We start from the raw sequence: 56,715 nt of genomic DNA, 5'->3' as shown, positions 1-56,715 counted from the left end.
ACTCGGCGACGAGGATCCCGAGGACGTTGGTGCGGTGCGACCGCAGGGACTGCGCGCCGAGGCTCGCCTCGTACCCGAGGGTGTCGATGACCTGCTGGACGCGGTCGACGGTGGCCTGCGCGACGCCGTACCGGCCGTTGACGACCTTGGAGACGGTCGCGACCGACACGCCGGCCTCGCGGGCGACGTCGGCCATCTTGACGCGGGGCAGGAAGTCCACGCCCCGATCATAGGCGGCTCGACCAACGTATCGAAAACGTTATCGACAACGATTGACATCAACTGCGACAGCGCGCAAGACTCACACCGACCGCGCGAGAGCGCACCCGTCGACGACGACGAAAGGTTCAACGATGACCAGGAAGATGCGAGGCGCGGCACTCGTCGCCCTCTCTGCGGCCGCGACCCTCGCCCTCTCCGCCTGTTCCGGCGGCTCGGACGACAGCGGCGACCAGGGATCCGACGGCGGCCCCGTCACCCTCACCATGTGGACGAACGCGTCGACCGGCCCGGGCACCGCCTACTTCGCCCAGATGGCCAAGGACTTCCACGCCAAGTACCCGGACGTCACGCTCAAGATCCAGAACATCCAGAACGAGGACTACGACGGCAAGCTCCAGACCGCGATCAACTCGGGGTCGGCGCCGGACGTCTTCTACCAGCGTGGCGGCGGCAAGATGGGCGACATGGTCGACGCCGGCCAGCTGCTCGACCTGTCCGACCTCATCACGGACGAGACGAAGACCGCGATCGGCGAGGGCGTCCTGACCTCCGAGCAGATCGACGGCAAGACCTACGCCATGCCGTACACCGTGACGCCGGGCGGCATGTGGTACTCGACCGACCTGTTCGACAAGGCGGGGGTCACGACGCCCCCGACGACGATCGACGACCTGAACACGGCCGTCACGCAGCTCAAGGCGACCGGTGTGGCGCCCGTGGCGCTGGGCGGCAAGGACGCCTGGCCGGCCGCCCACTGGTACTACTGGTTCGCGCTGCGCGAGTGCTCGAAGGACACCTTGGACTCGACCGCGAAGAGCCTCAAGTTCGACGACCCCTGCTGGACCAAGGCCGGCGACGACCTCCAGGCGTTCGCAGCCACCAAGCCCTTCAACGACGGCTTCCTCACGACGTCGGCGCAGCAGGGCGCGAACAGCTCCGCCGGCATGCTCGCCAGCCACAAGGCCGCCCAGGAGCTCATGGGCGCCTGGGAGCCCGGCGTCGTCGCGTCGCTGACCACCGACAAGAAGCCGCTGCCCGACCTGTCGTTCTACGCCTTCCCGGCCGTCACCGGCGGCCAGGGCGACCCGAAGGCGATCATGGGCGGCGTCGACGGCTTCTCGTGCTCGGCCAAGGCGCCCAAGCAGGCCTGCGGCGACCTCCTGAACTTCCTCGTCACGCAGGACACCCAGGAGCAGTTCTACAAGGCGTTCGACGCCCCGCCGGTCAACAAGGCCGCCCAGGCGGTCATCACCGAGCCGTACCTCAAGACGGCCATCGCGGCGTACAACGAGGCGCCCTACGTCTCGCTGTGGCTCGACACGCTCTACGGGGCGAACGTGGGCAACGCGCTCAACACCGCGGTCGTCAACCTGCTCGCGGGCAAGGGCTCGGTGGCGGACATCGTCTCGTCCGTCGACTCGGCCGCGGCGAAGGGGTGATCTGATCCCATGAGCGACTCTTCGGTCGACAACTCGTTGGCGGTGCAGAGCTCGACCGGGGAGCGCGGGGCGCAGGCAGACCACGGCAGGTCCGGGGGCGGCGCGCGCGCCGCGTCGTCCCCGGCGGCCCGCCGCCCGGCCCGCCGCCCGGCCCGCCGCCCGTCCCGGGGCATCGGGTGGCGCCAGCGGCTCGAGATCACCCTGCTGTCCGGGCCCGCCATCGTCGTGTTCGTCGGCTTCGTCATCTTCCCGGTGGCGCTCGCCGCGTACTACGGCTTCTACCGGTGGAAGGGCTTCGGCCGCCCCACCGACTTCGTGGGCTTCCACAACTACACGGTGATCCTCCAGGACCCGGAGTTCCACGCCGCCCTGCTGCACAACGGGCTCATCGTGGTGCTGTCCCTCGTCATCCAGGGACCGGTCGGCCTGCTCCTCGCGCTCCTGCTGAACCGCAAGATGCGCGGACGCTCGATCATCCGCGTCCTGGTCTTCGTGCCCTGGGTGGTCTCCGAGGTCATCGCGGGCACCGGCTGGAGCCTCATGCTCCAGACCGACGGCGCCGTCAACGACCTCCTCGAGAAGGTCGGGCTCGGACACTTCACGGCCGACTGGCTGTCCGACCCGCACCTCGCGCTCTGGTCGCTCATGGCGATCCTCACGTGGAAGTACATCGGGTTCGCCGTGATCCTCTTCATGGCCGGCCTGCAGAACATCCCCGAGGAGCTCTACGAGGCCGCCGCCCTCGACGGCGCGAGCTACTGGCAGACACAGCGCCGCATCACGCTCCCGCTGCTCGGGCCGACGATCCGGATCTGGGGCTTCCTGTCGATCATCGGCGCCCTGCAGCTGTTCGACCTCGTCTACATCATCTGGGGCCAGTACGTCGCCGGCACCGCCGGCGTCTCGACGATGGCGACCTACATGGTCCAGTACGGCCGCAACGCCGGGAACTTCGGCTACGGCTCGGCCGTCGCCGTCGTCCTGTTCATCATCTCGATGATCGTCGCGCTCGTGTACCAGCGCTTCGTGCTCCGCCGGGACACCGAGGGCGCGCTCACCGGAAGGAGCAAGTGATGACGGTCGTCCAGTCCCCCGGCCTCGAGCCCGCGCAGGCCCGCACCGCCCCGTCGCGCGACAAGGCAAAGACCCCCTGGGGCAGCCCGACGACGTACTTCGTCGCGCTCGTCCTCGTCGCGCTGACGCTCGCCCCCGTCGCCTACATCGTGCTCGGCGGCTTCCGCACCAACGCGCAGATCACCGACAGCCCCTCCGGGCTGCCGTCCCCGTGGGTCGGCGCCAACTACGTGGACGTGCTCACCAGCTCGATCTTCTGGCGCCAGCTCGGCAACTCGACGTTCGTCGCGCTCGTCACGACGGTCGGCGTGGTCGTCCTCGGCGTGATGGCGAGCTACGTGCTCGCTCGCTACCGGTTCCGCGGGCGCGGCGCGATGTACTCGCTCTTCGCGGCCGGGCTCATGTTCCCGATCACCGTGGCCATCACGCCGCTGTACATCCTCATCAAGAACATCGGGCTCATCAACAACCTGTTCGGCGTGATCCTGCCGCAGATCGCGTTCGCGCTGCCGACCACGATCATCATCCTCGTGCCCTTCCTGCGGGCCATCCCTGACGAGATCGAGGAGGCCGCCTGGCTCGATGGCTGCGGCCGGCTCGGTTTCTTCTTCCGGATGGTCCTGCGCCTGTCGCTGCCCGGCGTCCTGACCACCGGGATCCTGGCGTTCGTCGCGAGCTGGAACAGCTACGTCCTGCCGCTGTTCGTCCTCAACGACCTCGAGAAGTACACCCTGCCGCTCGGCGTGCAGGCCTTCTCGTCGCAGTACTCCGTCGACACCGCGAAGGTCCTCGCGTTCACGTCGCTGTCGATGCTTCCCGCGCTCGTGTTCTTCACGATCTTCGAGCGCCGGATCGTCGGCGGCCTCCAGGGCGCGGTCAAGGGCTAGACGGGGACACAGGATCCATGACACAGCACAGCACGAGCACACGGCCCGAGGAGCTCCTCGCGCAGATGACGCTCGAGGAGAAGATCGGCCAGGTCGTCGGCTTCTGGGAGAAGGAGGACGGCGAGGCCGTCGCCCCCCTCCAGGGAGCGTTCGCGGAGGTCTCCGGGCTCGATGCGTTCGCGCGGCACGGCCTCGGGCACCTCACACGGCCCTACGGCACCCGACCCGTCGACCCGGACGAGCGCGCCGCCTGGTTGTGGCGCTTCCAGCGCCGCCTCGTCGAGGAGACCCGGCTCGGCATCCCCGCGCTCGTCCACGAGGAGTGCCTCACCGGGCTGTCCGCCTGGAAGGCCGCCACGTTCCCGACGCCGGTCGCGTGGGGTGCGTCGTTCGACCCCGCGCTCGTCGAGGAGATGGGCGCTCTCATCGGCGGGTCGATGCGGGCGCTCGGCATCCACCAGGGGCTCGCGCCCGTGCTCGACGTCGTCCGCGACCCCCGGTGGGGACGGGTCGAGGAGTGCATCGCCGAGGACCCGTACCTCGTGGGCTCCGTCGGGGCGTCGTACGTCCGCGGCCTGCAGTCCGCGGGCGTCCACGCGACGCTCAAGCACTTCGTCGGGTACTCGGCGTCGCAGGCGGGCCGCAACTTCGCTCCCGTGCACGTCGGCCCGCGCGAGCTCGCGGACGTCCTTCTCGTCCCGTTCGAGATGGCGCTGCTCGACGGGGGCGCTCGATCGGTCATGCACGCGTACACCGAGATCGACGGGGTGCCCGTCGCGTCCGACCCGACGCTGCTGACCGGCGTCCTGCGCGAACGGTGGGGGTTCGACGGGACCGTCGTCGCCGACTACTTCGGCGTCGCGTTCCTGCACCTGCTGCACCACGTCGCCGGCGACCTCGGGGAGGCCGCGGGCCTGGCGCTCGCGGCCGGGGTCGACATCGAGCTCCCGACGGGCGACGCGTTCACCGGCCCGCTGGCCCGCGCGATCCGTGACGGACGGGTCGACGAGGCGCTGCTCGACCGCGCCGTCCTGCGGGCGCTGCGGCAGAAGGACGAGCTCGGCCTGCTCGACGCCCGGTTCGACTGCGCCCCGCCCACGAGCGTCGACCTCGACACCCCCGCGCACCGCGACGTCGCACGCCGGCTCGCGGAGGAGTCCGTCGTCCTCGTGAGCAACGACGGGACGCTTCCGCTCGGCGATCGCGGGGAGGTGCCCGGTCGGGTCGCGGTCATCGGGCCCAACGCCGACAGCGTCGATGCGCTCTTCGGGTGCTACTCGTTCGTCAACCACGTGCTCGAGCAGCACCCGGACGTCCCCCGGGGCCTCGTGGCCCCGACGCTGCTCGACGCGCTGCGGGCCGAGCTCGCGGGCTCCGAGGTCGTGGGCGTGCCGGGCTGCGCGGTGGACGACGACGACCGGTCCGGGTTCGCGGGCGCCGTCGCCGCCGCGTCCGGTGCGGACGTCGCGGTGGTGGTCGTCGGCGACAAGGCCGGGCTGTTCGGCCGCGGGACCTCGGGCGAGGGGTGCGACCGCGACGACCTCGAGCTCCCCGGCGTGCAGCGCGAGCTCGTCGAGGCCGTCCTCGGGACCGGGACGCCGGTCGTGCTCGTGCTCGTGACCGGTCGCCCGTACGCGGTCGGGTGGGCGCTCGAACGGTGCGCCGCCGTCGTCCAGGCGTTCTTCCCGGGCGAGGAGGGCGGCGGTGCGGTCGCGGGCGTGCTGTCCGGGCGCGTCAACCCGTCCGGGCACCTGCCCGTGAGCCTGCCCCGGCCCGCGGGCGCCCAGCCGTACTCCTACCTGCACCCGGCGCTCGGCGCGGGCGACGAGGTGTCCAACCTGGCGACGGTGCCCGCGGCACCCTTCGGGCACGGGCTGTCGTACACCACGTTCGCGTACGACGACCTGGTCGTCGTACCCGAGTCCCCCACGGGCTGTCCGCTCGACGTGTCGGTGCGCGTCACCAACACGGGCGACCGGGCGGGCGCGGACGTCGTCCAGCTCTACGGGCACGACGTGGTGGCGTCCGTGACGCGGCCCGTGGCGCAGCTCCTCGGGTTCGCTCGCGTGGACCTCGGCCCCGGCGAGTCGGTCACCGTCACGCTGTCCGTCCCGCCGGCCCGTCTCGCGTTCAGCGACCGGGCGCTCCGGCGCGTCGTCGAGCCCGGTGACCTGGAGCTCTGGTGCGGTTCGAGCGCCGATCGCGTCGTCGAGGCGCGGACGACCCTCGTGGGCGTCGTCCACGCGGTCACCCCTGCCGACCCGCGGTCCACCACCGTGACGCTCGCGGCGCCAGTCCTGGACGACGCCTGAGAGGTTGCGCGCCCCGGGTGCGGACCCCGGGGCACGCTGGCACGCTGGCCGCATGGCTACGACACCCAAGGCGGCTCAGCCGTCCATCGTCCAGCAGCAGGCGGACCTCCTCGCCCGTCTCCCGTTCTCCGACACCCAGGACTTCGAGGACGCGCAGCGCGGCCTCGTCGGTCGCCGCACGCCCAACGCGGTGCGGGACGACGCCGGCCAGGTCGTGTGGGACAACGACACCTACGACTTCCTCGACGGCGATGCGCCGGACACGGTCAACCCGAGCCTGTGGCGTCAGGGCAGGCTCGTGGCCGAGAGCGGCCTGTTCGAGGTCACCGAGGGCATCTACCAGGTGCGCGGGTTCGACCTGTCGAACGTGACCTTCATCGAGGGCGAGACGGGTGTCATCGTGCTCGACCCGCTCCTCACCAAGGAGACCGCGGCCGCCGCGATCGCGCTGTACCGCGAGCACCGGGGCGACCGCCCTGTCACCGGCGTGATCTACACCCACTGCCACGTCGACCACTTCGGCGGCGTCAAGGGGGTCACGACCCAGGAGGACGTCGACGCGGGCCGGGTGCCGATCCTCGCGCCGGCGGACTTCACCGAGCACGCCGTCGCGGAGAACGTGTACGCGGGCACCGCGATGGCGCGCCGTTCGGCCTACATGTACGGCGCGGCCCTGGCTCGCGGCCCGCAGGGGCAGGTGGGTGCCGGCCTCGGGCAGACGACGTCCACGGGTGAGGTCACGCTCATCTCACCGACGGTCGACATCACGACGACGGGACAGGAGGAGGTCGTCGACGGGGTCCGGATCATCTTCCAGATGGCGCCCGGCACCGAGGCGCCCGCCGAGATGCTCGTCTACTTCCCGGACCACAAGGCGCTGTGCGCGGCCGAGGACGCGACGCACACCCTGCACAACATCCTGACGATCCGCGGCGCCGTCGTCCGCGACCCGCACGCCTGGTCGAACTACCTCACCGAGGCGATCGACCTGTTCGGCGACGACACCGACGTCATCTTCGCGTCGCACCACTGGCCCACCTGGGGCCAGGAGCGGGTCGTCGAGTACCTCTCGCTGCAGCGGGACCTGTACGCGTACCTGCACGACCAGACGCTGCGCCTGCTCAACAAGGGGTACACGGGCATCGAGATCGCTGAGGAGATCGTCCTCCCCCCGGCCCTGGAGAACGCCTGGCACGCCCGGGGCTACTACGGGTCCGTGAGCCACAACGTCAAGGCGATCTACCAGCGCTACATGGGCTGGTACGACGGCAACCCGTCGAGCCTGTGGAAGCACACGCCCGCCGAGGCCGGAAAGCGCTACGTCGACCTCGGCGGTGGCGCCGACGCGGTCGTGGAGAAGGCGCGCGCCGCGTTCGACACGGGCGACTTCCGGTGGGTGGCGGAGCTGCTCAACCACGTCGTGTTCGCCGAGCCCGACCACGCCGCCGCCCGCGAGCTCCTCGCGGACACCTACGAGCAGCTCGGGTACGGGGCGGAGAACGGGACCTGGCGCAGCGCGTACCTGTCCGGCGCGACGGAGCTGCGCGACGGCAACTTCGGCACCCCGCTGACCTCGGCGTCGGCCGACGTCATCTCCGCGCTGACGCCGGAGATGTTGTTCGACGCCATCGCCATCCAGGTCAACGGGCCCGAGGCGTTCGACCTGAGCCTGACGATCGACGTCGTGCTCACGGACTCCGACGCGCGGTACCGGCTCCGGCTCAACAACGGCGCCCTGACCTACAGCGCCAAGCCGCAGCAGGGAGACGCGGACGCCACGATCACGACGACGTCTCACGCCCTGCCGGCGCTCGCGCTCGGCAGCCCGACGCCGGAGGCGCTCGCGGAGGCCGGCATCCAGCTCGACGGAGACACGTCCGTCCTCGGCCGGCTGACGGCGGTGCTCGACCCGGGCGACCCGGACTTCTCCATCGTCACCCCGTGACGGCTGTCTGACGTCGGACGTCCCGGCGCCCGCCCGATCCGTCGGGCGGGCGCCGGGGCGCGTCCGGGCTCGCGGTGGGTCAGTCGGCGAGGAGCTCGCGGGCGCGCGGGGCGACCTCGGTCCCGTACAGCTCGATCGACCGCAGGAGCGTGGTGTGCGGGAGCGTGCCTGACGAGTACTTGAGGTCGAAGCGGTCCGCACCGAGCATCCGCACCGTCCGGGCGATCTTCTGGGCGACCGTCTCAGGCGAGCCGACGTACAGCGACCCTTCCGGTCCGGCGTCGTGCTCGAACCGGCCGCGTGAGTAGGGCGGCCAGCCGCGCTCCGCGCCGATGCGGTCGTTCATGGCCCGGAAGTGCTCGTAGACCTCGTCGCGCGCCTGCTCGTCCGTCTCGGCGACGTGCCCGGGGGAGTGGATGCCGACGCGTCCCGGCCCGCCGTCGGCCGCCGCCGGCCAACCGAACTCCGCGAGCGCGCGGTGGTACAGGTCGACGTACGGCGCGAAGCGCGCGGGCTCGCCGCCGATGATCGCCAGCATCATCGGCAGGCCGTACCGGGCGGTCCGCACGACCGACTCGGGCGACCCGCCGACGCCCACCCACGTCGGCAGCGAGCCACCGGCCGTCCGCGGGAAGACGGGCTGGTTCTTGAGAGCCGCACGCTTCGTGCCCATCCACGACACGGGCTTCTCGTGGCGCAGGGCGTCGAACAGCTCGAGCTTCTCCTCGAACAGCACGGCGTAGTCGTCGAGGTCGAACCCGAACAGGGCGAACGACTCGACGAACGAGCCGCGGCCCAGGATCACCTCGGCGCGACCGCCCGACACCCCGTCGAGCGTCGCGAAGCGCTCGTACACGCGCACCGGGTCGTCGGACGACAGGACGGTGACGGCGGAGCCGAGGCGGATGCGGGAGGTGCGCCCGGCGATGGCCGCGAGCACAACGTCGGGGGCAGAGACGGCGAAGTCCTCGCGGTGGTGCTCGCCGACGCCGAAGAAGTCGAGCCCGACGCGGTCGGCGAGGACGCCCTCCTCGACGACGTCCCGCAGCACCTCCGGGTAGGCCTTGGGCGTGCCGTCGTCGGCGTGGGTCACGTCACCGAACGTGTCGAGCCCGAGCTCGAGCCGCCGCGGGCGTTCGCTCACGGACGCGCCGACGACGGCGTCGCCGTGGTCGGCGTGGGCGGCAGGGCTGGGCGGTGGCGTCGACATGGACCCAGGATCCCACCCAGGACGGGGACGACCGGCGGGTCACACCTCGCCGGGGGACTGGCGCAACGCGTCGAGGTGCTGCTGGAGCGACGCGAGCGCGTCACCGACGGTGCCGTCCACCCGCTCCCGGACGTGGCGCACCTGCGCCGACGCGGCGTCCAGCGCCACCTGGGCGTCCGACAGGGCGAGCGCGGTGCGGGCCTGGTCGACCAAGGTGTCGTCGACGTCGGCGAGCGCGGCCTCCGCCGCGGCCGTCGCCGCGCGGGCCGAGTCGACCGCGTCCGCGACCTGCTCGTCCACGCCGTCACCCAGGGCGCTGAGCGAGTCGTCCACGCGGTCGAGGTCGACACCGAGCGCGGTCGTGTGGTCCGTAGCCTCCGAGACGACGGCGTGCAAGGCGGTCCCGCCCCCCAGGAACAGCATCGCGGCGAGCGCGAGCAGCCCCGCCGCGGTGTACCGCGCGGCGTGCGAGGTCGGTGCCTTGTCGTCTCGCCACTCCATCGGGGCCGAGGTCTCCGGCGACATCATGCGGACAGTCTGCCGACCGATCCTGGGAAGTCGCCGGGCGCCAGGTTTCGCGCACGTGGAGGTTCCGTGCAGACCGGAAGTCGTCCGGGCGTCCTCTGCGCATCGCCCGGGCGTACACCGGGCGTCCGGTCGACGACCTCCGGTCGACGACTCCGCACACCGGGGGGTGACTTCGCCATCCGGTCGACCGTCCACCACATCTGTGACGTAGCGTGGTGGGGGTCACACCACCACCTCCGGGTCGGCGGGTGACCGCTGCAGGGACACGTGGTGACGCCGGCGACGGCGGGAGGCGAGGCAAGGCTGTGGGTTGGGCACCAGGGGGCTGGTCCGTGACGACCGAAGGACGGGACGCGTGAAGCGCCGCGCTCCGGGACGTGCCGGCGCGCTCGCAGGTGCGATGACGGCGAGTCTCGCCGTCGCCGCGATGGGCGTCGCGAGCGCACAGCCGCACGACGACCCCGCGCCCGTCGCCGACGACGTCCCCAGCACGGCGGCCGCCTCCGTCGCACCGCGCGCCGCCGACCAGGCAGCCGCTGCGACGCCCGTGGCGCCCGCCACCCCGGAGACCTCCACCACGACCGCCGCCGCGACGCTGGACCGGTCCGACGTCGTGGGCCTGCTCCGCGAGGCGGACGAGTACCTCTCGGCGCACCCCTCGTCGTCGACGTCCGCGCTCGCGCAGGCCGCAGGCGAGACGGGTGCCCTGCTCGCGACGTACGACGCGCAGCAGAGCGCCACGGGCGACACGTCCGCTGACGGTGCGACGACGTCCGCGGACCCGGTGGCCGACGCGGTGCCGACGCCCGCTGCGGTGCCCTCTGCCGCGGTTCCGACGACCGCCGCGACCGCCCCCGCGGCGTCCGCAGCGCCCGAGCCGACCGGCGCACCGGCGGCCGGCACGGCGTCCACCCCGACGGCTGCGCCGACGGCGCCGGCTGACACGGCGGCGCCGACCACGGGGACGACGACAGGCACGGCCGCGCCGACCACGTCGCAGGGTGCGTCGCCCGCCGCGGGCGCGACCGTGAGCGCGTCGCCCGCGATCTCGCCCGCCGTCGCGGACGACGCCCGGGTGTCGTCGGACGTGTGCGTGGCGCCCACCGCCGGGACGCCGACCAGCACCCCGTCCGACCCGACGGCCCCCGCCGTCTCGTCGTGGTCGGCCGCGTCGGCGTTCGTCGGCGCGACCACGCCCGTGGTCGGGGTGGCGGCGCCCGACTCGACCGCCGCGCTGGTCCGGGCACCGGGAAGCCTCACGGCCGCCTGGCAGGCGCAGCCGGGCACCGCCGCCGAGACCGATGTCGCTCTGCCGGACCAGGCGCTGCCGGACCAGGCGCTGCCGGACCAGGCCACCGACAGCGTCGACGGCACGTCGACCGAGGGGACGTCCACTGCCGGCACCACGGCGAAGGACGACCCGTGCGTCGCCACCGAGCCGGCAGCGGAGCCGACCGTCCCGGCGACGACCCCCTCGGCGCCCACGACCGAGCCGACCGAGCCGACCGCGCCGACCACCGAACCCACGGGCGAGCCCACCGGCGAGCCGACGACCCCGGCCACGGAACCCACGGCTGCGGCTGCGACGACCCCCGCGCCGACGCCGACGACGGCACCGACCGAGGCGCCGGCGGGCACGTCGACCGGCTCGACGGGCGTCACGGCGTCGGCGGACCTCCCGGACGGCGGCGTCCCGGCACCCGCCGGCCTGCTCGCACCCGTCGACCCGGACGCGGTCACGACGGTCACCTCCCCCGACGGGCGCACCGACGTCACGTGGGACGAGGTGGCGGCGTCCGCCGTGCGCCTGCAGAAGGTCCTCCAGTCTGCCGAGAAGGCCGACGCGCGGGCGAACACGTCGCTCGCGGACGCGCTCCAGCGGGTGGTCGACAAGTTCGCGTCCTCGACGTCGCACTACGCGAACGGTGAGATCCCCGCTTCTGCCCTGTGCGCGGTCCCGTTCTCCCCGGGACAGGAGCTGCGGTGCGACGCGGAGGAACGTCTCGTCGCTCTCGACGCGGCGTTCGTCAAGAAGTTCGGGCACCACATCCCCATCACGGACTCGTACCGCTCGTTCTCCGAGCAGGTCGCGGTCTACGCGGCGAAGCCGAGGCTCGCCGCGATCCCTGGCACGTCCAACCACGGTTGGGGGCTGGCGCTGGACCTGGGGTCGCCGATCTCGTCGGGTCTGTCGGCGGAGTACTACTGGCTCCGCGCGAACGCGCCGGACTACGGCTGGGACAACCCGACGTGGGCCCGGCTCGACGGGTCGAAGCCCGAGCCGTGGCACTTCGAGTTCTTCGCCGGAGGGATCTCGCCGACGAGCCCGGGGTCCGGGCACTCGGCCGAGTGGTACGCCACGCTGGCCGCGGGTCGCCACGACGGGGACGACGAGGGCGGCGACGCGAAGCCCACCGCCACCCCGAAGCCGACGTCCACGCCGAAGCCGACCGCGTCGCCGCGGCCCGCCGTCACGTCGAGGCCGACGTCCGCCCCGAAGCCGACGTCCACCCCGACGCCCACCCCGAAGCCGACGTCCACCCCGACGCCCACGCCGAAGCCGACGTCCACTCCGACGCCCACGCCGAAGCCGACGTCCACTCCGACGCCCACGCCGAAGCCGACGTCCACCCCGACCCCGACGCCCGGGGCCACGTCGTCTCCTGCGGACGACCCCACGCCGACGCCGGAGCCGACCGCGACGGCAGCGCGGACGCCGAGCGGGTCGCCGACCGGAGAGACGTCCGACACGGCGTCGGCCGCGACGCCCACCGCGTCCTCGGAGTCCGGCAAGGGCGACGAGGGCTGACGCAGGTCGTCCCCGCCCGGTCCGCTCGGCACCCGGTGCGTTGCCGGAGGGCGACGGGCGCGTCCGCGGAGGCCGTCCTAGGGTCGCTGCATGAGCAGCGAGCGTGTCACGGAGGCCCTGGACGGGTTCGGCATCGCCTACACGGTGACGCGGCACGGCCGCGTCGGGTCGCTCGCCGAGGCGGCGGCCGCGCGGGGCGTGGCACCGCACGAGCTCGTGAAGACGATCGTGGTGCGACGCGGGGACGACGACTTCCTGTTCGTCCTCGTCCCGGGCGACCGGACCATCTCGTGGCCACGCCTCCGCGCGCTGCTGGGGGTGTCGCGCATGTCGATGCCGGACGCCGCGGTCGCGAAGGACGTCACGGGCTACGAGCGCGGCACGATCACCCCGTTCGGGTCGGCGCGCGCGTGGCCGGTCGTCGCGGACGAGCGCATCTCCGGGACGATCTCGCTCGGGGGAGGCGACCACGGGGTCGGCGTCACGGTCGACGCGGCGGACGCGCTCCGCGTCCTGGGGGCGACCGTCGCGGACGTCACCGACCCGGAGGCGCCGCGATGAATGTTCGGGGAACGTCGGGCGTCCGGCATGCGGCGGGCGGCGGTCGCGCGGTGCGGCACGGTTAGCGTGTGTCCCGGCGCCCGCACGTCGTACGGCGCGCCGCCGAGCAAGGAGAACCGTGGCCATCCAGACCGACCGTGACCCGTTGCTCGCCGGGGACCGTGCGCCCGCGCCGCGGACGCTGCTCGACGTCCTCGAGGACGTGGCCCGCCGGCACCCGGACGCCCCGGCGCTGGACGACGGCTCGTGGGTGCTGAGCTACCGGGAGCTCCTCACGGAGATCCGGAGCCGTGCCCGCGAGCTCGCCGACCTGGGCCTCGGGTCGGGTGACCGGGTCGGGGTGCGGGCGACGTCGGGCCGCGCGGACCTGTACCTGTCGATCCTCGGCGTCCTCGCGGCGGGCGCCGCCTACGTGCCGGTGGACCGCGACGACCCGGACGAGCGGGCCGACCTGGTCTTCTCCGAGGCGGACGTCGCGGCCGTCATCGAGGACGAGGGGATCGTGGCCGTCGCGACCCGTGCGCCGCGCAGGCCCGCGCGGCCGGGCCCCGACGACGACGCGTGGGTCATCTTCACGTCGGGCTCGACCGGCAAGCCGAAGGGTGTCGCGGTGCGCCACCGCAACGCGGCGGCGTTCGTCGACGCGGAGGCGCGCCTGTTCCTGCAGGCGGCGCCGCTGGGGCCGGGGGACCGGGTGCTCGCGGGGCTGTCGGTCGCGTTCGACGCGTCGTGCGAGGAGATGTGGCTCGCGTGGGGACACGGCGCGTGCCTCGTCCCGGCGCCGCGCTCGCTCGTCCGCGCGGGGCTCGACCTGGGCCCGTGGGTCGCGGCGCAGCGCATCACCGTGGTGTCGACCGTCCCGACGCTGGCGGGTCTCCTGCCGCCCGACACGCTCGACCGCGTGCGGCTCCTGATCTTCGGTGGCGAGGCGTGCCCGCCCGAGCTCGCGGCCCGCCTCGCGGTGCCCGGCCGCGAGGTCTGGAACACGTACGGGCCGACGGAGGCGACCGTCGTCGCCTGCGCGGCGCTGCTGGACGGCGAGGGCCCGGTCCGCATCGGCCTGCCGCTCGACGGGTGGGACCTCGCGGTCGTGGGCCCGGACGGCACCCCGGTGGCGGAGGGCGAGACCGGCGAGCTGTTCATCGGCGGCGTGGGGCTCGCGCGCTACCTCGACCCTGCCAAGGACGCCGAGAAGTACGCCCCCGCCCCGACGCTCGGGTGGGAGCGCGCGTACCGCAGCGGCGACCTCGTCGTCCGCGACCCCGCGGGCCTGCTGTTCGTGGGCCGTGCCGACGACCAGGTCAAGGTGGGCGGCCGCCGCATCGAGCTGGGCGAGATCGACGCGACTCTCCTCGAGCTGCCGGGCGTGGTCGCCGCGGCCGCCGCGGTGCGCCGGAGCGACTCGGGGACGAGCCTCCTCGTCGGGTACGTCGTCCCGGCCGCGGGCGAGGCGTTCGACGCGCGGGCCGCGACCGCGTCGCTGCGACGGACCCTCCCGGCGGCCCTCGTCCCGCTGCTCGCCGTCGTCGACGAGATCCCCACCCGGACGTCCGGGAAGGTCGACCGGGACGGGCTGCCGTGGCCGCTCCCGGCCGCCGCCGTCGGCGCTGCCGCCGCCCGAGACGGTGGGGACGGCGCGGACGCAGCGGCGGAGTCGTGGACGAGCGCGTCGCCCACCGAGGCGCACGTCGCCGACGTGTGGCAGCGCGTGCTCGGCACGGCGCCGACGAGCGCGGACGACGACTTCTTCGAGCTCGGCGGCGGCAGCCTCACGGCCGCGCAGGTCGTGTCCGCGCTGCGGGCGCGCGTCCCGCACCTCACGGTCGCCGACCTGTACGACAACCCGTCCGTGGGGGACCTCGCGATCTGGCTCGACGAGCACGCGCCCGCCGGGTCGCCCGCGGGCGAGGGGGCAGACCCGGGCACCGACCCGGCGCACGGCACGTCGGGCACGGCCGGTCTCGCGGGCGGCACCGGGCGGGCGCCGGTCCGCCCCGTGCCACGGCGCGCGCAGGCGGTCCAGGTGGCCGTCGTCGTCCTCGTGCGGACCCTCGCCGGCCTGCGCTGGCTCACGTGGCTCGCGGCGGTCGACACCGTCCTCGCGGCGACCACGTCGCTCGGCTGGGTGCGCCCGGTGTCGTGGTGGTGGGTCGCCGCGGGCTGGGTCGTCCTGGTCAGCCCGCCCGGCCGGATGCTGCTGTCCGTCGCCGCCGCGCGCCTCCTGCTGCGTGGGGTGCGCGCCGGAGACCACCCGCGCGGCGGCAGCGTCCACCTGCGCATCTGGGCGGTGGAGCAGCTCGTCGGCTCGGCCGGGGCCGTCACGGCGGCGGGCGCCCCGCTCGTCGGCCTGTACGCGCGGCTGCTCGGTGCGAAGGTGGGCCGCGGCGTCGACCTGCACGCCCTGCCGCCCGTGACCGGGCTCCTCACGCTCGGCCGCGGCAGCGCCGTCGAGCCGGAGGTCGACCTGTCGGGCTACTGGGTCGAGGGGGACGTCGTCCACGTCGGGCACGTCCACGTGGGGGCGGGCGCGACCGTCGGGGCCCGGAGCACCCTCCTGCCGGGTGCCCGGGTCGGTGCCGGAGCGGACGTCGCGGCCGGGTCCGCCGTCTGGGGCGAGGTCGGTCCCGACGAGTACTGGGCCGGCTCGCCCGCCGTCCGGGTGCGCGCCGAGACCCACCACCCGTGGCCCGACGAGCGGCCGCCCCGGTCGCGCGGCTGGGCGCTCGCGTACGTGCTCGGGGGGATCGGGCTGAGCCTGCTGCCCGTGGTCTCCGTCGCGGTCGGCCTGCTCGTGCTCGTCGCCGGGGCCGGGTGGCTGGGCGATCTCGACGGCAGCGCGACCACCGGCGCGATCGACTCCGCGGTGCGGCACGAGCTCCTGACCCTGGCCCTCTGGGTGCCCGTGGCCGCGCTCGTCGCGTTCTTCGTGCACGCTGTGCTCGTCTGGGCCCTCGTCCGGACGCTCGGGCTGCTGGTGCACGAGGGGTACCACCCCGCGGAGAGCGCCACCGGCTGGGCGGCGTGGGCGACCGAGCGGCTCATGGACCACGCCCGGACGGTCCTCTTCCCGATCTACTGCAGCGTCGTGACCCCCGTGTGGCTGCGGCTGCTCGGCGCGCGGGTCGGGCGCGACGTCGAGATCTCCACCGTCGTCGGCATCCCCGCGATGATGGACATCGCCCATGGCGCGTTCCTCGCCGACGACACGATGGTCGCCCCGTACGAGCTGGGCGGCGGGTGGGTCCGCGTCGCTCGGGCGCGCGTCGGCAAGCGGGCGTTCCTCGGGAACTCCGGCATCACCGCGCCGGGCCGCTCCGTCCCGAAGAACGGTCTCGTCGCCGTCCTGTCCGCCGCGCCGACCAAGGCCAAGGCGGGCACGTCGTGGCTCGGCAGCCCGCCCACGCGGCTGCGTCGCGTCGTCCAGTCGGACGTCGACGAAGGGCTGACGTTCGCGCCGCCCCGTCGGCTCGTCGTCGCGCGCGGGCTCGTCGAGGCGTGCCGGCTGCTCGCCCCGATCACCGCCGCGTACCTGGCGACCCTCGCGCTGGTCGTCGTGCAGCGCGTCGTGAGCACCGTCGGCTGGGGCTGGGCGGCGCTCACCACCGGCGTCGTGCTGCTCGCCGTGGGCGTCCTCGGTGCCTCCGTCACCGCGCTCGCCAAGTGGGTCCTCGCGGGGCGCGTGGGCGAGCACGACCACCCGCTGTGGAGCGGGTTCGTGTGGCGCGGCGAGCTCGCCGACACGTTCACCGAGACCGTCGCCGCTCCCTGGTTCGCGGACCGTGTGGCCGGCTCGCCCCTCATGTCCGGCTGGCTGCGGCTCATGGGAGCGCGCGTCGGGCGCGGCGTGTGGTGCGAGACGTACTGGCTGCCCGAGGCCGACCTCGTGACCCTCGGTGACGGTGCCACCGTGGGCCGCGGGTGCGTCGTGCAGACCCACCTGTTCCACGACCGTGTCATGAGCCTGTCCCGGGTCGAGCTCGAGCCTGGCGCGACGCTCGGCCCGCACGGTGTCGTCCTGCCCGCCGCCCGGATCGAGCGGGGCGCGAGCGTGGGCCCCGGCTCGCTCGTCATGCGCGGCGAGGTCGTCCCGGCGGGGACGCGCTGGCGCGGCAACCCGATCGCCGCGTGGACGGACGGGCCGGTTCTGCCCCCTCGTCCCTGACGCCCCCCGACCCACGGCCCTGACGGCGTCGGGCCGCACGGTCACGTAGCATCGCCGGATCGTCCCGGCCGGAGAGGAGTGTCCGTGCGCGAGCCCGCGCTCGACCCGTACGTGCCCCACCGCGGGTCGTCCGCGTACACCGTCGACCACTACGACCTCGACCTCGAGTACAAGGTCGCGTCGAACCGTCTCGACGGTGCTGCGACGCTCGAGCTGCGGCTGCTGGAGGACACCGACGTCGTCGAGCTCGACCTCGTGCGCCTGCGCGTGGAGCACGTGACGGTCGAGCGGCAGCGTGCGCCGTACAAGCACTCGGGTGGGCGGGTGCGCGTCCGGCTCGGACGTGTCCGGCGCGCGGGCACCCGCCTCACCCTGGCGGTGCGCTACTCCGGGCGTCCGGCTCCCGCGATGGGCACCTGGGGGGATGTCGGCTGGGAGGAGCTGACCGACGGGTCGCTGTGCGCCAACCAGCCCGACGGCGCGCCCACGTGGTTCCCGTGCAACGACCACCCGTCGCACCGCGCCACCTTCCGGATCACCGTCACGACCGAGGCCGACTACGCGGTCGTCACGAACGGCGAGCTCGAGCACGTGGCGCGCAAGGGCTCGACGCGCGTGTGGCGCTTCGGCCGCACCGACCCCATGTGCACCTACCTGGCAGCGGTCCACGTCGGGCGGTACGAGCCGCTCGTGCTCGCGAGCAGCCGGGTGCCGCAGGTCGCGCACGCGCCGCGCGCGCAGCACCACGCCGTCGCGGCCGACCTCGTCCGGCACGACCAGCTGATGCGGACGTTCGAGGACCTGTTCGGGCCGTACCCGTTCACGTCGTACCGGCTGGTCGTGACGGCCGACCCGCTCGAGATCCCGCTCGAGGCGCAGGGCATGTCCGTGTTCGGTGCGCAGCACCTCGACGGCACCGGGTCGTGGGACCGGCTCGTCGCGCACGAGCTCGCGCACCAGTGGTTCGGCAACAGCGTGTCCGTCGCCCGGTGGTCCGACATCTGGCTCAACGAGGGCTTCGCCTGCTACGCCGAGTGGCTGTGGTCCGAGGCGTCCGGGGGCCCGACGGCCGACCGCCTCGCGCGCGAGGCGCACGCCCGGCTCGCCGCGCTGCCGCAGGACCTCGTCGTGGGCGACCCGGGCCCGGAGAACATGTTCGACGACCGCCTCTACAAGCGCGGCGCCCTGACCCTGCACGCGCTGCGCACCGTGCTCGGCGACGACGCGTTCTTCGACGCCGTGCGCGAGTGGACGCGGAGCCACCGGCACGCGTCCGCGTCGACCGCCGACCTGCGGGCGCTCGTCGGGCACGACGCGCTGCTGGACGCGTGGCTCCTCGACCCGGCCCTGCCGGCGCTGCCCTGACCACCTCGGCCACCAGGTCGGTCGGCTAGCCTGACCCCTGCTCACGCCCCGCTTCGCCCTCGTGACCCGGAGATCCCCGTGCCGAACGTCCGCCGTACCCACCGTGTCGCCCTCCTCGCGCCGGTCGTCGCGCTCGCCGCCGCCTCCGTCCTCGCGGGCTGCGGGTCGTCCGACGACGACGCCCAGGCGGCGCAGCCGGCAGCAGGCAGTCTGACGGCCGCCAACTTCGTGGACCGGGTGACGGCCGCGCAGCAGAAGGTCGAGAGCGAGCGGATGGTCGTGACGGCCACCTCGGGCGGCAACGACATCAGCGTGACCACCGACCTCGTCCGCAAGGGCGACGGCTACGACTTCGCGATGACGCTGAAGTACCCCGAGATGGACGGCTGGGACGTCCGCTACCTCGACAGCACGTACTACATCGACATGGGGTCGCTCAGCAGCGACAAGTTCCTCAAGTACGACCCGAAGGACCCGGGAGCTCTCGGTGAGCTCGGCAGCACCTTCACGTCGCTCGGCAAGCAGGCCGACCCGACCGCCTCGGTCTCCGCGTTCCAGGGCGCGGTGCAGAGCCTCGACGCCCAGGGCGGCCCGGACGCCGACGGCGTCCAGGAGTACGTCCTCGTCGCGGACACGTCGAAGGTCTCGGGCGTGATCGGCGACCAGATCAAGCAGGCTGGCGCGTCCGCGAGCCTCCCGACGACGTTGACGTACCACTTCTGGGTCGACGGCGAGGACCGGGTGCGCAAGACGACGACGGACATCGGGTCGACCACGTCGACGGTCGAGTTCTCGAAGATCGGCGAGAAGGTCACCGTCGAGAAGCCGTCCGACGACGACCTCACCACGGCCGACAAGCTCGGCACCGCGGGCTGACGCGCGACCGTCCGGGGCTGACGCGGGGCCGCGGACGACGACGCACCGGTCCAGCTCGCGGCGCACCGCCGCGGCCTCCGGCGGGGTCATCCACAGCCCGTACGCGGCCTTCACGCGCACCTGACGGACCACGTACGCGCACCGGAAGCCGCGGTTCGGCGGGAGCCACTGCGACGCGTCCGACGCGCTCTTCTCCTGGTTGAGCGGCCCGTCGACGGCCAGCAGGTTCGCGGGGTCGTTGGCGAGGCGCTCCCGGACGTCCGCGGAGAGGTCCTGCGCGCCGGTGCGCCACGCGTCGGCGAGCGCGACGACGTGGTCGATCTGCACCGCGGACGACTCCTTGCCACGGGTGAACGCGATGCGGCCTCCGCCGTACGGGTCGCGCAGCTGCCCTGACTGGACGACGCACCCGTCCCGCGTCACGACGTCGGTCAGGTCGCGGGCGAGGACGTCGTCCCGGGTGTCGCAGCCGTTGCCGTCGACGTCCGCCCACGCCTGGCCGAACCGCTCGCGCGTGTACCCGTCGGACGAGGCGGGCGGGCGCTCGGGAAGGCCCGCGAGCGCGGCCTGTGCCGCCGCGAGGTCGGTCGTCGTGACGGGATAGCGGGCGGCGGACGCCCGGTGCCGGACGCCCGCGACGGTCGAGACGACGGCCACCAGTGCCGCGACGAGGGCCGTCGCGAGCGCGAGCAGCAGGACGCGCCGGACGGCCGCGGACGGCGCGCGGTCGCGTCTCGGGGCGGCGAAGTGGCGGTGCGTGGCACCGGACGGTCGTGGGGACACGGCGCCCAGCGTCGGGGGTCGTGGGGACGAGGCGCCACCGTGCGCCCGCGCCCGGGGACGGACGTCGTCGACGACGGTCGGTGCACGACCGTGAACCGTTACGCCGGGGGTCGGGTACCGATCTTTAGGCATCGGCGCAGGTCAAGGCACGGTCACCACCCGACCAGCGCCGGGGCGAGGCTTGGGGATCCGCGGCACGTCGGGCACGATGGGCCGGGTGATCGAAGAGCACCTGCCGGGAGGGAACACCACGTCCGTGGTGCGGATCGGCGACACGGTGCGCCGCGCGGCGGGTCCATGGACCACGACCGTGCAGGGGTACCTGCGGCATCTCCGCGCGCACGGGGTCGTCGGGATCCCGGAGCCGTTCGGCGTCGACGACCGCGGCCGCGAGATCGTGTCCTACCTGGACGGCGACGTCCCGCACGACACGGCCGCCCCCGGCGCGGCGTGGCTGTGGTCCGACGGCGTGCTGGTCGAGGCGGGACGCTTCCTGCGGCGGCTGCACGACGCGAGCGTCGGATTCGAGCCGCGGCGCCCTGCCTGGCGGATGCCGGCGCACGAGCCCGCCGAGGTGATCTGCCACAACGACGTCGCGCCCTACAACATGGTGTTCCGCGACGGTCGGCTCGTGGGTCTCATCGACTTCGACACCTGCTCGCCCGGGCCGCGCGTGTGGGACCTGGCGTACCTCGCGTACCGGCTGGCGCCGTTCATCGGCGAGGACGCGCCCGACCTGTCGCTCGACGACCGGCTGCGCCGTCTCGACGTGCTCGTCGCGGCGTACGACATGCCGTTCGAGCGGACCGACGTGCTGGAGGCGATGACCGCACGGCTCGACGAGCTCGCCACGTTCACCGAGCAGCGCGCCACCGACACGGGCCGGGACGAGTTCTTGGCCCACGTCGCGCTCTACCGCGCCGACCGTGAGCGCATCGCGGCCCTGCTCACCGCCTGACGCTCGCTGCCTGACGCTCGCCACCGCCGACTTTCACCCGGTGACCAGCGTCTTCACCCGGTGACCGGCGTCACAGGACGCCGCCACGTCCGTCTCCTCCTGTGACGGCGCCCGCGAAAGGCGCCGTCGACAACGTCCGGAGGAGAGCACCCGTGAGCGCAGCGACCCTGGCCCGTCCGCCCCGCACCGTCCCCGAGCTCGGCACCGCGATCCGCGCGGTGCTGCCCGGGCTGCCGTCGTCCTGGGGGCGCGACGCGACCGTGGCCGCGCCCGCCCCGGTCGCCGCGCCCGCCCCGCGCCCCGTCGCGCCGCTGCCTGCCGCGCTCGAGCGTGAGCTGCGCCGCATGACCGTGATCGCGCAGCTCGAGGCGACGCGGCGTGCCCGCCGGCCGGTGCGGCACGTCGTGGTGGCTCCCGTCCTGCGTCCCGCGACGCCGCCCGCGCCCGCCGCCTGAGCCTGACGCCCGCACCCGTCGCTTCTGCTGTCAGGCGGACCGTCAGCTCACGTACTGCTCGACCGCGCCGACGAGCGCGGCGAGACCCTGCTTCGCGTCGGTGAAGAACATGCCGGTCTTCTCGTCGGTGTAGAGCTCGTTCTCGATGCCGGCGTACCCGTGCCCCATCGAGCGCTTGATGACGACGACCGAGCGGGCGTGGTCGACGTCGAGGATCGGCATCCCGGAGATCGCGGTGCCGGGCCGGCGTGCCGCGGGGTTGGTGACGTCGTTCGCGCCGACCACGAGGGCGACGTCGCACGTGTCGAGCTCGGTGTTCGCAGCGTCCAGCTCGAGCATCTGCTCGTACGGCACGTTCGCCTCGGCGAGCAGCACGTTCATGTGGCCGGGCATGCGTCCCGCGACCGGGTGGATGGCGTACCCGACCCGCACGCCGTGGTCCGCGAGCACGGCGGCAAGCGCCGCGAGCTCGTGCTGGGCCTGCGCGGCGGCGAGCCCGTACCCGGGGACGAGCACGACGGACGACGCGTAGGCGAGCTGGATCGCGACGTCGTCCGCGTCGATGCTGCGGACGGTCCCGTCGCCACCCGGGCCACCCGGCCCCGCTCCGCCCGGGCCGGCGTCGCCCGTCCCGAACCCGCCGACGAGGATCGACACGATGGACCGGTTCATGGCGTCGGCCATGAGCTTGGTGAGGATCGAGCCGGACGCCCCGACGAGCGCGCCGGCGACGATCATCACCTGGTTGTCGACGACGAACCCGGCCATCGCGACAGCCAGCCCGGTGAAGGCGTTGAGCAGCGAGATGACGACGGGCATGTCGGCGCCGCCGATCGGCAGCACCATGAGGACGCCGAAGACGAGCGCGGCGACGAGCAGCACCCACAGCGCCCACACGGCACCGCTCGCGACGGTCACGACGGCGCACCCCGTGGCCACGACGGCCGCGGCGACGAGCGCGACCCGCGCGCCACGGAAGACGATGGGCGCCCCGCGCACGATCCCCTGGAGCTTGCCGGCCGCGACGAGCGACCCGGAGAACGTCACCGACCCGATGAGGACGTCCAGCGCGACGGGCACCCCGAACGCGAGCGCCGGGCCGCTGCCGGTCCCCTCGGACGCGAACCGGAGGAAGTCGGCGAGCGCGACGGCGGTCGCGGCGCCGCCACCGACCGCGTTGAACAGGGACACGAGCTGCGGCATCGCGGTCATCTTCACGCGCCGGGCCGAGTACCACCCGTACCCGCCGCCCACGACGATCCCGCCGACGAGCGCGACCGCGGCCCACCACCCGCCGTGCCACCCCACGGCGGGCGCGTCCCCGTCGTCGACGAGCAGCAGGACGGTCGCGAGGACGGCCGCGGCCATGCCACCCGCGGACAGCAGGTTGCCGCGCCGGGCCGTGCCGGGGGAGCGCATGAGGTGCAGGCCCAGGACGAAGCACACGGCCGCGGCGAGGTAGACGAGCCACGTGGTCGTCGCGACGGCGCTCACCGGTGGTCCTCCGGCGCGTCGGGCGCCCGTGCGGCGGTGCGGTCAGGCGGCTCTGGCCGCCGCCGGAACATCCCCAGCATGCGGTCCGTCACGACGTACCCGCCCACGACGTTCATCGACGCGAACGCGGCGGCGAGGAACGTCAAGACGTACCCGACGGGCGAGTCGGCCAGGCCCCCGACCAGCAGCGCGCCGACGAGCACGACGCCGTGGATCGAGTTGGCCCCCGACATCATGGGCGTGTGCAGGGTCGTGGGGATCTTCGAGATGACCTCGAAGCCGACCAGCAGGGCCAGCACGAAGATGCTGATCGACGACGCGAGCTCGGGGGTCATCGGGCGTCCTCCGCGGTGGGTTCGGTCAGGGGCGGCACGGCGAGCGCGGCGTGCACCCCGTCGTCCGGGTCGAGCACCACGCGGCCGTCGTGCACCAGGGTGCGCAGCAGGGCGGCGACGTTGCGTGCGTAGGCCGTCGAGGCGGCCGCGGCCATGTCGTCGGCGAGCGAGCCCGCGCCGATCAGGGTCACCCCGCCGTCGGTGACGACGGTCTCGTCGGGACGCGACCCCTCGACGTTGCCGCCGAGGTCGGACGCGGCCAGGTCGATCACGACGCTCCCGCGCCGCATCGCCGCGACGGTGGCCGCGGTGACGAGCACCGGGGGCCGGCGGCCAGGGACCTGGGCCGTCGTGATCACGACGTCGAACCGGGCGACGTGCCCGGCCAGCTCGGCCTGCTGCGCGTCCCGTTCGGCGGCGGTGAGCTCGCGCGCGTACCCGCCCTCGCTCGCGACCTGCGGGCCGGCCGACAGCTCGAGGAACGTCGCGCCGAGCGACCGGACCTCGTCGGCCGACGTCGGCCGGATGTCGTACCCGGTGACCTGTGCGCCCAGACGACGCGCCGTCCCGATGGCCTGCAGGCCCGCGACGCCGGTGCCGAGGACGATCACCTGCGCGGGCTTCGCCGTCCCGGCGGCCGTGATCATCATCGGGAAGAAGCGCGCGAACGTCGCCGCCGCGAGCACCGCGGCCCGGTAGCCCGCCACCGACGCCTGCGACGTCAGCGCGTCCATCGTCTGCGCCCGGGACAGGGTGCGGGGGAGCCGGGCGAGGTCCAGGGCCGTCACGTCCCGGGCCGCGAGGGCCTCGGCGCTCGCGGGCGCGGTGGCGAGCCCGAGCAGCCCGACGACCACGGCCCCGGGCCGTAGCGCCGCCACCACCTCGGGGTCCGGCGGCCGGACGAGCGCGACGACGTCGGAACCCAGCGCGGTGGACCGGTCGACGAGCGCTGCCCCGGCCTTCTCGTAGGCGGCGTCGTCGGCGTCGGCACCCGCGCCCGCGCCGCGCTCGACGCGGACCTCCCAGCCCTCGGCGACGAGGCGGGCGACGACGTCCGGCACGAGCGCCACACGGCGTCCGGCCTCCGCGACCGTCCCCACAGAGGGCCCGTCCGCCGGACCATCCACCGGACCCTGCGTCATCGCGCCTCCCGAACCTGGACATCTCTGCCCTTCTGCCCCGACCTCTGCCCATCGTGGCAGCGATCTCCCAGGAGCGCGCTCAGGACGGGCGCGGTGTGACGGACGGAGCAGGCGCAGCGCCCGACGCCAGCGCGCGGGCCCGGAGCAGCAGCGCGTCCACACCGTCCGGGGTGAGACGCCCGGTGAACGTGTTGTGCGGGCTCGGGTGGTAGCAGCCCAGCAGGACGAGCGACCCGATCGTCACCTCGGCGCCGTGCGCGAACCGCGGCCGGGGTCGCGGCACGTCCCACCCGGCCCCCGTCAGGACGTCGAGCACCGCACCCCACCCGAACGCGCCGAGCGTCACGACGACGCGCGGCCGCACGAGCTCGAGCTCCCGCGCCAGGTACGGCGCGCACGTGACGCGCTCCGCGGGCGTCGGCTTGTTCTCGGGCGGCACGCAGTGCACGGGTGCCGCCATCCGCAGACCCGTGAGGACGAGGCCGTCGTCGCGCGCGACCGACGTCCCCTGGTTCGCGAACCCGGTCCGGTGCAGCGCCGCGACGAGGAAGTCCCCGGACCGGTCGCCCGTGAACATCCGGCCGGTCCGGTTGCCGCCGTGCGCAGCGGGCGCGAGCCCGACGAGCAGCACCCGCGCGTCGGGGTCCCCGAAGCTCGGCACGGGTCGCGCCCAGTACTCCTCGTCCGCGAACGCGGCGCGCCGCTCGCGCCCGACCTGCTCGCGCCACGCGACGAGCCGCGGGCACGCCCGGCACGTGACGACGGCGTGGCCGAGCGCGTCGAGGTCGTCCGCGCCGGCTGCGGCGGCGACCACCGCGGCTGCGTCGTCGGCGGCGTCGGTCGGGTCGGGCACGTCCCCATCGTGTCCCCGGCGGACGTCCAGGGCGACCGCGTACGGTACGGGCGTGCGCCTCGCCCGGAACCTCGTGGTCCTCGTCGTCGTCCTCGCCGTGGTGGCGGTCGCGGCGGTCGTCGTCGACCGTGTCGCCGCGCACGCCACCGAGTCCCGGCTCGAGAAGCAGGTGGCCGAGCAGGCGCACGGGACGGGCGTCGACGTCACGGTCGGCGGGTTCCCGTACCTGACCCAGCTGGCGCGCGGCACGCTCGACGAGGTCACCCTCGACGCCGCGTCGGCGCAGTTCGGCGGGGTCGGGGTGCGTGACGTGCACGCGGTGGGCCACGACGTCGCGACGACGTCCCCGAACGTCGTCCAGGACGCCACGGTGGACGTCCTCGTCCCGCTCGCGACGCTGCAGGAGCAGGTCGACCAGAAGGTCTCCACGCCGGTGACGTTGAGCGCCGAGGACGACGGGCTGGCCGCGCACGTCACGGTGCTCGGGGTCGACGCGGCGGTGATCGTCGAGCCGAAGGTCTCGGGCGACCGACTGACGGTCGACATCACCGGGCTGAAGGTCGGGGGTCTGAACGTCGGCACCTCACGGCTGCCGTCCGTGGTGCGTGACCAGGTGTCGGGCATCTCCGTGCCCCTCGACCTGCCCGACGGCGTGCGGCTCACCGGTGCGACCGTCGTCACGGGCGACGACGGCGGCGTGCGGGTCTCCGCGGCCGCGCAGGACGTCCCCCTGGCGGACCTCGCGACGTCCTGACTCGCGGACCGGTGCGGGACGGCCGGATACCGCCGCGTAACATCAGCGCGGTAACTTGCCGCAACCACTGCCCCCTCCGCGGTGGACGGACCTCAGGAGAGACCCATGCGACGTACTCGCACCCTCGGCGCCGCGCTGGCCGCCACCCTCGCCGTGACCGCCCTGGTCGCCGGCTGCTCGGACGACTCCGACTCCGGCTCGACCGGCGGCTCGACGTCCGCCGCGAAGTTCGACCCGTCGACCGTCGCGAAGGACGACACGCTGGCGGCGGCCGTGCCGGACGCCATCAAGAGCAAGGGCACCCTGACCGTCGGGTCCGACACCACGTACGCGCCCGCCGAGTACATCGGCGACGACGGCAAGACCGCGGTCGGCTACGACGTCGACATCGCGAAGGCGATCGCCGCGACCCTCGGCCTGAAGGTCGACGTCCAGACCGCATCGTTCGACAGCATCATCCCGTCCATCGGGTCGCGCTACGACATCGGCATCTCGTCGTTCACGATCAACCCGGACCGTGAGAAGCAGGTCAACATGGTCCAGTACTTCCAGGCCGGCGAGGCGTTCGCGGTCGCGAAGGGCAACCCGAAGAACATCGACACGACGGACCTGTGCGGCAAGACCGTCGGCGTCCAGACCGGCACCGTCGAGGACGACGAGCTGGGCGACCTGTCCAAGAAGTGCACCGATGCCGGCAAGCCCGCGATCGACGCGCTGAAGTACAAGTCGCAGGCCGACGTGACCACGAACCTCGTGGGCGGCAAGGCCGACGTCATGTACGCCGACTCGCCGATCATCGCGTACGCGATCAGCCAGACCGGTGGCCAGCTCGAGCAGGCCGGCGACGTCATCGCGACCGCGCCGCAGGGAATCGTCGTCTCGAAGGACGACCAGGCACTCACCACGGTGATCCAGAAGACCGTGCAGAAGCTCATCGACGACGGCGACTACGTCAAGATCCTCACGGCCTGGGGCAACGAGGTCGGCGCGGTCCAGTCGGCTGACGTCAACCCCGCCGTCGCCGAGTGACCCTGCGTACCGTCTGACCGAGCATCCGGCTGCCACGAGCCCTCACCGAGAGCAGACTGACCCCCATGGGTGACACCGCATGAGCGACCACGACCAGGTCCCCGGCCGCATCCACGCGGTCCCCGTCCGGCACCCCGGCCGCTGGGTGTCGGCGGTGATCGTGCTCGTGCTGGCCGCGATGGCCGTGCACGGGCTCGTCACGAACGACAAGTTCCAGTGGCCGACGGTCTGGAAGTACCTGTTCAACGAGCAGGTGGTCCGGGGCGTCGGCTGGACGCTGTGGCTCACCGTCGCGTCGATGGTCATCGCGATCGTCCTCGCGATCCTGCTCGCGATCATGCGGCGGTCGGACAACCCGGTCATGCGGTCCGTGAGCTGGGTGTACATCTGGGTGTTCCGCGGGACCCCGGTCTACACCCAGCTCGTGTTCTGGGGCCTGCTCTCGGTGCTCTACCCGAAGATCTCGCTCGGGGTCCCGTTCGGGCCCGAGTGGGTCAGCTTCACGACGACGGACCTCGTCACGGCGTCCCGCGCGGCGATCCTCGGGCTCGCGCTCAACGAGGCCGCCTACCTCGCGGAGATCGTGCGTGCAGGGCTCCAGTCGGTCGACGCCGGGCAGGACGAGGCGGCGCGGGCGCTGGGCATGAAGGGCAGCGTGATCCTGCGTCGCATCGTGCTCCCGCAGGCGATGCGGGTCATCGTGCCGCCGACGGGCAACGAGACCATCTCGATGCTCAAGACCACGTCGCTGGTGCTCGCCGTGCCGTTCACGCTCGACCTCAACTACGCGACCTCCGCGGTCGGGACGCGCATCTTCCAGCCGATCCCGCTGCTCGTCGTCGCGGCCATCTGGTACCTCGCGATCACGAGCATCCTCATGGTCGGGCAGTTCTACGTCGAGCGGTACTACGGGCGCGGGTTCGACGCGCACGGCAAGAACGCGAAGCCGGGCGGCAAGCAGGCGGCGATCAACGCGGCCGGCACCACACCCGAGGCCCCCACGTTCGACGACATGGGCCGACCGCAGGGCGGCACCACCCCGGGAGGCACGGCATGACCGACGACACGCCGATGGTCGAGATCACCGACCTCCACAAGGAGTTCGGGCACCTGCACGTGCTGCGCGGCGTCGACCTCGTCGTGCCCACCGGGTCGGTGTGCGTCGTGCTGGGACCGTCCGGGTCGGGCAAGTCCACCGTCCTGCGCTGCATCAACGAGCTCGAAGACCTCACCGCGGGCCGCATCCGCGTCGGCGGGGAGCTCATGGGCTACCGCGAGGGTGTCCGGCGTGGTGCGCCGGCGCTGTTCCGGCGCACCGACAAGGACATCGCGCGCCAGCGGTCCCGCATCGGCATGGTGTTCCAGCGGTTCAACCTGTTCCCCCACATGACCGCGCTCGACAACGTCGTCGAGGCGCAGGTCCAGGTCCTCAAGCGCTCGAAGCGGGACGCCACGGCCCGCGCCGAAGAGCTCTTGCAGCGGGTGGGCCTCGCCGACCGTTCTGACCACTACCCCTCCCAGCTGTCGGGCGGTCAGCAGCAGCGCGTCGCGATCGCGCGCGCCCTCGCCATGGACCCCGAGCTCATGCTGTTCGACGAGCCGACGTCCGCGCTCGACCCCGAGCTCGTCGGCGAGGTGCTGGGCGTCATGCGCGACCTGGCGGCGTCCGGCATGACGATGATCGTCGTGACGCACGAGATCGGGTTCGCGCGCGAGGTGGCCGATCAGGTCGTCTTCATGGCCGACGGCGTCGTGGTCGAGCAGGGCAGCCCCGCCGAGGTGCTGGGCAACCCGCAGGAGGCGCGTACGAAGGACTTCCTGGCGTCCGTCCTCTGAGCCGCACTCTTCCGCCCGCCCCGCCGAACAGGTGGTTGTCCACGCTCTGACCCGGTTTCCGGTGGACAGGGCCCTGGTCGGCGCAGGGTGAGCGCCTGGTCGGCACGCGGTTGCTCACCCTGGACGCACAAGAACCTGGACGCACAAGAACCCGGACGCACAAGAGCCCGGACGCACAAGAGCCCGGACGCACAAGAGCCCGGCACCATGACGGTGCCGGGCTCTCGCCTGGTCGATCAGCTGCTCACGAGGAGCTGCAGGTCGGATCAGACGGGGCGGATGTTCTCCGCCTGCGGGCCCTTCGGGCCCTGCGTCACGTCGAACTCGACGCGCTGGTTCTCCTCGAGCGAACGGTAGCCGTTCGACTGGATGGCCGAGTAGTGGGCGAAGACGTCAGCAGAGCCGTCCTCGGGGGCGATGAAGCCGTAGCCCTTCTCAGCGTTGAACCACTTCACGATTCCGGTAGCCATAGCAATCTCCTTCAGGGGAGTCGGGTACACGCCCCCGGCCTTCGGGGACGCATGCACGGTGTTCGTCGTCGACTCCTGTGAAGCAGACAAGCAAGCACGCACCTACAAGGGTACCGGAGGATGCGCGTCACGCCCAGAGTTCCCACGGGTTTGTGGATGAAGTCGTCAATTCGCCGCCACCTGGTCGCAGGCTTGTCGACTCAGGGATGCCTTCTCGTCACGCGCGCCGACGTCGCTGCCGTCCACGCGGCAGCGCGCCGTGCTGGTCCCGACCTCGACGTAGCTCTGCCAGGTGCCGGACCCCGCGCTCACGCTGCCGTCGACGACCGGTCCATGGTCCACGTCCCGCGCGTCACGAGGGCACCCCGGTAGAGGGCCGCCTCGGTCCCCGCAGGGACCGAGTACCGAGCGCGGGTCTCCTCGACCGTCGGGTGGTCGGTGTCGAGGCCCGCCGCGACGAGGCCGCCGCCCGCGGCGCGCGAGCCGGCAGCGTCGACAGGTCCCAGCCGGCCTCGACAGCCGTGTCGCCCGACCCGCACCCCGTCGGCGTCGGTGGAGCGCCCGGCGCCTGCGCCGTGGCCCGGCCCGGGACGGCGTGCGATCCGCCGGTGCAGGCGGTCAGCCCCAGCGCGGTGGTCAGTGCCAGCGCGGCGGCGCGGTGCACACCTGCGCACGGCGGACGGACCTGGTTCTGGGCAGGCTCGGCACGTGTTCCCCCTGGTGGTGCAAGCCCCCGGGGACCGCGTGGCGCGAGCCTAGCGGTGTCGACGCGGGCGCGAAGCATTTCCCGAGAGTTACCAGTCAGTCAAGATTTCGACACAAGTTTCCGGTTCACCGCGACTCGGGGGGTGTCGGGGCGTAGTTTTCCGGTCACTGCCGACGCCGTCGGCGGTGACGCGGCGTGCGTCCGTCCTCGGGGGAGGCGTGACCCGCCGCAGCCAGGAACTGTGGAGGTACGAGACATGCGTCGTAGCTTGACGACCGTCGCCGTCGCGGCGGCACTCGCATCGACCCTTGTGGTCGCCGGCTGCTCGTCGAAGGACGACTCCGGCGGCGGAGGCGGCGGGGCGACGGGCGGCAGCACGGGCGGCTCGAGCGCCCTGTCGATCCAGCCGCTCGTGCAGATCGACAACACCGGCAAGGAGGTCGCGGCGAGCGACGCGTCCGGTGCTGCCGATCCCGCCGGAGACGGCTCGGCGAAGTGCTCAGACGTCAGCCTCGCGATGGCGGGCGCCCTGACGGGGGGGAACGCCGCCCTGGGCCTCAACATCTACAACGGCGCCAAGCTCGCCGTCGACGAGCACAACAAGGCGAACGCGGACTGCCAGGTCACCCTGAAGAAGTTCGACACCGAGGGCGACCCGCAGAAGGCGACCCAGGTCGCGCCGACGATCGTCTCCGACAAGACCGTCCTCGGGCTCCTCGGCCCGGCGTTCTCGGGCGAGACGAAGGCCACCGGCGGCATCTTCAAGCAGGCGGGCCTCCTGTCCGCGACCGCGTCGGCCACCAACCCCGGACTCACGACGAACGGGTGGTCCAACTTCTTCCGCGGCCTCGGCAACGACAACTCGCAGGGCGCCGCGATCGCCAAGTACATGACCGACACGCTCGGCTACAAGAAGGTCTGCGTCGTCGCCGACAACCAGGACTACAGCGTCGGGCTCGCCGACGTCGTCACGAAGACCCTCGGCTCGGCCGCCGACAAGGACTGCGCAGCGAGCGTCAAGCAGGGCGACACCGACTTCTCGGCCACGGTCCAGATCGTCAAGTCGGCGCAGGCCGACGCGGTCTACTACGCGGGCTACTACCAGGAGGCCGCGCCCTTCGTGTCGCAGCTTCGGTCCAGCGGGGTGACGCTCCCCTTCATCTCGGACGACGGGACCAACGACCCCGAGTTCGTGAAGCAGGCCGGTGACGCGTCGAAGGACGCCTACCTGACGTGCCCCTGCGGTCCGGCGCCGTCGGACTTCGCGACCAAGTACCAGGCGTCTGCCGGCAAGGCGCCGGGCGTGTACTCGGTCGAGGCCTACGACCTGGTCACGATCATGCTCAAGGCGATCGACTCGGGCGTGACCGACCGGGCAGACATGGTCAAGTTCTTCGCGGGCTACGACGGCCAGGGCGTGGCCAAGCACTACAAGTGGGACTCGAGCGGCGAGCTCGCCTCGACCACGACGTGGGTCTACCAGGTGAAGTAGCACTGCCGGTGGCCGGTCGCCCGCACGGGTGACCGGCCACCTCGCCGTGACCTGGATCAGCCCCGCACGCAAGGAGCTCCATGAGCGCCGTCCTCCTCCACGAGGCCGTCGGCTCGGTGCACGCCGCGATCGCCACGGACGTCATCGACTTCGACAGCCACCGCTTGTTCTCCAACTTCTGGGCCCTCACCGTCGAGGGATTGTCGTACGGCGCGATCTACGCGCTGGTCGCCGTCGGGTACACGCTGGTCTACGGCGTCCTGCGGCTCATCAACTTCGCCCACTCCGAGATCTTCATGCTCGGGATGTTCGGGCAGTACGCCGTCCTGTGGGGCATGGGCTTCCTCCCCCGCGGTAACGCGTACGACGAGGGCATCGCCCTCACCGTGATGTACATCGGGATCGCGATGCTCGGCGGCATGCTCGTCTCGGGCGGCGCGGCCGTCGGGCTCGAACGGGTCGCCTACCGCCCGCTGCGCAAGCGCGGGGCCCCGTCGCTGACGTTCCTCATCACTGCCATCGGCGCGTCGTTCGTCCTCCAGGAGTTCGTGCACTTCGTGCTCCCGTTGCTGACCGACCACAAGTTCGGTGGTCTCAACGCGCAACAGCCCATCCGGCTCGTCCAGGAGACCACGGTCTTCACGTTCTTCGGAGCGGACGTCACGAACGTCGACCTCGTGATCGTCGTCGCGGCCCTGGTGCTGGCGTTCGCGGTGGACCGGTTCGTGAACGCGACCAAGTTCGGGCGCGGCATCCGCGCGGTCGCGCAGGACCCGGTCACGGCCACGCTCATGGGTGTCTCCCGTGAACGGATCATCATGCTCACGTTCTTGGTCGGCGGCCTGCTCGCGGGGGCGGCCGCGACGCTCTACACGCTGAAGATCCCCAACGCGGTGATCTACTCCGGCGGGTTCATCCTCGGGATCAAGGCCTTCGCCGCCGCGGTGCTGGGCGGCATCGGCAACCTGCGCGGCGCGCTGCTCGGCGGCCTGCTGCTCGGTGTGATGGAGCTCTACGGCCAGGCGTACTTCGGACCGCAGTGGCGGGACGTCGTGGCGTTCGTCGTCCTCGTGCTGGTGCTCCTGGTCCGGCCGACCGGCATCCTCGGCGAGTCGCTCGGGAGGGCCCGCGCATGACGACCACGACCGCATCCGTGCCCGCCGGCAAGAACCGGCCGTACTCCGGGACGGGCGACCGCCTCCGGCTCTGGTGGGACGCGCAGGCGCGGCCCACGCAGTGGCTCATCGGCGTCCCCTTCATCGTCTTCATCGCGTTCCTGCCGGTGCTCCGCATCCCGGTGCTCACGACCGTGGGCACCGACTTCGGGGGTGTCATGGCGCAGTTCGGCATGATCGCGCTCGTCGCGATCGGCCTGAACGTCGTCGTGGGCTCAGCCGGCCTGCTGGATCTCGGGTACGTCGGCTTCTATGCGATCGGCGCCTACACCGTCGCCCTGCTGACGAGTCCCGACAGCCCGTGGAACCTCACCGACCAGTGGCTCTCACAGCGTTGGGCGTGGCTGTTCTGCGTGCCGATCGCCATCGCGATCACGGCGATATCCGGCCTGATCCTGGGCTCGCCGACGCTGCGGCTGCGTGGCGACTATCTCGCGATCGTCACGCTGGGCTTCGGTGAGATCGTGCGACTGCTCGCCGACAACCTCACGACGATCACGCAGGGCGGCCGAGGCCTCCAGGGTGTCGCGTTCCCGTACTTCGGCGGCACCGACAAGAACCCGGACGGCGTCTTCTCGGCCGGCAACTCGGACGCGCCGTGGAACTCCGGCCTGTGGTGGTTCTGGCTCTCGATCGTGCTCATCGTGATCGTGCTGCTCGTCGTCGGGAACCTCGAGCGGTCTCGGGTCGGGCGCGCGTGGATCGCGATCCGTGAGGACGAGGACGCGGCCGAGATCATGGGCGTCCCGACGTTCAAGTTCAAGCTGTGGGCGTTCATGATCGGTGCCGCGATCGGCGGGCTCTCCGGGGCGCTCTACGCCGGCCAGGTGCAGTTCGTCGTGCCGACCAACTTCAACGTGATCAACTCGATGTTCTTCCTGTGCGCCGTCGTGCTCGGCGGCCAGGGGAACAAGCTCGGGGTGATCCTCGGGGCGTTCATCATCGTGTACCTGCCGAACTTCTTCCAGGGACGCACGAGCCTGTTCGGCATCCCGATCGACGGGAACGACATCGCCGGTTACAAGTACCTGTTCTTCGGCATCGCGCTGATCGTCCTGATGATCTTCCGGCCACAGGGCCTGTTTCCTGCGCGGCAGAAGCTGCTCGCGTACTCGCGTGGCCTCTACCAGGCGGCACGTCGGGCAGCGCTCGGCGGCGACCGGGCCACGTCAGCCGCAGCCGTCCTGGCGGACGGCCCCGCGGACGCCTCCAGCGACGTACCGGGAGCAGGGACGAAGGACGGAGGAGACCGATGAGCGAGCCCAACAGCCCCGACTCGCTGCGCGCGGGCGCGGAGAGCAACGAGCAGTTCCTGTCGCCGGACGGTTCGATCAGCACGTCCGAGGACTCCAGGGAGCAGGACCTGCCCGACGGCGAGGTGATCGAGGTCGACGTCGACCTGGCGTCGGTCAACCCGGACCTCGCCGACGCGGGGACGGTCGCGGAGATCGTCGCCGCGGACCGGGAGATCCGGGCCGAGGTCGGCGCCCCGTTGCTCGAGATGAAAAGTGTGACGATGCAGTTCGGGGGCCTGACCGCCCTCGACGACGTGTCGTTCACGATCAACCGGGGTGAGATCCTCGGGCTCATCGGACCGAACGGCGCCGGCAAGACGACGGCGTTCAACGCGATGACGGGCGTGTACCGGCCGTCGTCGGGCAGCGTGGAGTTCGACGGGCGCGCGCTCGGGAGCATCAAGCGGAACGAGATCACGCGCCGCGGCATCGCCCGCACGTTCCAGAACATCCGCCTGTTCTCCGACATGACGGCGCTGGAGAACGTCGTCGTCGGGACGGACGCCCGGCACCGCACGTCGGTCCCGGGAGCGATCCTGCGGCTCCCGCGGCACCGTCGTGAGGAGAAGGACGCGATCGACCGCGGGATGGCGCTGCTGGAGTTCGTGGGGATCGGGTCGCGGGCCACGCACCAGGCGCGCAACCTCCCGTACGGCGACCAGCGGCGCCTGGAGATCGCGCGGGCGCTCGCGACCGAGCCGAAGCTCCTGTGCCTCGACGAGCCGGCGGCCGGCTTCAACCCGGCCGAGAAGGAACAGCTGCAGGACCTCATCCGCAAGATCCGCGACGACGGGTTCACCGTGCTGCTCATCGAGCACGACATGCGCCTGGTCATGGGTGTGACCGACCGGATCGTCGTCCTGGAGTTCGGGCGCAAGATCGCCGAGGGTCTCCCGCAGGAGATCGCTCAGAACCCCGCCGTCATCGCTGCCTATCTGGGGGTCCCCGACGATGCCACTGCTTGAGCTCGACAACGTCTCCGTCGCGTACGGGCGCATCGAGGCGGTGCGCGGGGTCTCGCTCGCCGTCGAGGAGGGCGAGCTCGTCACCCTCATCGGGGCGAACGGCGCGGGAAAGACCACCACCATGCGCGCCATCTCCGGCATCCGTCCGCTGTCGACCGGCACCGTCCGGTTCGACGGCCAGGACATCACCCGCATGCCGGCGCACAAGCGCGTGCTCGCCGGGGTCGTCCAGGCGCCCGAGGGTCGCGGGGTGTTCCCCGGCATGACCGTCATGGAGAACCTGGAGATGGGCGCCTACGCGCGCACCTTCGCCAGCAAGGCCGAGCACGACGAGACCGTCGACCGGGTGTTCGAGCTGTTCCCCCGGCTCGCGGAGCGCAAGACGCAGGTCGGCGGCACCATGTCGGGCGGCGAGCAGCAGATGCTCGCCATCGGGCGCGCGCTCATGGCCCGGCCCAAGCTGCTGCTGCTCGACGAGCCGTCGATGGGCCTCGCGCCCATGGTGATCCAGCAGATCTTCCGGATCATCAGCGAGATCAACGCGCAGGGCACCACGATCCTGCTCGTCGAGCAGAACGCGCAGCAGGCGCTGTCGCGCTCCGACCGCGCCTACATCCTCGAGACGGGCGAGGTGACCACGACGGGTCCGGGCAAGGACCTGCTGGCCGACCCCGCGGTGAAGGCCGCGTACCTGGGCGTCGCGTAACCGTCAGGAGGCGCGTCCCCGCGCGAAGTCGTCCAGGGCGACCTTGCGCTCGACGGCGTGGTCGACGACGCGCTCCGGGTATCCGCCCGGGAGCGCGTCGCCGACCAGCCACGGCTCGTGCACCGCTGTGCCCGGGATGCCCCGGAGCTCGGGCACCCAGCGGCGGACGTAGTCGCCGTCGGGATCGAAGTCCTTGCCCTGCTTCACCGGGTTGAAGATGCGGAAGTACGGCGCGGCGTCGCGTCCGGTGCCGGCGACCCACTGCCAGTTGAGCTGGTTCTGCGGGACGTCGCCGTCGACGAGGTGCGCCATGAAGTGCTCGGCGCCGCGCTGCCAACGGACGTGCAGGTCCTTGACGAGGAACGACGCGACGACCATCCGCACCCGGTTGTGCACCCAGCCCTCGCCGAGCAGCTGGCGCATGCCGGCGTCGACGAGCGGGTACCCCGTCCGCCCCGCCGTCCAGGCGGCGAGGGCGTCGCGCTCGGCCGCGCCCGTGGCCCAGGCGTCCTCGGGAAGGATCTGGCGCAGCGACCGCGACGCCGCGCCAGGGTGGTGGTGCAGGACGTCCGCGTGGAACTCGCGCCACGCGAGCTCGGTGCGGAACCGGACGGCGTCGTCGGCGAGCGTCCGGTCGTCCGTGACGGCGGCGTGCAGGTCGGCGAGCAGGGTGCGGGGGTGCAGCTCGCCCCACTTGAGCGCGACGGACGCCCGGGACGTCCCGGGCCGGTCCGGGCGCTCGCGCTCGGCCGCGTAGCCGCGCAGGTGCTCGCGCAGGAACCGGTGCCACCGGTCGCGCGCCGCGCGCTCGCCCGCGGCGGGCAGGTCGGCATCGGTGACGGGCACCTCGGGAAGACCGTCGCGCGTCCGGTCGGGCGGGACGTCCGCCCAGGGGATCTCGCGGGGTCGGGCGACGGGCGCTCGCCAGCCGTGCGCGAGCCACGCGTCCCGGAACGGGGTGAACACCTGGAACGGCTCGCCCGCACGGTTGAGCACGCGACCTGGCGCGACGGCGTACGGCGAGCCCGTCCGGACCAGGCGCGCGCCGGTCTCCGCCAGCGCCGCCTCGACCGCCGCGTCGCGCCGTGCGCCGAACGGCTCGAACGACGCGGCGACGTGCACGGACGTCGCGCCCACGTCCCGGACGACACCGGCCAGGACGTCCTGCGGGGCGCCGCGGCGCACGACGAGCCGGCCACCGGTCGCTTCGGACAGCGCTGCGACGCTCCGGGCGAGGTGGGCGGCACGGGGTGCCCCCGAGGCCCGTTCGAGCCGCGGGTCGAGGATGAACAGCGGGACCACGCCGCCGCGCGCCTCCCGGGCTTCCTCGACCGCGGCGACGAGCGCGGGGTTGTCCGCGAGCCGCAGGTCGCGGCGGAACCAGGCGACGGTCGGGCGGGCGTCGGGCGCCGTCATGCAGGGGGGAGGTTCCAGGCCTGCACAGACCGGCGGTCGTGCGTGGAGCCCAGCAGGCAGGTCGCCGCGGTGTCGAGCTCGAAGAGCTCGCCCGACGTGGGCGGCAGACCGAGCCAGACCGCGCAGAGCACGCGCAGCAGGTGCCCGTGCGCGAACACGATCACGCTCTCGCCGCCGGCGAGCGTCGCCTGCACGGACGCGATCACGCGCCTGGCGCGGGCGGCCACCTCGTCGAGCGTCTCACCGGGTGTGGGGTTCTCGACGACGGCGTTGTCGGTGCTGACCACCTGGACGCCCTCCCGGAAGATGTCCCAGTCGTGCCCGAGCTCGTCGCTCACCTCGTCGCTCGTCCGACCCTCGACGGGGCCGTAGTCCCACTCGACGAGGTCCGGCACGACCAGCGCGTCGGGGAAGCCGGCGAGCGACGCGGTCCGGCGTGCCCGCGCGCGGGGGCTCGTCAGGACGGTGGCGAACGTCTGGCCCTTCTCCGCCTGGTCCTCGAGCCGCCTGCCGACGGCCCGCGCCTGGTCCTCGCCGGCGGCGGTGAGCGGGAGGTCGGTGGTGCCGGTGTGCTGCCCCGAGAGGGTCCAGGCGGTCTCGCCGTGGCGCACCAGGACGAGCTGCGCAGGGGAAGGTGTCACGCACTCCATGGTCGGCGCGCGGCCGACGAGCCGCGCGGTGGGCGCCGTCGTCGCAGGTCAGGAGCGGTCGGCGGGCCCCGGTCGGTCGGCGGCGGACCCCAGCACCTGGACGAGCTCCTCGACGGTCAGCGCCCCGGCGTCGGGGGCACGCTGGGCGACGTCCGACACGAGCTCGGCGGCGACGGCCCGCAGCCGCTGGTTGCGTGCGTTCGACGCCTCGCGCAGCACCTCGAACGCCGCGTCGGCGTCGCCGCCCAGCACGGCCATCACGATGCCCTTCGCCTGCTCGATCGACCCGCGGCTCGCCGCAGCGGCCTCGATCGCCGCGGTCGCCTGCTCCTGCGTGCTGCGGCTCTGGGCGCCCGTGAGATCGATGAAGTAGCCCGTGATGCGGGTGACCTCGCCCGACTCGTCGCGCAGCCCCTGCCCGACGATCGCGATCGTCCGGGTCCTGTCGTCCGCGTCGATGATGCGGTGCACCGCGCTGAACGGCTCGCCCGACTGCTGCGCCCCGCGCAGCACGTGGTCCACCTGCGTCCGGTCGTCCGGGTGCTTGTGGGCGATCAGCACCTCCGTGCTGGGGACCACCTCGCCGCGCTCGAACCCGTGCATGGCGTAGATCTCGTCGGACCACCACCAGCGGCCTGTCGTGAGGTCGAGCCGGAACCGGCCGGCGTCCTGCACGTCGCCGACCGCGAGCGCGACCTCGTTCTCGCCCGCCTCGCGTGCGGCGTCGTCGTCCTGGCTGCTCATGGGCAGAAGGGTACTGAAACCGGGCGTGCCGTGGTGCGTCGGGCCCGCCGCACCGGTGCCTGAGCGAGGGCGGGACCGTGGGGGCGGTGCGCCCGGGCACCGGATCCGGTGCGTGACCTGCGCGGGGACGCCTGGGTGGCGCCGGGGGCCGCTCCGGCATCGGTCGACGCCAGGTTACGATATGTCCGATCGAGCGATGCTCGGGACGCCCCGCGGGTTAAGCAGCAACCCGCTCGGAGGCGAGGACCCGCCGACGACGTCGGCTCCGAGGCCACCGGATGACACCCGACTACCTGCCGTGGACCGTCCCCCTGCCCGTGGGGACGTGCCGCCGCGACCCCGACGGCACCTGGACGTGGACCGCCGGCGTGTTCGCGCTGCTCGGTCTCGAGCCCGGGGACGTCGTGCCCGCGGAGGACGCACTCCTCGCGCACGTCGCCCCGCACGACCGCCCCGCCGTCCGGGCGGCGCTGCATCCTGCCCCGGCGGCCGCAGATGCTCGGGAGGCCCCCGACGGGGACGCGCGGATCGTCCGCGTCGTCGGGTTCGACGGCGTCGAGCAGGTCGTCCTGTTTCACGTGGAACATCACGGTGACGCGCTCGTGGGCCGCTTCGTCCTGCTGGGCGATGCCTTCGTCGAGTCCGTGCGACGGGGCGTCAACACCCAGCTCGCCGACGCGCTGAGCTCTCGCTCGGTCGTCGACCAGGCGAAGGGGGTGCTCGCTGCCGTCTACGGCTACGACGAGGACGAGGCCTTCGACGCGCTGCGCGCCGCGTCCCAGCGGGGTCAGCGCCGGCTGCGCGCACTCGCCGAACAGGTGGTCGGTGCGGCCGTGCCAGCCCGGGACGGCCTCGAACAACGCCTCGACGGCGTGCTCGGTCGGTCGACGGATGCGTAGGACCGTCCCTGCCGCGCCGTTACCCTGGTCCTGGGTCGAGTGGCGACCCTTCAGCACCACGGACGGACTGCCATGACGGATGCCGACACCTCCGCACGCCTCGACCTGCAGGACGTCGTCAGCTCGCTCGCCGCGGGGCAGGCGCAGGCCGTCGGGCGCTACCGGGTCGACCTCGCCACCGGGCAGTGGTGGTGGTCCGACGAGATCTACGCCATGCACGGGTTCGAGCGCGGCGACGTCGCCCCGAGCACGGCGTTGATGCTCGCGCACAAGCACCCCGACGACCGCGAGCGCGTCGACCGCACCTGGCAGGAGGCGGCACGAACCGGTCTGCCCTTCAGCAGCGTCCACCGCGTCATCGGCGGAGACGGCGAGACCCGTGTGCTCGGGGTCGTCGGCCAGGGGCGCCGCGCGCAGGACGGCCAGGTCACGGAGCTCGTCGGCTACTTCATCGACCTGACCGACAGCCACCGCCGGGCCGGGATGCGTGAGGCCGCGGCGTCGATCCGCACGGCCGCGGAGAGCCGCGCGGCGATCGAGCAGGCCAAGGGCGTGATCATCACCGTCCTGGACCTCGACGAGGACGAGGCCTTCGCGCTGCTGCGCGACGCCTCGAACCGCAGCAACGTGCCCGTGCGCACGCTCGCGACGGGGGTGCTCGACTTCGTCAGGTCGCAGGTGCAGGACCCCGACGTCGCGGCACAGCTCCGGAAGATGCTGTCCCCGCCGGACTGAGGCGACCGCGCCCGCGACCTCGACCGCGACCCGACCGCGGCACCGGTCACGAACCCGCCGTCTGCGTCCTCCCTCCTCGTAGCGCCCCCGTCCGCACGGACGTCGGACGCCTCCGGAAGGAGCGTGGCCGCATGTGGGGGATCCGAGGACGAGTCGTCCCGCTCGCCGCCGACACCGCGCCCGTGCGCGCCGGCAGCAGCGGAGCCTTCGTCGGCACGGTGTGGATCGATGGCGACGGGACCGTCGCGGCCGTCACCCGGGGTCGACGCGCCCGCCCGGCCGGAGCGCACGACGCCCAGGTCGTCGACGTCGGGAGCTCCCTCGTGGTGCCCGGGCTCGTCGACCTGCACAACCACCTCGCCTACGACACCCTGCCGCTGTGGACCGAGCCGGCGCAGAAGGTCCCCTTCGCGCACCACGACTCGTGGCCCCGCGCCGCCACGTACGCCGCCTCGACGACCTGGCCGGCGTACGCGTTCATCACCGCCGCCCCGCAGGAGCTGCTGGCGTACGTCGAGACGAAGGCCCTCGTCGGCGGCACGACGACGATCCAGGGGTCGCCGCCCATGAACCGTCCGCGGGACGGGTGGCTCGTCCGCAACGTCGACGACGAGTCGTTCGGCACAGGGAACCGCGACATGGTCTACGCGTCCGTGCTCACCGCGACCCCCGCCGCGCTCGCGACGCGCGCCAACGCCATGCGGTCGGGGTCGCTCTTCGTCTACCACTGCGGCGAGGGACAGCGGGGGAGCCTCGTCGCGCGCGAGTACGCCGACGCGACCGCGGCCGGCTGCCTCCAGTCGCGGTTCGTCGCCGTGCACGCCAACGCCGTCGACCCCGTCCGGTACGCCGACTGGTCCCACGACCCCGGCGCGGTCGCCTGGTCACCCTTCTCCAACCTGTGGCTCTACGGGCAGACCACGGACGTCCCCGCGCTGCGCGCCGCCGGGGTCACCGTCTGTCTCGGCGCCGACTGGGCCCCGTCCGGCACCAAGCACGTCCTCGGGGAGCTCAAGGTCGCGCGGATCGTCGCCGACCACCTCGGCTGGCACCTCACCGACGAGGACCTCGTCCGCATGGTCACCGCGAACCCCGGGGACGTCCTCGCACGCGCCTGGGGACGCCAGGTCGGCAGGCTCCAGGCGGGTGCCGTCGCGGACGTCGTCGTGCTCCACGCGTCGTCCTCCCGGGTCGACCCGTTCCGCACGATCCTGCGGGCCGTCGAGGACGACGTGCAGCTCGTCGTCGTCGACGGCGTGCCCCGGTACGCGACGCCGGCGCTCGCCGACGAGACCGCCATGCCCACCCCGACGCCCGTGACGGTGGGGTCGCGGGCCATGCGCGTGTCCCTCACCCGGCCGGACGACGGCACCACGCCGCTGTCGTGGGACGCCGTGGTGGCGCGGCTCGAGGCGGTGCGCGCCGACCCGCGGGGCGCGATCACCGCGGCGCAGGCGTCAGGCGCGCAGGCGTCCGGCGCAGTGTCCGGCACGGCGTCCAGTGAGCCCGGTGCGGAGCCCTTCCTGCTCGCGCTCGACATGCCCACGGGCGAAGGCCCGGTCGGGGGGCTCCCGCACGACCTCGGCCAGGTGGTCGTCCCGCCGCTCCAGTCGCTCGTGCACGACGCCGACTGGCTCGCGTCCGTCCACGGGCGGGGGTTCCACGACGGCGTCCTCGACGGGCTGGGGGTGTACTACGACTGACCGGGCCGGCACGGGCCGGCTCCTGCGTGACGCCCTGCGCGACGCGTTGGGCGGGACGACCGGCACGCACCTCGACGGGGGTCAGCGACTCCAGGTGCTCGACGCCCTCGTGACCGTCCTGTCGGGCCTGTACGCCCACCTGCCCGCCAAGCGCGCCGCTTACGCGACCGACCCCGTCCAGGCGCTCGTGCTGCTGCGCCGCCGCGCTGCGGACCTCACCGACGCGGAGTTCCACCTCGCGGTCACGGGGATCGTGCTCGGGCTGCGCGACGCCCACACGCGGTACCGCGGGCCGGCGGTGCTGCGGGGGCACGTCGCCGTCCTGCCGTTCGTCGTCGAGGCGTACGGGCCGTGGGCCGATCCCACGTTCGTCGTCACGAAGGTCGACCCGGACGCCGGCGCCGACGGACTTCCGGACGGGTTCGAGGAGGGCGTCGAGGTCGTCACGTGGAACGCCGTGCCCGTCGCGCGGGCCGTCGAGGTGCACGCCGACCGCGAGACCGGCGGACGCGCCGACGCCCGGCGGGCACGGGCGCTCGAGTCGTTGACGTCGCGCCCGCTCGACTTCGCGCCGCCGCCCGACGAGCTGTGGGTCGACCTCGGTTACCGTCCGCGTCGGACGGGTCGGCGGGGCGGGTCGACCGAGGTCCGCGAGGCGCGCTTCGACTGGCGCGTCCTCGCTCCCGGACGTGCCGGCACGGCCGTCAGCGCGCGCACGCGCGAGGCGCTCAAGCTGGCTGTCGACCCGGCCGCCGACGCCGTCCGCCGCGCGAAGCGCGACCGGTACGCGGCCCGGCGGGCCTGGCTCGACACGTCGCTCCCCGACGTCCTGGCCGCCCGTCCGCTCGACGACCGGTACGGGTACCTGCGCCTCTGGTCGTTCGACGTCGCCGACGACGACGCCTACCTCGACGAGGTGACCCGGCTGCTCGGGCTGCTGCCGCCCTGCGGCGTCGTCGTGGACCTGCGCGCCAACCCGGGCGGTCTCGTGTGGGCCGCTGAGCGTCTCCTCCAACTCTTCGCGGACCCCGGACGGACGGGCGGTCCGGTGCAGCCCGTCCGGTTCGAGCTCGCCGCGACGCCGCTGACCCGGCAGATGGCGCTCAGCCCTTTCAACCGGCTCGAGCTCGAGGCCTGGTCCGCGTCGCTGCAGGACAGCGTCACCACGGGCGACCCGTACTCCCGACCGCTCCCGCTCACCGACCCCGCGTGGTGCGGCGATCGCGGCCGGGCGTACCCCGGCCCCGCGGTCGCGGTCGTCGACGCGACGACGTACTCGTCCGGCGACCTGTTCGCCGCGGGCTGGGTGGACAACCGGGTGGGGCCGCTCGTGACGGTCGGGCAGGCGTCCGGCGGGGGCGGGGCCAACGTGTGGACCGACACCCAGGTGCGGGACGCCCTCGTCGGCACCGGCGTGACGCTGCCCGACCTGCCCGCCGGGATCGGGTTCACGGTGGCCGTGCGGCGGGCGGTGCGGTCCGGCGCGTCCGACGGCGTGCCCCTCGAGGACCTCGGCGTCGCCGGGATCCCGTACGACCTCACGCGCGCCGACCTGCTCGACGGGAACCGCGACCTGCTCACGTTCTGCACCGGGCTGCTCGACGCGGCCGGCACGCCGCCCGAGATCCTGCCCGCCGACCGAGGAGGCACGTCATGAGCACGCCCGAGTTCGACCCCGGCCCGCCGGACGCGGTCGCGGCGCACCTCGCCGCCGTCCCGTCCTACGCGGACCACCGCGAGCTGTTCTGGTTCGACTGGGGTCCCGTCTTCTACCGCGGCCGTCTGGACGGCAGCGCGAAGGTGCTGTGCCTGGCGTCCGACCCCGGGGCGACCGAGCGGATCGCCGGACGCACCCTCGTCGGGGACGCCGGCCAGCGGGTCCAGGGGTTCCTGCGGCGCCTCGGCCTGACGTCGTCGTACGTGTGCGTGAACGCGTCCGCGTACGCGATGTTCCCCTCGAAGGCGGCCGAGGCCGAGCGGACGGTCCTGCGCCTCCCGGAGCACGTGGCGTGGCGCAACACGCTGCTCGACCTCGTGACCGGTCCGGCGCTGGAGGCGGTCGTCGCCTTCGGGACGCAGGCGCAGAAGGCGCTCAGCCGGTGGACCGTGCCCCACGGCGTCACCGTCGAGAAGGTGCCGCACCCGACGTCGCACGACCCGAGGAAGCTGCTCGACGGGTGGCGGGACGCGGTCGTCCGGCTGCGAGCCGTCGTCACGCCGGACCCGGACGGGACCGCCGGCGCGTCGGCGCCGAACTACGGCACGCGGTTCCTCGAGGGTGACTACGCGCCCGTCCCGGCGCGCGACCTGCCGTTCGGGGTGCCGCCGTTCCTCGGCGACGACGCGTGGGCGCGGACCGCGACGCCGCCGCTGCGCGGCACGGTCAGCCGGCCCTCCGACGACTTCCTGCACACGTTGACGTGGCAGGCACCGGCGACGAGCTGAGAGCACCGGGACGGACCCGGCGTGCCGAACGGGTGGTTGTTCACTCCCTGACGCGCGTCAGGGAGTGAACAACCACCCGTCGGTGGTGGAGCAACCGCCCGTTCAGAAGGGCTGACGCCGGTCAGCGGGTCGCGAGACCTCAGTTGTCGAGGTCAACCTGCTGCACGTCGATCGAGGCGACAGGGACGCACAGCGCCCAGACCTTCAGGGTGTCGGTGTGCTGCGAGTTGCCGAACACGATCCACCCGTCGAGACGACCGGGCTTCGGCTTGCCGGTCTCCCAGTCCATGCGGCCCGGGAAGGACGAGGAGACCAGGAAACCGTCCTGCGTCTCGGTCGTGCCCGACTCGGAGCCCTGGACGCCACCGGCGATGGCGACGTACTTCTGCGACTCGGTGGCATCGTCGGCGCAAGCGACGGTCGCGGATCCGCCGCCGCCGTTCTTGTAGTTCTCGACGCGGTAGACGGCGTCCTGCAGGCCGACGCCGGTAGCGCCGGTCGCGCCCGGGGCGCCGTCCTTGCCGTCTGCGCCGGGCTTGCCGGTTGCGCCCGTCTTGCCCGTGGCGCCCGTCTTGCCGGTCGCGCCCGTCTTGCCCTTGAGTGCCGCGACCGTGCCGGCGGACAGGTCGGCAGTCGTGAGGGAGCCGTTCTTCACGTCGGTGCCCGTGAGCGAGCTGTCCGTGACGTTCTTGCCCGTGACGGTGCCGGTCGCGATGTCCGAGCCGTGGATGTACGAGCGGGCGTCGGCCGAGGAGCCGGCGGCGATGACGAGTGCGGCGGCGATGCCGGTGCCGACGAGGCCGGCGGCGATCTTGCTCTTGACCTGCATGGTGGTTCTCCTTGCGCGTGCTGGTGGTGCGGTCCCGCGGGTGCGGGACGCGAGCCGTCGGCGACGACCCGTCTTCGGGCAGCGTCGGACGACGGCAGAGGGGAGCGTGGGCACGACTCCGACGGGGTGCGGGTCGCGCACGGGGCGTCGTAGGCGGCGCACCGAACCGGTTCGGGAGCCGCTGAGCAGGAAGGTACTCGATGCAAAGGCATGGAAAGGCGGATTTCCGCGGCTTAGTTGGTGACCCGGGCATATTTCACCCGGGCACGTATCGGCGACAGGTCGCCGAAAGAGGGCATGACGGCTGAAAGCCGACACGCCGACGGGAGAAGCGCGTGGGACGCATGAAGGTCTGGACGTACCTCAGCGAGGACGGTGCGGCGACCGCCGCGCGAGCCCTGCCCGACGCGTCGTCCGTGCGCCGCGACGTCGTGACCTGGCGAGACGGGTGGAAGCACCCGCACATCGCGGTCCGGGAGAGCCGGGGGATCGGCGACGTCGCGCGCGACTAGCTGCAGGGGATCGGCATGGGGATGGGCACCTCGCGTGGCACCGCGTACGCGGGGGTCGGCGACGTCCTGCTCGAGCACGTCATGGACACCCACCTCGCCGACGAGCTCGAGGACGCGCTGCGGCCGGGCACCTCGGCGATCGTCGTCGTCGCCGAGGACCGCGCCGAGGCGTCACCCGTGGTCGCCGCGGTCGCGGGTGCCGACGCCGTGCTGTGGGACCGCGAGCTCGGGCAGGACGAGCAGGTCCTGCGCTCCTGACCCGCGGTGCCCGCGGCTACGCGCCGAGCTCGGCGACGGCCGGCACGCCCGGCGCCACCGCGTCGCGCACCCACGCCGCGAGGGACGTCGCCGGCGGCCGCAGGATCACCATGTCCACGCCGAGCTCCGCGAACGGCCGCATGTCGTCGACGAATCCAGCGACGTCGCCGTCGATGAGCTTCTCCGACCCGGCGAGCGTCGTGACCCGGATCTCCGCGGGGTCGCGGCCGACGTCCTCGCAGTGCCGGTGGAGCACGTCGAGCTTGTGCCGCAGCTCGTCGGGCGTGGCGGCGAAAAGGTTGCACGCGTCGGCGTACTGGGCGACGAGCCGCAGGGTCTTGCGCTCGCCCGACCCGCCGATCATGATCTCCGGCTTGCTGAGGGGCAGCGGCGAGCACAGCGTCTCGGCGAGCTGGAAGTGCTTCCCCTCGAACGGCCCGTCGTTCTCCGGGTCGTACATCTGCCGCGCGATCTGCACGGCCTCCTCGAGCATCTCGAACCGCTCGGAGAGCGGCGGGTACGGGACGCCGAGCGCGCGGTGCTCCTCCTCGTACCAGGCGGCGCCGATGCCGTACGTCGCCCGGCCGCCCGACAGGACGTCGAGGGACGCCACGATCTTCGCGAGCAGGCCCGGATAGCGGTAGGTCACGCCCGTGACGAGCGTGCCGAGCTGCACGTTCTCCGTGCGACCGGCCAGGAAGCCGAGCGTCGTGTAACCCTCGAGCATCGGGTCCGACTTCGGGAACCCGGCGCGCATCATCTGCCAGTAGTGGTCCATGACGGAGACCCAGGCGACGCCGGCGTCGTCCGCGTAGGACGCGGCGTCACCCAGCTCGCGCCGCATGTCGGCCGGGGCCGCGGAGTCGAAACGCATGAAGTGCACACCGAGTCGCATGGCAAGGCCTTTCAGCAGAGCGGAGGGTTCCTCCTCATCCTGCACCCTGGGCGCGCCGGCGCGCGACGAGCAGGACCGCGCCCACGGCGGCGACCGCCGCCCCCGCGATCGCGACGTCGGTCGGCAGCGACGTCGGGATGCCCAGGTAGACGCAGAACCCGAGGATCCGGTGCAGCCCCCACGGCAGCAGCGCCATCTGGTCGTTCCAGGCGGTGAGGACGGTCTCCAGCCCGATCGCGGCGACCACCGCGCCCCCGACGGCGAGCACCGCGCCGACCGCCAGCGCGACCGCGCCCACCGCCCGGCGCCGCGACGCCCCGTACGCCGCGCGCAGCGCGAAGAACGTCGCGACGAACAGCCAGCAGAACGCTGCGAATGCGACCGTCACGTACGCCGCACGCGGGCCCGGCAGCGTCCAGAACCCGAACCAGTACCGGCCCGGGCCGCGCCACGACAGGCTGGCGAGCAGCAGCACGCTGCGGAGCACGACGACCCCGCCGACCGCGCCCCAGAGCGCGAAGCCGGCGCGGCGCCCGACCAGCAGGCGGACGACCAGCGCGAACACCGCCCAGGCGCCCAGCGTCAGCGCGAGGTGCACGGGTGCGACGAACCACGTGTACGCGAGCCGGGACGCGACGAGCAGCACCGCGGGCAGCGCCCACACGAGGACGCGGTCGGTCCGGCCGGGACCGCCGGCACCGTCGTCGTCGGCACCGCCGTTCTCGGCCCGCGCGTCGGTCCGTGTGGCGGGCGGTCCGAGACGCCAGGGCGTGACCCCGCCGGTCCACAGGGCCTGCAGGGCGCGGTGCCCGGGGAACCGCGGGCGTCGCCTCGACCACGCGCCGAGCCCGAGCGCGGCGACGCCCACGACGAGCAGCCCGCGCGCCAGCCACGCCATCGCGACGTCACGGTCGGCGCGCGCGAGCCCGAGCCCGGCGGCCGTCGCGTTGTACGCGGGCAGGTCCACGTCGTCCCCGTACCGGGCCTCGTGCGCGGCGAGCGCCGACCGGAACCGCGCCTCGGCGGCCTTCCAGGCGTCCTGTGCCGACGACGACCCCGTGTCGAGCCACTGCGCCTGCCGCAGCCGGGTCTCGCGGTACTCGGCGAGCATGCCGAGGAGGTCCTGCTCGTAGGCGAGGGCGTCGAGGAGCTGGGTGCGCTGTGCCGGGTCGGTCCAGGTGCTCGGCGCGGTGCCGGCGACGAGGTCGTGCATCGTCGCGGCGGTGGCGACGGCGTCGTGACCCTGGGCGATCGCGTCGTCGACCGCGGACCCGTCCTGCCCGGGCGCGTTCTTGGTGAGCGTGTAGATCGTGTCGAACGTCGCGGTGTCGCCCGAGACGATGTCCCACTCGAAGATCCACATCATGGGCGGCGGCTCGAGCCCGAGCGCCTTGACGGACTGGTTCGCGTACGGGCCGATGTACAGCCCGTCGGTGATCGCGGAGCGGGACAGCGCGAACATCCGCGACAGCGCGGCCACGGTCAGCGGGTCGGACGAGAACGTCTGCCGCACCCAGTCGGCGCGGGCGCGCGCGACGTCGGTCCCGGGGTCGGTCGCGAGCCGCCCCGCGAGGTAGGCGTTGAGGTCCTCGAGCTGCCACAGGCCGTCGCGCTGGTAGAGGTTGCGCGGCCCGGCGTAGAGCGGCCCGCCGGTCTGCGCCCAGTCCCACACGCCCTCGACGTGCGGGTTCGCGGCGAGGAACCGTTGCAGCGCCGCCTGCTCGAGGGCGCCGAGGTCGTCGGGCAGCGCGCCCTGGCCCTCGAACTCGCGCCGCGCCTGCAGCTCGACGATGCGGCGCTGGTCACCGACCTCGAGCGTCGGGTTGAGCGGCAGGTGGCTGTAGAAGTCGCCCGCGGAGTACTTGGTCGACACGACGAGGTGGGGGTCGTGGATCGCGCCGAGCACCTCGTCGTACGAGTCGGGGTTCGTGTGCAGGTCGCCGACGGCGCCGATCCCGACGGTCCACGTCCGGAAGATCACGTCCTTGTCCGCGTCGCCCGCGGTCGCGAGGAACGCGTGCAGCATCGCCTGCACCGCCGCGGGCGTCGTGACGGCCAGCTTCGAGCCGTAGTCCCAGCCGTCGAGCTGGTACGCCGAGCCGCCCTCCCCGACGCGGATCATCAGCCCGTCGACGAACGGCATGCTGCCGAACAGCTCGTGCAGGCCGTCCTGGTAGACCGACCAGAGGTCCGGGGACGTCAGGGTCGACGGGTCGTCCAGGTTCCCGTAGTGCTGCGACAGGTACGACTCGAGCGGCGGGTCGACGGCCAGCATGTCCGTCTGGAGGTACACCTTCATGCCCATGTCGTGCGCGTACTGCCACACGGGGCCGAACGCCTCGACCATCGCCCGGGCGCGCGCCACGTGCGGGTCGCCCGCCGGGTACACGCCGAGGTCCGCGAACGTCACGTACTCGAGGAACCCCGGGAGCACGACGCCGTTGTAGCCCTGCCGCAGTGCGTGGTCCACGAGGCCGTGGAACTGCTGGGAGATGGTCGCGACAGCGCCCTCGTCGACCCAGGGCGCGGACGGCAGGACCGCCGACCCCACGACGTCCGAGTTGAGCGAGTAGTCGTCGCCGGTGGCGAACTTCGCCGGGTCGTCGTCGAGGCCGACCGCGCCGACGTCCGTGAGCCGCAGGCCCAGGCGGGACGTCTGCGTGGTGCCGTCCTGCGCGGCGGGCACCACGTCCTCGGCCGACCGCACCCTGTCGGCCACCGTGTACAGGGCCGCGGCGGCGCCGGCCGTCGTCCCCGCCGTCACGCTGATGCGCGCGCCGCTGCGCGCGAGACGGAACGACTCGCCGGCGAGGTCGGAGGACGCGTCCACCGTCACCGTGAGCGCGCGGCCCGCGAGGCCGCGCGTCGTGTCGCGCGCCTGCACCGTCGGACGGGTCAACCCGCGGCCCGCGTACGCGTCCGCGACCGCGTCGGCGGCGAGCCGCACCGCGGGGTCCGCGGGAGCCGTGATGGTCCGCACGGTCGGGGCCGCGACGTCGGCGCGGGCCGGGAGGGCGGTGGTCCGCTCGACGGGGACGTCCGCCGCCGTGTGGCTCAGCCCGAGGACGCCGCCCACCTGCCAGGCGACCACGCCACCCAGCGCGAGCAGCGCGACCACGACGAGCAGGACGGTGCGGAGCCGGGGCGCCGTCGCCCCGCCGGAGGGGGCGATCACGCGCGTAGTCTCGCACGATGCACGGGCCGTCCTCCCCGGCCGTGAGGGCCTAACAGGCGTCTCGGTCCGTCACGAAGGCGACCTGCTCGTCGCACGTCAGGCACGTGAGTCGTTCGATCGTCGCGGTGAAGCTGCCATAGTCGCGTACGACAGGCTCCTCGGGGGTCACGACAGGGTGCTCGCACAGGGGAGATCTCCTCGTAGATGCACGAAGCCCCTGCCTGGCGGACATGCCAGGCAGAGGCTTCGCGGTGGTGCCGGGGCGTCCCGGCGTCGGAGGCCCAGGTTAGCGACAGCCACCGACAGGCAGGCGGGACCGCGGATGACGCTCAGGTCGGCGCGAGCAGCCGACCCGTCCAGGCGCCGTGCAGCGTCCGGGCGCCGACGGTGACCCACGCCGCCATCAGCAGCCCGTACAGGGCGACGGCCGCGACCCGGAACATCTCCCCACCCGTGTGCAGCCACAGCTGGCTCGACGCCGTGACGCACGTCCCGACCGGGAACGTGAACGCCCACCACGACAGCGCGAACGGCATCCCGCGCGTCGGGTCGCGGTGCTGGCGGACGGTGAGCGTCGCCGCGACGGCCAGCCACAGCATCGCGACGCCCCAGACCACGAGGGCGTAGCCGACCCCGATCTCCTGGAGAGCTCGTCCCCCTGGCGCACCCACGACGCCCGCTGCCGCCGCGCCCAGCAGGCACGCCGCCGTGGCCGACTGGCCCAGCGGGCCCAGGACGATCCACACCGCCGGTGCGTGGCCACCGGTGCCGCGCGACCGGACGAGCTCGCGCAGCACCGCCGGCAGGATCGCCGCGGTCGCCGTCAGGCCGACGCCGAGCAGCGTCGTGCACACCACGAGCATCGTGAGCCGCGCAGCGCCCGCCGCGGCGTGGGGTAGCAGCAGCGCCCCCGTCGTCGCGGACACCACCGGGGGGACCACGGGCAGCAGCCACGACGCCGAGGGGCGCCAGGCGGTGGCCTGTGTCGGGGTGCGGCGGCCGGGGTGCGCGAACGTCGTGAGCGGGATCACGACCGTCGTCACCAGGCCCAGCAGGCTCCCGACCGTCCACAGCGCCCAGTCGACGTCCACCGCGACGCGCGTCCCGACGACGTCCCCACCCAGCAGCAGCGTGCCCGCGCCGACGGTGAGGAACGCCATCGGCACCGCGCCGTAGGAGGGCGCCATGGCGGGGTCCGACGCGTGCCCGCGCGCAGCGAGCGGGTGCGCGACCCTGTGGGCGGCGGTCGCGACCACCAGGACGACGAGCAGCACGGCCGCGAGCGCCCACACCGCCGTCGCCGCACCCCGCAGACCCGGCGGCTGGATCGGCAGCGACGCCGCCGCGACCGCCACGATCCCCGTCCCCATGACCGCGGAGAACCAGTTCGGTCCGACGTGCGCCACCACGAGGCCGGGGTCCCCGAGGTCGCGCAGGAAGGACGTGCCTGGGCGCGGCGCCGGCGACGTGGTGCGCTGCGGGGCGGGACGTGCCGGGAGGGTCGTGGTCACCCTGACACCGTGCCGGGCGAGCGGTGGACGCGGTAGCCGTCCCGTCGTTGCCGCGTCACAAGCACGGCTTGTGTGTGAGGGCGTACCGTGGCCGCGTGCCCCTCAGCCCCCGCACCCCCGACCTGCCCGCGCTCGAGACCCTGCTCGCCGTCGCGTCGTCCGGGTCGCAGCACGCCGCCGCCAGCGAGCTCGGCGTCTCGCCACAGGCCGTCGCCCAGCGCATCACCGCGCTCCAGGGGCTCGTCGGAGTGCAGCTCCTCGACCGCACGCGGCGAGGATCCGTCCTCACTGCCGACGGCGAGGTCGTCGCCCAGTGGGCCGCGCGCGTCGTCGGCGCCGCCACCGAGCTCGACCTCGGCCTCGCCGCCCTGCGCGCCGACCACAGCACCCGGCTGCGGGTCGCCGCGAGCCTCACCGTCGCCGAGCACCTCCTGCCGAAGTGGCTCGTCGCGCTGCGCGCGGGTCGCAGTACCGGCCGAGGCGTGCCGCCCGAGAGCACGCTCGTCGCCGTCAACTCCGGGACCGTGCTCGAGCTCGTCCGGGACGGCGCCGCCGACCTCGGCTTCGTCGAGTCGCCCGGCGACGTCGGCGGCCTGCGCAGCCGCGTCGTCGCGTGGGACGAGCTCGCCCTCGTCGTCCCGCCCGACCACGCCCTCGCACGACGTCGACGGCCCGTCCGCCCCGACGAGCTCGCCGCGCTGCCGCTCGTCGCCCGCGAGCAGGGGTCCGGGACCAGGGAGGCCTACGAGGTCGCGCTGCGCGCCGCGCTCGCGGGGGCGGGCGCCGGGACCGCGCGGGCGGCCCGGTCCTCGGGATCGGGCGGGGCGCCAGAGCGGGCCGTGGCCCCGGGGCGTGCCCGGACCTCGGGTACGGGCGGTTCCCTGACACCGTCCCACGACGCCGCCGGACCTGCCGTCGCTCCGCCGGTGATGGCGCTCGCGTCGACCGCGGCCGTCCGTTCGGCCGTGCTCGCCGGGGCGGGCCCTGCCGTGCTGTCGCGGCTCGTCGTCGCGGACGACCTCGCGACCGGGCGGCTCGTCACCGTCGCGACCGACGGCATCGACCTGCGGCGCGAGCTGCGCGCGGTGTGGCGGGGCGGCGCGGCCCCCACGGCCCGGGCGGCGCGCGACCTCCTGGCGGTCGCGTCGCGCCGTCGGTGACGTGGCAGGTGGGGTCGGTGACGCTTCGTGACGCCACGCACCCGAGCCCCCTGGCGAGGCCCCGCTCGCTCGGCGTGTCGCGCCGACACCCCGTCTCTGAGCAGCTGAGTCGGTGCGGCTGTGGTGCGTGGCGTCACGAACCGCGCGCCGACGGTCGACCGTCTGGCGTCACACCGCCCCGGCGACCGCGTCGACGAACGCGTCGACGTCCGCCTCGGTGGTGTCCCACGCGCACATCCACCGCACCTCGACGAGCCCGTCGTCGCGGCGAGCGTCCCAGTCGTAGAAGCGGAACCGTTCGCGGACGCGGTCGGCGGCGTCGGGGGCGAGGGCCGCGAACACGGCGTTGGACTCGGTGGGCCGGGTCGGCACCACGCCCTCGACACCGGCGAGGCCCGCGCGGAGCCGCGTCGCCATGGCGTTGGCGTGCGCCGCGGACGTGCGCCACAGGTCCGACCCGTACAGCGCGACGAGCTGCGCGGACACGAACCGGAGCTTCGACCCGAGCTGCATGGTCATCTTGCGGACGTACTCGATGCCGTCGCCGACGTCCGGGTTGAGCACGACGACCGCCTCGCCGAGCACCAGCCCGTTCTTGGTCCCGCCGAGCGACACGACGTCCACGCCGAGGTCGGTGGTGAGCTCGCCGAGCCCGACGCCGAGGTGCGCGGCCGCGTTGGACAGCCGGGCGCCGTCGACGTGCACGACCATCCCGAGCCGGTGCGCGTGCTCGACCAGTTCGCGCAGGGCGTCGACGGTGTACGTCGTGCCGAGCTCGGTCGACTGCGAGACGGACACCCCGAGCGGCTGGGCCCGGTGCGCGTCGCCCCAGCCCCACGCCTCCCGGTCGAGCAGCTCAGGGGTGAGGCGTCCGTCGGGCGTGTCGACGGTGAGCAGCTTGAGGCCGCCGACGCGCTCGGGCGCGCCGTTCTCGTCGACCGCGACGTGCGCGGTCGACGGGGTGACGACGGCTCCCCAGCGGGGGAGCGCGGTGGCGAGCGCGACGACGTTCGCCCCCGTCCCGTTGAACACCGGGTAGGCGGTGGCGCGGGGTCCGAAGTGCCCGCGGACGACGTCCTGGAGGCGGTCCGTCCAGGGGTCGTCGCCGTACGAGACGGCGTGGCCGTCGTTCGCGGCGACGAGCGCGGCCAGGACCTCGGGGTGGGCGCCGGCGTAGTTGTCGGACGCGAACGAGCGGGAGGCGAGCGGCGAGGGGGCGGCTGCGGTGCGGGGCGTCGGGTCAGGTAGGGGGCTCGGGGTGGTCACCCCTCCATCCTCAGCCCAGGCGGACGAGCTCGCGGACGTCGTCGGACGGCAGGTCGTCCACCACGGCGGTGACCTCCAGCTCGGCGAGCGTGGCGCGCCCTCCGTACACGCTGAGGAACGCGGTGTCGGAGGCGTCCGCGCCGGTCGCGATGCGGATCAGCGACGACCGCGGTGCGAGCGTCGTGGCGTCGACGACGTGCCACCCGCCGTCGACGTACGCCTCGGCGACGGCGTGGAAGTCCATGGGGTCGAGCCCGGGCGCGTACACCGACACGAGCCGGGCGGGCACGTCGAGAGCGCGCAGCAGCGCGACGACGAGGTGCGCGAAGTCCCGGCAGACGCCCTGCCGGGCGAGGAGCGTCCGGACGGCGCCGTCGGTCGGCAGGCTCGACCCGGGCACGTAGGACAGCCGCGTCCCGACCCACGAGCTCACGCCCGCGAGAAGGTCCACGCCGCTGAGCCCGGCGAACTCGGCGGCGGCGGTCGGGGCGAGCGAGTCGGACTCGCAGTACCGGCTCGGCCGCAGGAACCGCAGGCGCTGGCCGGTCGTCGGGGCGGGGGTGACGGGGTCGGGGTGGCGTCCGTCGAGGTGGGCGGCGTAGTCGACGACGAGCCGCCCCGGCTGGGCGCGCACCACGTGCAGGAGGGTGCCGTTCTCGTCCTGCACCTCCTCGACGGTCACGGGCTCGCCGTCGCGGGTCACGGTCAGGTTCTCGTAGGACGACCCGGCGACGCCGGTGGCACGCCCCGGTCCGGGCCCGACGCCGTACCCGTCGGAGACGGCGACGGCCAGCGCGAGCGTGGCGGGGGTGGTCACGTCGAGGGTCAGGTGCGCGGTCACGTCACGTTGCATGCGCTCATGCTGGCGGACGTGCCGGGCACTCGCCCGCCCGGGACGGTGCGGGTGCCGGCGTCAGGGGCGCGGGCGCCCCCAGAGGTCGAGGAGCAGGGCGAGGCGCGCCTCCTTGAGGGCGGGACGGAGGCGCCCGGACCGTTCGAGCAGCGCGAGCCCGTGCAGGATGCTCCACGTGAGCTCGGTCGCGGCGTCGTCGGGGACGTCGTCCGGGTGGGCGGGGCGGACGGCGCCCACGGCGTCGAACGCGTCGACGAGCGCGCGCGGGGACTCGTCGGTGCCGAACGCGAGCGAGGTCGTGAGCGTGAACATCGCGTCGTACAGGGCGGGGTGCTCGCGGGCGAAGTCGAGGTAGGCGGTGGCGACGGCGCGAGCACGGTCGACGGCGGTGCCCGAGCCGGCGGTGTTCCGGAGCGCGGTCGCGAGCTCGACGAACCCGTCCTCGGCGACGGCGGCGACGATTGCGTCGCGCCCGGCGAAGTGGCTGTACAGCACGGGCTGCGAGTAGCCGATGGTGTCGGCGAGGCGGCGCGTGGTGACGGCGTCCCACCCGTCGGCCCCGGCGATCTCGCGCGCGGTCCGGACGATGAGGGCTGCCCGTTCGGCGCGCTCGCGGTCGCGCCGGAGGCGGGCCGGGGTGGGCGTCGGGGTCCGGGGTCCGGTCGCGCGGCTCGGGGTCACACCTCGGATCCTAGCGACGCTAGCCGATCGACAGAGTTGTGCTAGCGTCGATAGCGTTCCTATCAGCGCTAGATCACCCGAGAGTTCGTCATGAACGCGACCAGCCACCTCCTCGCCCTGTTCGCCGTCCTGGGCGTCGGCATGATCTACGGCACCGACGCGCTCGGCGCGCTCGTCATGAGCCCCGCCTGGAAAAAGGTCGACGACCGTACCCTCGTCAGCGCCAACGGTTGGATGCACTACTTCGGCGACCGCCGCTTCCCGCTGCCGGGCGTGCTCGGGCTCGTGCTGACCGTCCTCGCCGGTGCGGCGGCCGCCGTCTCCGGGCGCGGCGGGGCGCTCGCGTGCGCCGCCGTGGCGACGCTCGTCCTGGTCGCGTGGCTCGTCGTCTACAAGACCGTCAACGCGCCGATCAACAAGGTGCTGATCGCCGCCGCGCAGGTCGGCGAGGTCCCGGACGACGCCCGCGCGCTCCAGACGCGGTGGGAGAGCGTGCTGACGCTGCGCGTCGTCCTGCAGGGCGTCGCCGTGGCGGCCCTGTGCGGGGTGCTTTCCCTGCCGTGACCGAGGAGTTGAAGGGGCGCTACCGTGCGCGTATGACGACGCCGAAGGACCCCTCGCTCGTCCGCCGGACGCTCGCCCGTCTCGGGCTCGCGTTCTCGCCGGACGGCGCGCCGCGCACCCCGGGCAGGCGGCCGTCGCGGTACGGCCCGACCGTCTCCCGCAGGGTGGACGAGGACGTCGATGCGCTCCGGGCACGGGTCGCCGCCCTTGAGGCACGACTCGACGCACGGTCGTCCGACTGACCACTGGACGACAGCGCTGGGAACGCCGGAGCGCTGAGCGGCGCTACGGTCGGGGCCATGCCTGAACACGTGGTCGACGCCGACCTCGGAGTGCGTTGGGAGCCGAACGCCCCGGATGCCGTGCTGCTCGCCGGAGACGGTGGGCGCGTGGTACTCGCCGTGCGCGCCCACCCGGACGACGTGGACGACCGCTCCGTGGTGCTCTGCTGGTCCGGTGTCGTGTGGTCGTGCAGCGGCGTGCCCAATGATGAAGCGCTCCGCTTCCATCGTCTCTACGGCAAGGGGCTGGAGACGGTCCTGTGGGTCGGCCGAGTCGAGCAGAGCGAGCTCGTCCGCTCG

General features: G+C 73.4%; 50 protein-coding genes and 1 pseudogene (2 of these 51 running past the window's edge). 32 read left to right on the top strand and 19 right to left on the bottom strand.

All coding sequences use genetic code 11. From position 1 onward, the window contains the following. Window positions 1-196: the 5' portion of a LacI family DNA-binding transcriptional regulator gene (locus CLV34_RS11175; RefSeq protein ID WP_211289438.1), read on the bottom strand. Its footprint begins 779 nt before the window's first position; 196 of the gene's 975 nt are visible here — the first part of the coding sequence; its start codon is at window positions 194-196; its stop codon lies beyond the left edge, outside the window. Window positions 197-353: 157 nt separating this feature from the next. Between CLV34_RS11175 and CLV34_RS11170 the strand changes: the two genes are divergently transcribed. The 5 genes from CLV34_RS11170 to CLV34_RS11150 are packed head-to-tail and all read left to right on the top strand — an operon-like array spanning window position 354 to window position 7,879. Then, complete coding sequence (locus CLV34_RS11170) at window positions 354-1,661, top strand: ABC transporter substrate-binding protein (protein WP_100350393.1); 1,308 nt, start codon at window positions 354-356, stop codon at window positions 1,659-1,661. Window positions 1,662-1,670: 9 nt separating this feature from the next. After that, on the top strand, window positions 1,671-2,735 hold the full coding sequence (locus CLV34_RS11165; RefSeq protein ID WP_100350392.1) for a carbohydrate ABC transporter permease: 1,065 nt from the start codon (window positions 1,671-1,673) through the stop codon (window positions 2,733-2,735). Then, complete coding sequence (locus CLV34_RS11160) at window positions 2,735-3,622, top strand: carbohydrate ABC transporter permease (protein ID WP_100350391.1); 888 nt, start codon at window positions 2,735-2,737, stop codon at window positions 3,620-3,622. The genes CLV34_RS11165 and CLV34_RS11160 overlap by 1 nt, the downstream gene beginning before the upstream one ends. A gap of 17 nt (window positions 3,623-3,639) precedes the next feature. Further along, window positions 3,640-5,934, top strand: coding sequence for a beta-xylosidase/alpha-l-arabinosidase (locus tag CLV34_RS11155; RefSeq protein ID WP_100350390.1), 2,295 nt, complete (start codon window positions 3,640-3,642; stop codon window positions 5,932-5,934). 52 nt (window positions 5,935-5,986) lie between these two features. Then, window positions 5,987-7,879, top strand: a complete 1,893-nt coding sequence (locus tag CLV34_RS11150; protein ID WP_100350389.1) for an alkyl/aryl-sulfatase — start codon at window positions 5,987-5,989, stop codon at window positions 7,877-7,879. A 79-nt stretch (window positions 7,880-7,958) separates the two neighbouring features. Here CLV34_RS11150 and CLV34_RS11145 read toward each other — a convergent pair whose 3' ends face one another. Together CLV34_RS11145 and CLV34_RS11140 are read right to left on the bottom strand one after the other, a co-directional pair. After that, entirely contained in the window at window positions 7,959-9,089 is a 1,131-nt protein-coding gene (locus CLV34_RS11145) for an LLM class flavin-dependent oxidoreductase (RefSeq protein WP_100350388.1), read from the bottom strand. 39 nt (window positions 9,090-9,128) lie between these two features. Next, window positions 9,129-9,617, bottom strand: coding sequence for a hypothetical protein (locus CLV34_RS11140; protein WP_100350387.1), 489 nt, complete (start codon window positions 9,615-9,617; stop codon window positions 9,129-9,131). A 400-nt stretch (window positions 9,618-10,017) separates the two neighbouring features. Here CLV34_RS11140 and CLV34_RS11135 point away from each other — a divergent pair, with 400 nt between their 5' ends. The 5 genes from CLV34_RS11135 to CLV34_RS11115 all read left to right on the top strand — a co-directional run bounded on the left by CLV34_RS11135 (window position 10,018) and on the right by CLV34_RS11115 (window position 19,390). Further along, on the top strand, window positions 10,018-12,426 hold the full coding sequence (locus CLV34_RS11135; RefSeq protein WP_157803814.1) for a M15 family metallopeptidase: 2,409 nt from the start codon (window positions 10,018-10,020) through the stop codon (window positions 12,424-12,426). A gap of 90 nt (window positions 12,427-12,516) precedes the next feature. Continuing rightward, window positions 12,517-12,987, top strand: a complete 471-nt coding sequence (locus CLV34_RS11130; protein WP_100350385.1) for an aminoacyl-tRNA deacylase — start codon at window positions 12,517-12,519, stop codon at window positions 12,985-12,987. Window positions 12,988-13,105: 118 nt separating this feature from the next. After that, window positions 13,106-17,149 (top strand): Pls/PosA family non-ribosomal peptide synthetase, encoded by a 4,044-nt coding sequence (locus tag CLV34_RS11125; protein ID WP_100350384.1) that lies wholly within the window; start codon window positions 13,106-13,108, stop codon window positions 17,147-17,149. 84 nt (window positions 17,150-17,233) lie between these two features. Next, window positions 17,234-18,514, top strand: coding sequence for a M1 family metallopeptidase (locus tag CLV34_RS11120; RefSeq protein WP_211289425.1), 1,281 nt, complete (start codon window positions 17,234-17,236; stop codon window positions 18,512-18,514). A 78-nt stretch (window positions 18,515-18,592) separates the two neighbouring features. Then, complete coding sequence (locus tag CLV34_RS11115; RefSeq protein WP_100350382.1) at window positions 18,593-19,390, top strand: SCO4651 family lipoprotein; 798 nt, start codon at window positions 18,593-18,595, stop codon at window positions 19,388-19,390. A gap of 147 nt (window positions 19,391-19,537) precedes the next feature. Here the strand turns inward: CLV34_RS11115 and CLV34_RS17275 are convergent. Continuing rightward, window positions 19,538-20,305: pseudogene (locus CLV34_RS17275) on the bottom strand (HNH endonuclease family protein); the annotation flags it as partial. Window positions 20,306-20,390: 85 nt separating this feature from the next. Here CLV34_RS17275 and CLV34_RS11105 point away from each other — a divergent pair. After that, window positions 20,391-21,131 (top strand): phosphotransferase enzyme family protein, encoded by a 741-nt coding sequence (locus CLV34_RS11105; RefSeq protein ID WP_100350561.1) that lies wholly within the window; start codon window positions 20,391-20,393, stop codon window positions 21,129-21,131. Between the two features lie 152 nt (window positions 21,132-21,283). Next, on the top strand, window positions 21,284-21,586 hold the full coding sequence (locus tag CLV34_RS11100) for a hypothetical protein (protein ID WP_100350381.1): 303 nt from the start codon (window positions 21,284-21,286) through the stop codon (window positions 21,584-21,586). A gap of 42 nt (window positions 21,587-21,628) precedes the next feature. On the opposite strand, the gene CLV34_RS11095 is transcribed toward CLV34_RS11100, so the two are convergent. The 4 genes from CLV34_RS11095 to CLV34_RS11080 form a co-directional block, all read right to left on the bottom strand. Continuing rightward, window positions 21,629-23,080 (bottom strand): NAD(P)(+) transhydrogenase (Re/Si-specific) subunit beta, encoded by a 1,452-nt coding sequence (locus CLV34_RS11095; protein ID WP_100350380.1) that lies wholly within the window; start codon window positions 23,078-23,080, stop codon window positions 21,629-21,631. Further along, a complete protein-coding gene (locus CLV34_RS11090; protein ID WP_100350379.1) occupies window positions 23,077-23,415 on the bottom strand; it encodes an NAD(P) transhydrogenase subunit alpha part 2 in 339 nt (112 codons plus the stop codon). Before CLV34_RS11090 ends, CLV34_RS11095 begins: the two co-directional genes overlap by 4 nt. Then, on the bottom strand, window positions 23,412-24,515 hold the full coding sequence (locus CLV34_RS11085; RefSeq protein ID WP_211289424.1) for a Rossmann-fold NAD(P)-binding domain-containing protein: 1,104 nt from the start codon (window positions 24,513-24,515) through the stop codon (window positions 23,412-23,414). The genes CLV34_RS11090 and CLV34_RS11085 overlap by 4 nt, the downstream gene beginning before the upstream one ends. A gap of 121 nt (window positions 24,516-24,636) precedes the next feature. Beyond that, window positions 24,637-25,410, bottom strand: coding sequence for a uracil-DNA glycosylase (locus tag CLV34_RS11080; RefSeq protein ID WP_100350377.1), 774 nt, complete (start codon window positions 25,408-25,410; stop codon window positions 24,637-24,639). 52 nt (window positions 25,411-25,462) lie between these two features. On the opposite strand from CLV34_RS11080, the gene CLV34_RS11075 reads away from it, so the two are divergent. The 4 genes from CLV34_RS11075 to CLV34_RS11060 all read left to right on the top strand — a co-directional run bounded on the left by CLV34_RS11075 (window position 25,463) and on the right by CLV34_RS11060 (window position 29,029). After that, window positions 25,463-26,164, top strand: coding sequence for an LmeA family phospholipid-binding protein (locus tag CLV34_RS11075; protein WP_100350376.1), 702 nt, complete (start codon window positions 25,463-25,465; stop codon window positions 26,162-26,164). 105 nt (window positions 26,165-26,269) lie between these two features. Beyond that, window positions 26,270-27,193, top strand: coding sequence for an ABC transporter substrate-binding protein (locus CLV34_RS11070; protein WP_100350375.1), 924 nt, complete (start codon window positions 26,270-26,272; stop codon window positions 27,191-27,193). A 79-nt stretch (window positions 27,194-27,272) separates the two neighbouring features. Continuing rightward, on the top strand, window positions 27,273-28,250 hold the full coding sequence (locus tag CLV34_RS11065; RefSeq protein ID WP_100350374.1) for an amino acid ABC transporter permease: 978 nt from the start codon (window positions 27,273-27,275) through the stop codon (window positions 28,248-28,250). Beyond that, window positions 28,247-29,029 (top strand): amino acid ABC transporter ATP-binding protein, encoded by a 783-nt coding sequence (locus CLV34_RS11060; protein ID WP_100350373.1) that lies wholly within the window; start codon window positions 28,247-28,249, stop codon window positions 29,027-29,029. Before CLV34_RS11065 ends, CLV34_RS11060 begins: the two co-directional genes overlap by 4 nt. 266 nt (window positions 29,030-29,295) lie before the next feature. Here CLV34_RS11060 and cspE read toward each other — a convergent pair whose 3' ends face one another. Beyond that, window positions 29,296-29,499, bottom strand: coding sequence for a transcription antiterminator/RNA stability regulator CspE (gene cspE, locus CLV34_RS11055; protein WP_100350372.1), 204 nt, complete (start codon window positions 29,497-29,499; stop codon window positions 29,296-29,298). Between the two features lie 962 nt (window positions 29,500-30,461). Between cspE and CLV34_RS11045 the strand changes: the two genes are divergently transcribed. The 5 genes from CLV34_RS11045 (at window position 30,462) to CLV34_RS11025 (ending at window position 35,838) form a co-directional block, all read left to right on the top strand. After that, window positions 30,462-31,697 (top strand): branched-chain amino acid ABC transporter substrate-binding protein, encoded by a 1,236-nt coding sequence (locus tag CLV34_RS11045; RefSeq protein WP_100350370.1) that lies wholly within the window; start codon window positions 30,462-30,464, stop codon window positions 31,695-31,697. A gap of 80 nt (window positions 31,698-31,777) precedes the next feature. Then, window positions 31,778-32,833 (top strand): branched-chain amino acid ABC transporter permease, encoded by a 1,056-nt coding sequence (locus tag CLV34_RS11040; RefSeq protein ID WP_100350369.1) that lies wholly within the window; start codon window positions 31,778-31,780, stop codon window positions 32,831-32,833. Then, window positions 32,830-34,128: a branched-chain amino acid ABC transporter permease gene (locus tag CLV34_RS11035; protein WP_100350368.1), complete on the top strand. Its 1,299-nt coding sequence runs from the start codon at window positions 32,830-32,832 to the stop codon at window positions 34,126-34,128. Before CLV34_RS11040 ends, CLV34_RS11035 begins: the two co-directional genes overlap by 4 nt. Then, on the top strand, window positions 34,125-35,132 hold the full coding sequence (locus CLV34_RS11030) for an ABC transporter ATP-binding protein (protein ID WP_100350367.1): 1,008 nt from the start codon (window positions 34,125-34,127) through the stop codon (window positions 35,130-35,132). Before CLV34_RS11035 ends, CLV34_RS11030 begins: the two co-directional genes overlap by 4 nt. After that, window positions 35,119-35,838, top strand: a complete 720-nt coding sequence (locus CLV34_RS11025) for an ABC transporter ATP-binding protein (RefSeq protein ID WP_100350366.1) — start codon at window positions 35,119-35,121, stop codon at window positions 35,836-35,838. Before CLV34_RS11030 ends, CLV34_RS11025 begins: the two co-directional genes overlap by 14 nt. A gap of 3 nt (window positions 35,839-35,841) precedes the next feature. Here the strand turns inward: CLV34_RS11025 and CLV34_RS11020 are convergent, their stop codons facing one another. The 3 genes from CLV34_RS11020 to CLV34_RS11010 are packed head-to-tail and all read right to left on the bottom strand — an operon-like array spanning window position 35,842 to window position 38,648. Further along, window positions 35,842-37,254 (bottom strand): cryptochrome/photolyase family protein, encoded by a 1,413-nt coding sequence (locus CLV34_RS11020; protein WP_100350365.1) that lies wholly within the window; start codon window positions 37,252-37,254, stop codon window positions 35,842-35,844. Then, the gene (locus CLV34_RS11015; protein ID WP_245859186.1) at window positions 37,251-37,895 is read right to left on the bottom strand and encodes a histidine phosphatase family protein; all 645 of its coding nucleotides are present in this window, start codon (window positions 37,893-37,895) and stop codon (window positions 37,251-37,253) included. Before CLV34_RS11015 ends, CLV34_RS11020 begins: the two co-directional genes overlap by 4 nt. A gap of 57 nt (window positions 37,896-37,952) precedes the next feature. Further along, complete coding sequence (locus CLV34_RS11010) at window positions 37,953-38,648, bottom strand: PAS and ANTAR domain-containing protein (protein ID WP_100350363.1); 696 nt, start codon at window positions 38,646-38,648, stop codon at window positions 37,953-37,955. Between the two features lie 278 nt (window positions 38,649-38,926). Here CLV34_RS11010 and CLV34_RS11005 point away from each other — a divergent pair, with 278 nt between their 5' ends. The 5 genes from CLV34_RS11005 (at window position 38,927) to CLV34_RS10985 (ending at window position 44,430) form a co-directional block, all read left to right on the top strand. Further along, entirely contained in the window at window positions 38,927-39,547 is a 621-nt protein-coding gene (locus CLV34_RS11005; protein ID WP_100350362.1) for an ANTAR domain-containing protein, read from the top strand. A gap of 72 nt (window positions 39,548-39,619) precedes the next feature. Then, window positions 39,620-40,282, top strand: coding sequence for a PAS and ANTAR domain-containing protein (locus CLV34_RS11000; RefSeq protein WP_100350361.1), 663 nt, complete (start codon window positions 39,620-39,622; stop codon window positions 40,280-40,282). A gap of 131 nt (window positions 40,283-40,413) precedes the next feature. Further along, entirely contained in the window at window positions 40,414-41,985 is a 1,572-nt protein-coding gene (locus CLV34_RS10995; protein WP_157803813.1) for an amidohydrolase family protein, read from the top strand. Between the two features lie 94 nt (window positions 41,986-42,079). Beyond that, on the top strand, window positions 42,080-43,642 hold the full coding sequence (locus tag CLV34_RS10990; protein ID WP_211289423.1) for a S41 family peptidase: 1,563 nt from the start codon (window positions 42,080-42,082) through the stop codon (window positions 43,640-43,642). Beyond that, entirely contained in the window at window positions 43,639-44,430 is a 792-nt protein-coding gene (locus tag CLV34_RS10985) for a uracil-DNA glycosylase family protein (RefSeq protein ID WP_100350359.1), read from the top strand. The genes CLV34_RS10990 and CLV34_RS10985 overlap by 4 nt, the downstream gene beginning before the upstream one ends. 139 nt (window positions 44,431-44,569) lie before the next feature. Here CLV34_RS10985 and CLV34_RS16580 read toward each other — a convergent pair whose 3' ends face one another. Beyond that, window positions 44,570-45,259 (bottom strand): collagen-like triple helix repeat-containing protein, encoded by a 690-nt coding sequence (locus tag CLV34_RS16580; protein ID WP_170044667.1) that lies wholly within the window; start codon window positions 45,257-45,259, stop codon window positions 44,570-44,572. A gap of 344 nt (window positions 45,260-45,603) precedes the next feature. On the opposite strand from CLV34_RS16580, the gene CLV34_RS16405 reads away from it, so the two are divergent. Together CLV34_RS16405 and CLV34_RS10975 are read left to right on the top strand one after the other, a co-directional pair. Continuing rightward, window positions 45,604-45,771: a hypothetical protein gene (locus CLV34_RS16405; protein ID WP_170044665.1), complete on the top strand. Its 168-nt coding sequence runs from the start codon at window positions 45,604-45,606 to the stop codon at window positions 45,769-45,771. Window positions 45,772-45,786: 15 nt separating this feature from the next. Then, entirely contained in the window at window positions 45,787-46,029 is a 243-nt protein-coding gene (locus CLV34_RS10975) for a hypothetical protein (RefSeq protein WP_157803811.1), read from the top strand. A gap of 16 nt (window positions 46,030-46,045) precedes the next feature. Here CLV34_RS10975 and CLV34_RS10970 read toward each other — a convergent pair whose 3' ends face one another. From CLV34_RS10970 to CLV34_RS10960, 3 genes are all read right to left on the bottom strand, one after another. Beyond that, window positions 46,046-46,924, bottom strand: a complete 879-nt coding sequence (locus CLV34_RS10970; protein ID WP_100350357.1) for an LLM class F420-dependent oxidoreductase — start codon at window positions 46,922-46,924, stop codon at window positions 46,046-46,048. 34 nt (window positions 46,925-46,958) lie between these two features. Continuing rightward, window positions 46,959-50,099: a hypothetical protein gene (locus tag CLV34_RS10965; protein ID WP_100350356.1), complete on the bottom strand. Its 3,141-nt coding sequence runs from the start codon at window positions 50,097-50,099 to the stop codon at window positions 46,959-46,961. 329 nt (window positions 50,100-50,428) lie between these two features. Next, window positions 50,429-51,610: an SLAC1 family transporter gene (locus CLV34_RS10960; RefSeq protein WP_245859185.1), complete on the bottom strand. Its 1,182-nt coding sequence runs from the start codon at window positions 51,608-51,610 to the stop codon at window positions 50,429-50,431. A 95-nt stretch (window positions 51,611-51,705) separates the two neighbouring features. On the opposite strand from CLV34_RS10960, the gene CLV34_RS10955 reads away from it, so the two are divergent. Continuing rightward, window positions 51,706-52,770: a LysR family transcriptional regulator gene (locus tag CLV34_RS10955; RefSeq protein ID WP_170044663.1), complete on the top strand. Its 1,065-nt coding sequence runs from the start codon at window positions 51,706-51,708 to the stop codon at window positions 52,768-52,770. Between the two features lie 168 nt (window positions 52,771-52,938). Here the strand turns inward: CLV34_RS10955 and CLV34_RS10950 are convergent, their stop codons facing one another. The 3 genes from CLV34_RS10950 to CLV34_RS10940 are packed head-to-tail and all read right to left on the bottom strand — an operon-like array spanning window position 52,939 to window position 55,570. After that, the gene (locus tag CLV34_RS10950) at window positions 52,939-54,036 is read right to left on the bottom strand and encodes a threonine aldolase family protein (protein ID WP_100350354.1); all 1,098 of its coding nucleotides are present in this window, start codon (window positions 54,034-54,036) and stop codon (window positions 52,939-52,941) included. 10 nt (window positions 54,037-54,046) lie between these two features. After that, a complete protein-coding gene (locus tag CLV34_RS10945; RefSeq protein ID WP_100350353.1) occupies window positions 54,047-54,889 on the bottom strand; it encodes a transglutaminase-like domain-containing protein in 843 nt (280 codons plus the stop codon). Between the two features lie 60 nt (window positions 54,890-54,949). After that, on the bottom strand, window positions 54,950-55,570 hold the full coding sequence (locus CLV34_RS10940; RefSeq protein WP_100350352.1) for a TetR/AcrR family transcriptional regulator: 621 nt from the start codon (window positions 55,568-55,570) through the stop codon (window positions 54,950-54,952). A 90-nt stretch (window positions 55,571-55,660) separates the two neighbouring features. Between CLV34_RS10940 and CLV34_RS10935 the strand changes: the two genes are divergently transcribed. The 3 genes in view from CLV34_RS10935 to CLV34_RS10925 are tightly spaced (at most 57 nt apart) and all read left to right on the top strand, a layout consistent with a single transcriptional unit that may run on beyond the window. Further along, window positions 55,661-56,134 carry a DUF1772 domain-containing protein gene (locus CLV34_RS10935; RefSeq protein ID WP_100350351.1) on the top strand — a complete coding sequence of 158 codons (474 nt, stop codon included), beginning with the start codon at window positions 55,661-55,663 and terminating at the stop codon, window positions 56,132-56,134. A 32-nt stretch (window positions 56,135-56,166) separates the two neighbouring features. Further along, complete coding sequence (locus tag CLV34_RS10930; RefSeq protein WP_100350350.1) at window positions 56,167-56,376, top strand: YceH family protein; 210 nt, start codon at window positions 56,167-56,169, stop codon at window positions 56,374-56,376. Window positions 56,377-56,433: 57 nt separating this feature from the next. Beyond that, window positions 56,434-56,715 carry the 5' portion of a hypothetical protein gene (locus CLV34_RS10925; RefSeq protein ID WP_100350349.1) on the top strand. 147 nt of this gene lie beyond the right edge of the window, so 282 of the gene's 429 nt are visible here — the first part of the coding sequence; it begins with the start codon at window positions 56,434-56,436; its stop codon lies off the right edge, out of view.

Source organism: Luteimicrobium subarcticum, from assembly GCF_002798015.1.
Classification (GTDB): domain Bacteria; phylum Actinomycetota; class Actinomycetes; order Actinomycetales; family Cellulomonadaceae; genus Luteimicrobium; species Luteimicrobium subarcticum.
Note: the sequence above shows the minus strand (reverse complement) of the source record. Positions and strands in the feature narration are given on the sequence as shown.

What these genes read in the sequence shown, in the direction of transcription:
- CLV34_RS10995 (WP_157803813.1), top strand. Translation starts at nt 40,414, where the DNA reads ATGTGGGGGATCCGAGGACGAGTCGTCCCGCTCGCCGCCGACACCGCG.
- CLV34_RS11045 (WP_100350370.1), top strand. Translation starts at nt 30,462, where the DNA reads ATGCGTCGTAGCTTGACGACCGTCGCCGTCGCGGCGGCACTCGCATCG.
- CLV34_RS11150 (WP_100350389.1), top strand. Translation starts at nt 5,987, where the DNA reads ATGGCTACGACACCCAAGGCGGCTCAGCCGTCCATCGTCCAGCAGCAG.
- CLV34_RS11065 (WP_100350374.1), top strand. Translation starts at nt 27,273, where the DNA reads ATGAGCGACCACGACCAGGTCCCCGGCCGCATCCACGCGGTCCCCGTC.
- CLV34_RS11005 (WP_100350362.1), top strand. Translation starts at nt 38,927, where the DNA reads ATGACACCCGACTACCTGCCGTGGACCGTCCCCCTGCCCGTGGGGACG.
- CLV34_RS10935 (WP_100350351.1), top strand. Translation starts at nt 55,661, where the DNA reads ATGAACGCGACCAGCCACCTCCTCGCCCTGTTCGCCGTCCTGGGCGTC.
- CLV34_RS11020 (WP_100350365.1), bottom strand. Translation starts at nt 37,254, where the DNA reads ATGACGGCGCCCGACGCCCGCCCGACCGTCGCCTGGTTCCGCCGCGAC.
- CLV34_RS11155 (WP_100350390.1), top strand. Translation starts at nt 3,640, where the DNA reads ATGACACAGCACAGCACGAGCACACGGCCCGAGGAGCTCCTCGCGCAG.
- CLV34_RS11060 (WP_100350373.1), top strand. Translation starts at nt 28,247, where the DNA reads ATGACCGACGACACGCCGATGGTCGAGATCACCGACCTCCACAAGGAG.
- CLV34_RS16405 (WP_170044665.1), top strand. Translation starts at nt 45,604, where the DNA reads ATGAAGGTCTGGACGTACCTCAGCGAGGACGGTGCGGCGACCGCCGCG.
- CLV34_RS16580 (WP_170044667.1), bottom strand. Translation starts at nt 45,259, where the DNA reads ATGCAGGTCAAGAGCAAGATCGCCGCCGGCCTCGTCGGCACCGGCATC.
- CLV34_RS11010 (WP_100350363.1), bottom strand. Translation starts at nt 38,648, where the DNA reads ATGAGCAGCCAGGACGACGACGCCGCACGCGAGGCGGGCGAGAACGAG.
- CLV34_RS11030 (WP_100350367.1), top strand. Translation starts at nt 34,125, where the DNA reads ATGAGCGAGCCCAACAGCCCCGACTCGCTGCGCGCGGGCGCGGAGAGC.
- CLV34_RS11000 (WP_100350361.1), top strand. Translation starts at nt 39,620, where the DNA reads ATGACGGATGCCGACACCTCCGCACGCCTCGACCTGCAGGACGTCGTC.
- CLV34_RS11135 (WP_157803814.1), top strand. Translation starts at nt 10,018, where the DNA reads ATGACGGCGAGTCTCGCCGTCGCCGCGATGGGCGTCGCGAGCGCACAG.
- cspE (WP_100350372.1), bottom strand. Translation starts at nt 29,499, where the DNA reads ATGGCTACCGGAATCGTGAAGTGGTTCAACGCTGAGAAGGGCTACGGC.
- CLV34_RS11070 (WP_100350375.1), top strand. Translation starts at nt 26,270, where the DNA reads ATGCGACGTACTCGCACCCTCGGCGCCGCGCTGGCCGCCACCCTCGCC.
- CLV34_RS11130 (WP_100350385.1), top strand. Translation starts at nt 12,517, where the DNA reads ATGAGCAGCGAGCGTGTCACGGAGGCCCTGGACGGGTTCGGCATCGCC.
- CLV34_RS10985 (WP_100350359.1), top strand. Translation starts at nt 43,639, where the DNA reads ATGAGCACGCCCGAGTTCGACCCCGGCCCGCCGGACGCGGTCGCGGCG.
- CLV34_RS11145 (WP_100350388.1), bottom strand. Translation starts at nt 9,089, where the DNA reads ATGTCGACGCCACCGCCCAGCCCTGCCGCCCACGCCGACCACGGCGAC.
- CLV34_RS11090 (WP_100350379.1), bottom strand. Translation starts at nt 23,415, where the DNA reads ATGACCCCCGAGCTCGCGTCGTCGATCAGCATCTTCGTGCTGGCCCTG.
- CLV34_RS11160 (WP_100350391.1), top strand. Translation starts at nt 2,735, where the DNA reads ATGACGGTCGTCCAGTCCCCCGGCCTCGAGCCCGCGCAGGCCCGCACC.
- CLV34_RS10970 (WP_100350357.1), bottom strand. Translation starts at nt 46,924, where the DNA reads ATGCGACTCGGTGTGCACTTCATGCGTTTCGACTCCGCGGCCCCGGCC.
- CLV34_RS11025 (WP_100350366.1), top strand. Translation starts at nt 35,119, where the DNA reads ATGCCACTGCTTGAGCTCGACAACGTCTCCGTCGCGTACGGGCGCATC.
- CLV34_RS10975 (WP_157803811.1), top strand. Translation starts at nt 45,787, where the DNA reads ATGGGGATGGGCACCTCGCGTGGCACCGCGTACGCGGGGGTCGGCGAC.
- CLV34_RS11170 (WP_100350393.1), top strand. Translation starts at nt 354, where the DNA reads ATGACCAGGAAGATGCGAGGCGCGGCACTCGTCGCCCTCTCTGCGGCC.
- CLV34_RS11140 (WP_100350387.1), bottom strand. Translation starts at nt 9,617, where the DNA reads ATGATGTCGCCGGAGACCTCGGCCCCGATGGAGTGGCGAGACGACAAG.
- CLV34_RS10945 (WP_100350353.1), bottom strand. Translation starts at nt 54,889, where the DNA reads ATGCAACGTGACGTGACCGCGCACCTGACCCTCGACGTGACCACCCCC.
- CLV34_RS11040 (WP_100350369.1), top strand. Translation starts at nt 31,778, where the DNA reads ATGAGCGCCGTCCTCCTCCACGAGGCCGTCGGCTCGGTGCACGCCGCG.
- CLV34_RS11165 (WP_100350392.1), top strand. Translation starts at nt 1,671, where the DNA reads ATGAGCGACTCTTCGGTCGACAACTCGTTGGCGGTGCAGAGCTCGACC.
- CLV34_RS11035 (WP_100350368.1), top strand. Translation starts at nt 32,830, where the DNA reads ATGACGACCACGACCGCATCCGTGCCCGCCGGCAAGAACCGGCCGTAC.
- CLV34_RS10930 (WP_100350350.1), top strand. Translation starts at nt 56,167, where the DNA reads ATGACGACGCCGAAGGACCCCTCGCTCGTCCGCCGGACGCTCGCCCGT.